The following is a 56,832-nucleotide window of genomic DNA, read 5'->3' as shown; positions in this document are numbered from 1 at the left end:
GCGATCGCCCTGATGGCGGCGAGCAGATCGTGCGGGCGATAGGGTTTGGCGAGGAAGCCCGCAGCCACCTCCCGCGCTTCTTCCGGGCAGTCTCCCGATACGAACAGCAGTGCCGCCCCGGCCTTGCGCGCGGCGTGGGCGACCTCCATTCCGCTCCCCTCGCCCCGCAAGCGGATGTCCGAAATGACGAAATCGATCCCGCCCCGCGCGATCAGGTGCAGCGCATCGGTCATATTGTCCACCGCCGCGGCGACGGTGAAGCCCGCCTCGCGCAGGACATGTTCGTTGTCGAAGGCGATCAGCACATCGTCTTCGACAATGAGGATGGTGCGGTTTCTGGTCTCTTCCTGCTGGAATTTTCGGAACATGGTGACGCTCGAACCCCTCGCCGCCAGTACGCAGGATGCGACTCGCCGCTTGACCGACAAGCGATTAGCGCGGAAGGCGGTTCCCGCATCCTGAGCCATCGGAGACAAGAAGTGAGCGCCCCCCGCCGCCCCGGCGACGATCGTCGTGCCGGCCGCCGCGCCGAACCCCGCGATCGCCGCGGTTCGCCCCCGCGCAAGCCCCGCGCAACCGGCGAGACGCCGCGTGAGGACGCGCCCTCGGACGGCAAGAAGCAGCGCTCGCCGCAACGGACCGGCGCCAAGCCCCGCACGAGCCGCTCCGAGGCCTGGGCCGCCGCGCGTCCGCCGCGCGAGCGCGATGCCGCCGCCAAGCCCGCGACCGGACGCAAGCCTCGCGAACGTCGCGCCGCTCAGGACGAGCCGCATTCGCCCGCGCACGAAGCCGCCCCGTGGGAGGCCGCACCCGCCGGCAAGCGCCCCGCTCCGCGAGCGGATGGCCGCCGTCGTGGCGATGCTCCCGCCGCTCGTCCCGCACGCCGCGAGGAGGAAAGCGGACGTCCGACGCGGAACCGCCGAACCGACGCCCCCGCGCGCCCGTCTTCGGACAAGGGCAAGGCCATGCGCAGCACCCGCCCTGCACCCACCCATGGTGCGGATCGGGGCGAGAAGCTCCTCTCGCGCCCACCGCGCGGCGAGGGTGAAGGCCGCTCCGCTCGCCCGGCCGAATCGCGGGGCAAGACGCCTCGCGCCGCCGAACCCGAGACGCGGGAGCGCCGCCCCGCAGCCCGCCGTGCCTCCGGCAAGGCGCACGCCGCCGAAACGCCCGCGCCGCGCGTCCACAGCCGCAAGGAGCCGCAGCGCATCGCCAAACTGCTCGCCCGCGCAGGCGTCGCCTCGCGCCGCGAGATCGAGCGGATGATCGCGGAAGGCCGCATCGCGCTCGACGGCAAGGTGCTCGATACGCCGGCCACCATCCTCACCTCGCTCCAGGGCGTGACGGTCGACGGCCAGCAGGTCGATGCGCCCGAGCACACGCGCCTCTTCCTCTTCCACAAGCCGGTCGGCTTCCTCACCACCGAGCATGATCCGGCCGGCCGGCCGACCATCTACGACCGCCTGCCCGAAGGCCTGCCGCGCGTGATGCCGATCGGCCGCCTCGACATGAACACGGAAGGGCTCCTCCTCCTCACCACGGACGGCGAGTTCAAGCGCAAGCTGGAGCTGCCTTCGTCGGGCATCCCGCGCGTCTATCGCGCGCGAGCCTATGGCGAGATCCATCAGGAGCAACTGGAGGCGCTGTCCGAGGGGATCACCATCGACGGCATCCGCTACGGCTCGATCGACGCCAACATGGAGCGGCGCACCGGCCGCAACGTGTGGATCGAGATGAAGATCACCGAGGGCAAGAACCGCGAGATCCGGCGCGTGCTGGAATATCTCGGGCTTCAGGTCTCGCGCCTGATCCGCGTCGCCTATGGCGAGTTCGTGCTGGCCGACCTGCCGGCGGGCGATGTGGTCGAGGTGCGGCAGAACGACCTCGTGGAATTCCGGAAGACGCTGCGGTGAGGATTGTTTCCGGACTATGGCGCGGCCGCCCGCTGAAGTCGCCCGCCGGCAGCACCACGCGCCCCTCCTCCGACCGTGCGCGGGAAGCCCTGTTCTCGATGCTGACCAGCCGGCTCGGCAGCTTCGAGGGGCTCGCCGTCGCCGATCTCTTCGCGGGCACCGGCGCGCTGGGGCTGGAGGCCCTGTCGCGCGGTGCGGAAAGCTGCACTTTCGTCGAGCAGGACAAGGCCGCGCTCGATGCGCTGCGCGCCAACATCGCGGCGCTGGGTGCCAAGGCGGACGTGCGGGCTCAGGCGGTCAATACGCTCGGCCCGTCCACACGCGCCTACGACCTGATGATGATGGACCCGCCTTATGCGATGCATGCCGGCGTGCCGACGCTGGAGCGTCTGGCCCGGCTCGGCTGGCTGGCGCCGGGCGCGCTCGCCAGCGTCGAAGGCGAGAAGACCGAGGAACTGCGCCCCGGCGGCTTCTCGATCGAGGCCGAGCGCATCTACGGCAAGGCCAAGATCACGCTGCTGCGCTACGAGGGCTGAACCCGCGAAGTTGACACATATGAGCGGAAAATCGCGCGCGACGTTCGGGCGGAATTGAAGCTAGTACCGTGGCGGGCGGCAACGTCGATGGTGTTGGACGAAATCCTGCATGGGAAGGGGCGAGTTCCGATTAGCGCCGGGGCTTCCTGTTCAGCGCCACCGCTTCCAGCAGCAGCGCCTTGAGGGCCTCTTCATCGATCCCCTCGCCCTCGCGGATGTCGATCGCGCGGCGGACGTTGCCGTCGAGGCTGGAGTTGAACAGCCTGGCCGGATCATCGAGCGCCGCGCCCTTGGCAAAGGTGAGCTTCACGGCACTCTTGTAGGTCTCGCCGGTGCAGATCATGCCATCGCGATACCAGGTCGGGACGCCGCGCCACTTCCATTCCTCGACCACGTCGGGAACGGCCTGCCTGATGAGCGCGCGGACACGCGCCAGCGTCTCGCCCCGCCAGTCGCCAAGTTCTGCGATCCGGCCGTCGATCAGCTCCGAGGGCGTCTTTCCGTCCATCGCCGTACCTTCGCTCATCGGCTTGCCCCCTTCATCTCCGATGGCATGTCATAAGATGGTCGCCCTGCCGTTTCCAGCAGGGCATCCCCGGTTGCCCTGAGCCCTTCCGTTCCCTACCTGTTCGAACGTGAATCAGCCCACCCCCACCGCCCCCGAGCCCGCTTATCTGAAGGGCCTGAACGAGCCGCAGCGCGAGGCCGTTCTCACCACCGAAGGCCCCGTGCTGGTGCTGGCCGGCGCCGGCACCGGCAAGACGGCGGCGCTCACCGCCCGCCTCGCGCACCTGATCGCGATGCGGAAGGCGTGGCCGAGCGAGATCCTCGCCGTCACCTTCACCAACAAGGCCGCGCGCGAGATGCGCGAGCGCGTCGGGCGGATCGTCGGCGATGCGGTGGAGGGGATGCCGTGGCTCGGCACCTTCCACTCGGTCGCGGCGCGGATGCTGCGCCGTCATGCGGAGCTGGTGGGGCTCCAGAGCAACTTCACCATCCTCGACACCGACGACCAGATCCGCCTGCTCAAGCAACTCATCTCGGCCGCCGACATCGACGAGAAGCGCTGGCCCGCCCGCCAGCTCGCCGGCCTGATCGATCGCTGGAAGAATCGCGGCTGGACACCCGCCGAAGTCGATGCCGGCGAGAGCGAGCTGTACGCCAACGGCCGGGGCTCCGAACTCTACAACGCCTATCAGAAGCGCCTGATCGCGGTGAACGCCTGCGATTTCGGCGATCTGCTGCTCCACATGCTCGTCATCCTCAAGCGCCATCGCGACGTGCTGGAGCATTATCAGCAGCGTTTCCGCTATGTGATGGTGGACGAGTATCAGGATACCAACTCGTCCCAATATCTCTGGCTGAGGCTGATCGCGCAGAGTCACAAGAATATCTGCTGCGTCGGCGACGACGACCAGTCGATCTACTCATGGCGCGGCGCGGAGGTCGCCAACATCCTGCGCTTCGAGCAGGATTTCCCGGGCGCCAAGGTGATCCGGCTGGAGCAGAATTATCGCTCCACTCCGCATATCCTCGGCGCGGCCAGCGCGCTCATCGAGAATAACGGTTCGCGCCTCGGCAAGACGCTGTGGACCGAGATCGACGTCGGCGAACAGGTCAGCATCATCGGCGTGTGGGACGGACCGGAGGAAGCCCGCCGCGTCGGCGAGGAGATCGAGAATCTCCGCCGTCAGGGTGGCAGCTATGATGACGCGGCGATCCTCGTGCGCGCCCAGCACCAGACGCGCGAGTTCGAAGACCGCTTCATCGCGATCGGGCTCCCCTATCGCATCATCGGCGGCTTCCGCTTCTACGAGCGCGCGGAAATCCGCGATGCGCTGGCCTATCTGCGCGTGGTGTTCCAGCCGGCGGACGATCTCGCCTTCGAGCGCATCGTCAACACGCCCAAGCGCGGACTCGGCGACAAGGCCGTGGCGAAAATCCATGCGCTGGCCCGCGCCGAGAGCCTGCCGCTGACGCTCGCCGCGGCGAGGCTCTGCGACACCGACGAACTGGCGGGTGCGGCGCGCAAATCGCTCGGCCGGCTGGTGGGGGACATCGCCCGCTGGCGCGACCTCTCCAACGCGCTCGCCCATCCCGAGCTGTGCCGCCAGATCCTCGACGAGAGCGGCTATACCGCGATGCTCCAGGCCGATCGCTCGGCCGAGAGCGCGGGGCGGCTCGAAAACCTTACCGAGCTTGCCCGCGCTATGGAGGATTACGAAACGCTGGGCGAGTTCCTGGAGCATGTCAGCCTCGTCATGGACAATGACGCGGCTGATATCGGCGCGAAGGTGACGATCATGACGATCCACGCCGCCAAGGGGCTGGAGTTCGACACCGTCTTCCTCGCCGGCTGGGAGGAGGGGATTTTCCCATCCCAGCGCGCGCTCGACGAAGGGGGCGTGAAGAGCCTCGAAGAGGAGCGCCGCCTCGCTTATGTCGCGATCACGCGGGCACGGCGACGCTGCATCATCCTCCATGCCGCCAACCGGCGCATCTATGGGCAATGGACCTCCTCTATCCCCTCCCGCTTCGTCGGCGAACTGCCCGAGGAACATGTCGAGAGCGAAACCACAATGACCGGCGGGGAATCGCTCTGGCGCGCGCAATGGAGCGAGCGGACCGATCCCTTCGCCCATATCGAGCGCGGCACCGGGCGCGGCCCCGGCTGGCAGCGGGCGGCCGCGCTGGGCGAGCCCACGGCGCGCTCCGGCCCCGGCCAGCGCATCGTCGAGGTGAAAGCGTCGGCCGCCAGCTATGCCGCCAAGCCGCGAGCGGATGTTGCGGTCGGGCAGCGCGTGTTCCACACCAAATTCGGCTACGGCAGGATCGAGCGCATCGAGGGCAACAAGCTCGAGATCGATTTCGAACATGCCGGAACCAAGCATGTGCTCGACAGCTTCGTGACTCCAGCATGATCCGACCGCTCGCCTCCGACCTCGCCCCCCGCAAGACCGATCGCGAGGACGGCGGCGGCCTGCCCGCCGACGGGATGCCGAGCCCGCGCCGCTATCTCGCCATCGCGGCGATCTCGCTGGGCACGATCCTGACGGTGATCGACGGGCAGATCGCAGGCGTGGCGCTGCCCACCATCGCGCACGATCTGAAGGTGGACAACTCGGCCGCGGTGCTGGTGGTCACCGTGTACCAGCTCGTGCTGGTGATGACGCTGCTCCCTTTCTCGGCGCTCGGCGACCGGATCGGCCTCAAGCGGCTCTACCAGATCGGCCAGGTCGTCTTCACGATCGCGACGGCGATGTGCTTCTTCGCGAAGTCGCTGCCCTTCCTTCTCGTCATCCGCGCGGTGCAATCGCTGGGCGCGGCGGCGGCGCTCAGCGTCATGTCGGCGCTCATCCGCTCCATCTATCCGGCGCGGCAGCTCGGGCGCGGCATGGGGCTCAACAGCGTCATGGTCTCCGTCTCGGCCGCGCTGGCGCCGACGGCGGGCGGCCTGATTCTCGCCATGGCGCCATGGCCGTGGGTGTTCGCCGTCGGCGTGCCTTTCGCGATCCTGTCGCTGGTGCTGGGCCGCTTCGGCCTGCCCGACGTGCAGGGCCGCAAGGTCGGCTACGACACGATGGGCGCCGTCTACTGCGTTGTGACGTTCGGGCTGATCATCTCCGGGCTGGAGACGGGCGTGCATGGCGGGCCGCCGACGGTCGCCGCGCTGGTGCTCGCGGCCGGCCTGATCGCAGCCGTGATGTTCGTCCGCCACGAGCTGGACGAACGGCATCCGATCATGCCGGTGGACCTGCTCCGGATGCCGGTCCTGGCCCTTTCCACCTCGGGGGCGCCTGTGTGCCTTCATGGCGTCGATGACGCTGCTCCTGTCGCTGCCCTTCCGGCTGGAGCACGCCTATGGCCTCACGCCCAGCGAGGTTGGCGCGATGATCGCGCCCTGGCCGCTCACCACCATGATCGTGGCGCCGACCGCGGGCTCGCTCTCGGACAAGGTGCCGGCCGGGCTGCTCGGTGGAATCGGCATGACGGTGGCGACGATCGCGCTGCTGCTGCTTGCCTTCCTGCCGGCGCATCCGGGCTATGCCGACATGGCGTGGCGGATGGCGCTGTGCGGATCGGGCTTCGGCCTGTTCCTCGCCCCCAATGCGCGGCTGATCGTCGGCTCGGCGCCACGGCATCGCGCCGCCTCGGCGGGCGGGCTCATCTCCACCACCCGGCTTTCCGGGCAGACGCTGGGCGCCACGCTGGTGGCCGCCCTGCTCGCCTTCGGGCTCGGCGAAGGGCCGGTGCCGCCGCTCGTCGCGACCTGCCTCGCGGTGATCGCGGGCGTGTGCAGTGTGGCGCGGCTCAATCCGGCGCTGCGCCGCCCCTCCCCATCCGAGGTAGAGCCCGGCGCCGCCTGAGACGGTGGCGTAACGAAGGAAGCATCACTAAGCGGCCACGAAGCCACGCTGCGGTTGCTTCCCCCTCACCGCCCGCCGTAAGGAACCGGCATGGAACAGCCCAGCCACCCGTTCGCCTATCGAGACTTCCGATTCTATTGGGCGGCGCGGCTGATGTCGACGATCGCGCAGCTCTCGATGGTGATCGTGATCGGCTGGGAAGCCTATGACATCGCCCGCCGGACGATGCCCGTCCACGAGGCGGCGTTGCAGCTCGGCTGGATCGGCGTCGCGCAGTTCCTGCCGCTGGCGCTCCTCACCCTCATCACCGGATGGACCGCCGATCGGGTGGATCGCCGCTGGGTGGCCCGCTGCTCGACCTTGCTGGAGACAGGATGCGCCGCGACGCTGGCGCTGATGGCGTATCACGGCACGACGACGCTGCCCGCCCTCTTCGCCATCGCCGCGCTGCTCGGCGTCGCGCGGGCCTTCGCGGGGCCAGCGATCCAGGCGATCTCGCCCAATCTCGTGCCGCCGGCCGTGCTGCCGACCGCGATCGCGCTGAGTTCCATCGCATGGCAGGGCGGATCGATCGTCGGCCCCGCGCTGGGCGGCTATCTCTATGCGGCGGCGGCGTGGGTGCCCTTCGCGGTCAGCACCGTGCTGTTCGCCGGCTGCTTCCTCTGCCTGATGATGCTCCGCCCGCTGCCCCGCCGCGCGATCAGCGGATCGAGCAACCCGTGGGCGCAGATGATCGACGGGCTGCACTATGTCCGCCGCAACCGGCTGGTGCTGGGCGCGATCTCGCTCGATCTGTTCGCCGTGCTGCTGGGCGGCGCCACCGCGATGCTGCCGGTCTACGCCAAGGATGTGCTGCATGTCGGCGCCTCCGGCCTCGGCGACCTGCGCGCCGCGCCGGCGGCGGGCTCCGCGCTGACCGCGCTGTTCTTCGCCTTCCGGCCCTTGAAGCACAATGTCGGCGTGAAGATGCTAGCAGCCGTCGGCCTGTTCGGCGCGGCGACGGTGGGTTTCGGCGTGTCGCGCTGGATGCCGCTGTCGCTCGGCTGCCTCGCCATCCTCGGCGCGGCGGACATGGTCTCCGTCTATGTCCGCCAGTCACTGATCCAGATCTGGACGCCCGACGAGATGCGCGGCCGCGTCGGCGCGGTGTCGTCGCTCTTCATCTCGGGCTCGAACGAGCTGGGCGAGGCCGAGAGCGGCTTCCTCGCGGCGCTGGTCGGCCCGGTGACGGCGGTGGTGGCGGGCGGCATCGGCGCCGTGCTGGTTGCATTCGCCTGGTCGCGCTGGTTCCCCGAGCTGCGCCGTGCGCGTAGCTTCGATCCGCCCAAGAGCTTTGAAGACGTCCCTCTGGAGGAGAAAGCCGCATGAAGGCCGCAAGCATATTGGAGACGATCGGCAACACGCCGCACGTCCGCTATTCGCGCCTGTTCCCGGACGCGGAGGTCTGGATCAAGTCCGAGCGGACCAATCCCGGCGGCTCGATCAAGGATCGCATCGCGCTCGCGATGATCGAGGATGCGGAGAAGTCCGGCAAGCTCCGCCCCGGCGGCACGATCATCGAGCCGACCAGCGGCAACACCGGCATCGGCCTTGCCATGGTGGCCGCGGTGAAGGGCTACAAGCTCATCCTCGTCATGCCCGAGAGCATGTCGCTGGAGCGCCGCCGCCTGATGCTGGCTTATGGCGCGACCTTCGATCTTACCCCGCGCGAGAAGGGCATGAAGGGCTCGATCGAGCGCGCGGCCGAGCTCGCTGCCGACATCGAGGGCTCGTGGATTCCCGGCCAGTTCGAGAACCCGGCCAATATCGACGTCCATGTCCGCACCACGGCGCAGGAGATCCTCGACGATTTCCGTGACGCGCCGCTCGATGTCATCATCACCGGCGTCGGCACCGGCGGCCACATCACCGGCGTGGCGCAGGTGCTCAAGCAGCATTGGCCGGCGCTCAAGGTGTTCGCGGTGGAGCCGACGCTCTCGCCCGTCATCTCGGGCGGCCAGCCGGGTCCACACCCCATTCAGGGCCTCGGCGCGGGCTTCGTGCCGACCAACCTGCATACCCAGCTTCTCGACGGCGTGATCCAGGTCGATGCCGGCGACGCCAAGGACTATGCCCGCCGCTCGGCGAGCGAGGAAGGCGTGCTGGTCGGCATCTCGTCCGGCGCGACGCTGGCGGCGATCAAGCAGAAGCTGGCCGAGCTCGGCAACGGCGTGAAGGTGCTCGGCTTCAATTACGACACCGGCGAGCGCTATCTGTCGGTGCCGGATTTCCTGCCGGAAGCGTAATCGATACGGCAAGAGTATCGATTGACCGACCGCTATCTTCACGGACCCATGGCGGGATGAGCCGGCCGGCCCATCCCGCCGTTCAGGGCCTGCCCCGGATCATCCGGGAATGCGCAAGACTGCTGCTTGTCTTGACGCCCTTTGGCCTTTGCCTGCTGCTTTACGTCCTTCAGGATTGATCGGCCGTTCGCCGCAGCGTTTAGATTTGAGAGAGAAGTTCTCGCCTAGGACGAACCTTCAAGGCGATTCAGGACGAACGATGCGAAACGAAGTGATTGCGCGCGCAGCCGAGATCGAAGCCGCGCTGGGGCGGCCCGATATCGACGAGGCGCTCAAGCGCTGGCAGGCGGCCGGAGGAGCCGTCGGCGGACGGACGGCGGCGCCGTGGGTGTCGGTGGCCTTCCTGTTCGGCCGCCGGCTGCGCATCGCCGCCTGACGTTCAGAACGCCTCGACGGGCAGCGCCATCACCGCCTCGGCCCCGCCCTCCAGCTTGCGGCGGAGCGCGCCGACATCGGGCAGCATCCGCTCCGCGAAGAAGCGGGCGGTGACGAGCTTGGCTTCGAGGAAGGCCTTGTCGCCCTCGCCCGCATCGAGCGCCGCCTGCGCCGCGCGGGCCATCTTCAGCCACATCCAGCCGAGCGAGACGATGCCCATCATCGTCATCAGCGGATAGGCCGCCGCACCCGCGTTGTTCGGGTCTTTCATGCCGTTCTGCATCAGCCATAGCGCGCCCGCCTGAAGCTGGCCGACGGCCTTCTCCAGATGCCCCGCGAGTTCGGCCTGCGGACCGTCCTTCGCCTGTGCGATATCGGCCGAGATCAGCCCGAACAGCGCCATCGCTGCCTTGCCGCCATGGCGCGGCAGCTTGCGGCCGACGAGGTCCATCGCCTGCACGCCGTTGGTGCCCTCGTAGATCATCGCGATCCGGGCATCGCGGACATATTGCTCCATGCCATATTCACGGATGTAGCCATGGCCGCCGAACACCTGCTGGGCCTTGGTGGCGATCTCATAGCCGAGATCGGTCAGATAGCCCTTGATGACCGGGGTCACGAGCGAGATCAGCTCGTCCGCCGCCTCGCGGTCCGCTGCCTCGGGCGCCTTGTGCGACAGATCGACCTGCAACGCCCCCCACAGCACCAGCGCGCGCGCCGCCTCCAGCGAGGATTTCGCCTCCATCAGCATCCGCCGCACGTCGGGATGGACGAACAGCGTGTCGGCGGGCTTGTCGGGCTCCGCCGGGCCGGTCAGCGCGCGGCCCTGCCGGCGCTCCTTCGCATAGGCGACCGCGTTCTGATAGGCCGTCTCCGCGATGCCGAGCCCCTGCAGGCCGACGCCGAGCCGCGCCGCGTTCATCATGATGAACATCGCGGCGAGGCCCTTATTCTCCTCGCCCAGCAGCCAGCCCGTCGCCCCATCATAGTTCATGACGCAGGTGGAGTTGGCGTGGATGCCCATCTTCTCCTCGATCGAACCGCAGGAGACAGCGTTGCGCGTGCCCGGATTGCCCTCCGCATCGGGCGGGAACTTGGGCACGATGAAGAGCGAGATGCCCTTGCTGCCTTCCGGCGCGCCCGGCAGCTTGGCCAGCACGAGATGGATGATATTCTGAGAGAGGTCGTGCTCGCCCGCCGAGATGAAGATCTTGGTGCCGGTGATGGAGAAGCTGCCGTCCCCCTTCGGCTCCGCGCGCGTCTTGATGAGGCCGAGATCGGTGCCGCAATGCGGCTCGGTTAGGTTCATCGTGCCGGTCCAGGTGCCGGCCACCATCTTGGGCAGATAGAGCGCCTTCTGCTCATCCGATCCGATCGCCAGCAGCGCCGCCATCGCTCCCTGCGTCAGCCCCGGATACATGGCGAAGGCGACGTTCGACGAGATCAGATATTCCTCGAACGCCGTCGAAAGCACATGCGGAAGCCCCTGCCCGCCAAACGCCTCCGGCGCGCCGAGCCCGATCCAGCCGCCCTCCGCGAGCTGGCGATAGGCATCGCGGAAGCCGGCCGGCGTCGTCACCGAGGCGTCGTCATGCCGCGTGCAGCCCTCCGCGTCGCCGGACTGGTTGAGCGGGAAGAAAACCTCGGCGCAGAGCCTGCCGCCCTCCTCCAGGATCGCGTCCACCATATCCGGCGTGGCCGCGCCGAAGCCCGGCAGGTTCGCATAGCGGTCCAGCCCCAACACCTTGTCCAGCACGAAGCGGGTGTCGGCGATGGGGGGCGTATAGGTCGGCATGGATACTCTCCTACGGGATCGCTCTTATGGGTGATCGGCGGCCTTCACCTGCTCGACGAACTTCGCCAGCTCCTCGATCGCGGCGTCGATATCGTGGCGCTGGCGCATCAGGCTCGCGACTCGCGCCTCGCACTTGGCGACGGTGACGCGCCGCTGCTCCTGCCGGCCGTCGCCGACATCGTAGAGGTCGATCATCTCCCGGATTTCGGCGAGGCTGAACCCCACGCGCTTGCCGCGCAATATCCACGCCAGCCGCGCCCGATCCCGCTTGGAATAAACGCGCGCCAGCCCGATCCGCTCGGGCGAGATCAGCCCCTCGTCCTCGTAGAAGCGGAGCGCGCGGGCGGTGACGCCGAACTCCTCGGCGAGATCGGTGATCGTGTAGCTATCCCGATTATGCGCATCGGGGGTGTCGATGGTGGCGGGGTTGAAGCTCATGGGAGCGATGCTAGTTGACGTTTACGTCAACTGCAATGGGGTCATCGCTCCTTCGGTTCGGTCGCCTGGATTCGCTCCAGCCGCCCATCGGCCACGCGCCGATAGAAGCAGCTCGGTTCGCCGGTGTGGCAGGCGGGGCCGGCCGGATCGACGATCAGCCAGATCGCATCCTGATCGCAATCCACCCGCATCTCGCGGACATGGAGGACATGGCCCGAAGTTTCGCCCTTCTTCCACAGCTTGCCGCGCGACCGAGACCAGAAATGCGCCTCGCCCGTCGCCATCGTGCGCTCCAGCGCCTCGGCATTCATATGCGCGAGCATCAGCAACTCGCCCGTCTCGGCATGGCTCGCCACCGCTGTGACCAAGCCGCTGGCGTCAAATTTGGGGGCAAGCACAGTGCCCGTTTCGCGATCGTTGGACATGGGGGATGGCTACCCTTGCCGGAAGGGGGCGACAAGTCCGTGACAACACCCTATATGCGCGCGCAACCCCACACCAGCCGCGACGGAACGCCCTAGATGCTCACGACTCATCCCTTCGATGACGACAAGCTGCGCGAGGAGTGCGGCATCTTCGGTATCTATGGCGGCGAAACGGCCGCCGCCGTCGTCGCGTTGGGCCTGCACGCTCTCCAGCATCGCGGTCAGGAAGCCGCCGGCATCTCCGCATGGGACGGCAACGGCTTCCACACGCACCGCGCGATGGGCCATGTCGCTGGCAATTTCGACCGGGACGACATCATCCGCGGCCTGCCCGGCCGGGTCGCCATCGGCCATGTCCGCTATGCCACCACCGGCGACACCGCGCTGCGCAACGTGCAGCCGCTGTTCGCGGAGCTGGCAAGCGGAGGCTTCGCCGTCGCGCATAACGGCAATATTTCCAACGCCATGAAGCTGCGCCGCGATCTCGTCCGCCGCGGCTCGATCTTCCAGTCGACCAGCGACACCGAGGTCATCATCCACCTCGTCGCCACCTCGACCTACCGCACCCTGCTCGACCGCTTCATCGACGCGCTGAAGCAGGTGGAGGGCGCCTACAGCCTCGTCTGCCTGACGCCCGAGGGCATGATCGCCTGCCGCGATCCGCTCGGCATCCGTCCGCTCGTGATGGGCCGCCTCGGCGACGCGACGATCTTCGCCTCCGAGACGGTGGCGCTCGACATCGTCGGCGCGACCTTCATTCGCTCGGTCGAGCCAGGCGAGATCGTCATCGTGTCCGACAAGGGCATCCGCTCTCATCGCCCATTCGCGCCGATCTCGCCGCGTCCGTGCATCTTCGAGCATGTCTATTTCTCGCGCCCCGACTCGATCGTGGACGGCACCAGCGTCTATTCGGTCCGCAAGCGGATCGGCGCGGAGCTGGCCCGCGAGAACCCGATCGACGCCGACTATGTCGTCCCCGTGCCGGATTCGGGCACGCCGGCCGCGATCGGCTATGCGCAGGAGAGCGGCATTCCGTTCGAGCTGGGCATCATCCGCTCGCACTATGTCGGCCGCACTTTCATCCAACCGGGCGACGGCATCCGCCACCTCGGCGTGAAGCTGAAGCACAACGCCAACCGCTCGCTGATCGACGGCAAGCGCCTCGTGCTGATCGACGACTCGATCGTGCGCGGCACCACCAGCCTCAAGATCGTGCAGATGCTGCGCGATGCGGGCGCCAAGGAGGTGCACATGCGCATCGCCTCGCCGCCGACGCGCCATTCGTGCTTCTACGGCGTCGACACGCCCGAGCGCGCCAAGCTGCTCGCCGCCCAGATGTCGGTCGCCGAGATGGCGGACTATATCAAGGTGGACAGCCTCTCCTTCCTCTCGATCGACGGCCTGTACCGCGCGCTCGGCGAGGAGGCCCGCGACGAGGGCAAGCCGCAATATTGCGACGCCTGCTTCACCGGCGACTATCCGACCCACCTGACCGATCAGGAGGACGTCGCGCCGGCCGACCAGCTCTCGCTGCTCGGCGAACGCGCGGCCTGATCGTCACAAGCAGGGGGTGGGAATGACGGATAAGCCGCTTCAGGGGCAGATCGCGCTCGTCACGGGCGCATCGCGCGGCATCGGCGCCGCGACGGCGGAGGCACTGGCCACACTCGGCGCGCATGTCGTGCTGACGGCGCGCACGTCGGGCGGTCTGGAGGAGTTGGAGGAGCGCATCCACGCCGTCGGCAGCTCCGCCACGATCGCGCCGATGGACCTGACCGAGAGCGACTCGATCGCCCGCCTCGCCACCGCCATCGGCAGCCGCTGGGACGCGCTCGACATTCTCGTGCTGAACGCCGCGATGCTGGGCGAGCTTGGCCCCGTCTCCTCGATCGACGGCAAGCAGTTCAACAAGCTGCTGACGCTGAACCTTCTCGCCAATCAGGCGCTGATCGCCAATTTCGATCCGTTGCTGCGCAAGTCCCAGCGCGGACGGGTGGTGGCGCTCACCTCCAGCGTGGGCGCGAAGCCCCGCGCCTATTGGGGGGCCTATGGCGCCTCCAAGGCCGCCCTGGAGACGCTGGTGCTGGCCTATGCCGACGAGGTGGAGCAACTCGCGCCGATCCGCGTCGCCATCGTCGATCCGGGCGCGACCGCGACGGCCATGCGCCACAACGCCTATCCGGGCGAAGACCCCGCCACCATCCAGCAGCCGGCCGAGGCCGGCGCGGCCATCGCCAAGCTCGTCGCCGACGATTTCGAGACCGGCTACCGCACCCGCCTCGGCGGCTAATCGGCTCGGGGTTCCTTCTCCACCATCCAGGTCTGCCCCTTGGAGATGAGCGCCTGAAGGTCCGCCGTCTTGCCCTCCGAGGCGCGGGCGTTCTGCTCGATCACCGCGCTCTCGAAAGTCGGCGCGGGAGACTGGTAGATCACGCCGAGCGCCACCGGATGGGCGCCGGAAGGCATGGTCACGAGCATGTTCGCGATGGAACGGTTGGTCTCGTCATGCACGAGCACGCCCGCCGCCTTCCAGTCGCCGCCCGCGACGTCCACCACCTTGAGCGCCAATGCATTGGCGTCGAGCGCGAGGCCCCTGAGCCCGCCATCGAACAGCATCGGTTGCCCGTGCTCCACCCAGATCTGCCTGGCAGCGGCCTCTTTCTTCTCGGTGAAGGGGGCGAACACCTCGTCATTGTAGACGATGCAGTTCTGGTAGATCTCGACGAAGCTCGCCCCCCTGTGGGCATGGGCCGCCTTGAACACGCCGGGCAGATTCTTGTGGACGTCGATCCCCCGCGCCACGAAGAGCGCGCCCGCGCCGAGCGCGAAGGCACAGGGGTTCACCGGCCCGTCCACCGATCCGAACGGCGTCGAGGGCGAGCGCGTCCCCGTTCGCGAAGTCGGCGAATATTGGCCCTTGGTGAGCCCGTAAATCTCGTTGTTGAACAGCAGGATCTGGCAATCGAGATTGCGGCGCAGCAGGTGCAGCGTGTGGTTGCCGCCGATCGAGAGGCCGTCGCCGTCCCCGGTGATGACCCACACGTCGAGATCGGGATTGGCGAGCTTCACCCCCGTCGCCACCGCCGGCGCGCGGCCGTGGATGGTGTGGAAGCCGTAGGTCTCCATGTAATAGGGGAAGCGCGAGGAGCAGCCGATACCTGAGATGAACACCGTGTTCTCCGGCTTCACACCGAGATCGGGCATGGTGCGCTGGATCGCCTTCAGGATCGCATAGTCGCCGCAGCCGGGGCACCAGCGGACCTCCTGATCGCTCTCCCAGTCCTTGGGCTTGCTCGTCACAGGGGTCATGTCGTTCATGCGAGCGCCCTCTCGATGGCGGCTTCGATCTCGGCGATGCGGAAGGGCTGGCCGGACACCTTGCTGAGCGGCCGGGCGTCCACAAGATATTGATCGCGCAGCACCGTCTTGAGCTGTCCCGTGTTCATCTCGGGCACGAGGATCTGGCCGAAGCTCCGCAGCAAGTCGCCGAGGTTGGCGGGCAGCGGCCAGATATGGCGGAGATGGATGTGGCTGACATCCAGCCCCCGCGCCAGCGCCCGGCGGACCGCCTGATGGATCGGCCCGAAGGTCGATCCCCAGCCGACCACGACGAGCTGACTCCCCGCCTCGCCCAGCGCGACGGCCTGTGGCGGGATATGCGCGGCGATGCCGTCCACCTTGGCCTTGCGGGCATCAGTCATCGCCTGATGGTTGGCGGGAGCGTAGTCGATATTGCCGCTGCCCTCCTGCTTCTCGATGCCGCCGATGCGGTGGAGCAGGCCGGGCGTGCCGGGCTTCACCCATGGCCGCGCGCCCTTCGCGTCGCGGCCGAAGGGCTGGAACGCCTCGCCTTCGGCTGGAGGATCGGTGCGGAACGTTACCGGGAAAGCCTCATAGCCCGCCATGTCCGGCACCTTCCACGGCTCGGCGGCATTGGCGATATAGCCATCGGTCAAGAGCATCACCGGCGTCATAAACTGGGTGGCGATGCGGCACGCCTCGATCGCGCAGTCGAAGGCGTCGGCCGGCGAGGCGGCGGCGATCACTGGCATCGGCGCGTCGCCGTTGCGGCCATAGACGGCCTGATAGAGATCCGACTGCTCCGTCTTGGTGGGGAGCCCGGTCGAGGGGCCGCCGCGTTGCGAATTGACGATGACGAGCGGCAGCTCGGTCATGATCGCCAGCCCCATCGCCTCGCCCTTGAGCGCAATGCCCGGCCCCGAGGACGAGGTGACGCCCAGCTTCCCCGCATAGGAGGCGCCGATGGCGGACGCGATCGCCGCGATCTCGTCCTCCGCCTGGAAGGTGGTGACGCCAAATTCCTTGAGGCGCGACAGATGATGCAGGATCGCGGAGGCCGGCGTGATCGGATAGCCGCCGAAGAACATATCCACGCCCGCCAGCTTCGATCCCGCGACGAGGCCGAGCGAGATGGACTCCGCGCCCGTCACCGTGCGGTAGAGGCCGGGCTCGGCAGGCGCCGGCGCGACGTGATGCTGGTGCAGCCCCCGCGCCGCATCCGCGCCGATCTCCGCCGTCTCTCCGAAGGCGTGGCCGGCGTTGAGCGCAGCGATATTGGCCTCGGCCAGCTCGGGCGACTTGGCGAACTTGGTCTGGAGCCACGTCACGATCGGATCGCGCGGCCGATCGAACATCCAGAGCGCCAGCCCCAGCGTCCACATATTCTTGCAGCGCAGCGCCTCCTTGTTGCCGAGGCCGAAGGGCTTCACGGCATCCATGGTGAGCTGCGAGATGTTGAACGACATGAGCTGCCAGCGGCCGAGGCTGCCGTCGGTCAGCGGGTTGACGCCCTCGCCATAGCCCGCCTTGGCGAGATTGCGCGCCGTGAACTCGCCTTCGTCCGCGATGATGAGGCCGCCCGGCTTCAGCGCCTCCGCATTCACCTTGAGCGCGGCCGGGTTCATCGCGACGAGCACGTCCGGCTGGTCGCCGGCCGTCTCAATCGCGGTCGAGCCGAAATTGATCTGGAAGGCGGAGACGCCGAAGGTCGTGCCCTGCGGCGCGCGGATTTCGGCCGGGAAATCCGGGAAGGTCGCAAGGTCGTTGCCGGCCAGCGCGGTGGACAGGGTGAACTGCCCGCCGGTCAACTGCATCCCGTCGCCGGAGTCCCCGGCGAACCGCACGACGATGGATTCGGGCGGCGGATGTGCGGAGGCTTCACGGGGGGGCAGTTCACGCGCGGCTGTGGCCATGTTCCGAAAACCCTGGAAGGCGATACGGTACACGCGCCAACAACGCTAGCGCGAGGCGGATGCTTCATGTCGTAAGCCTCTCAGGGCAAAGGCTCAATGAAGAAAAGATCCAGCGCGCTCTCAACCTGACCTGGTGTGTTCATCGGCCAACACTCGCATCGACATGGCGTGACGTCGCGCGACTGCCATGCGGTCTGTGCCATATCCTCCGCCCAGCACGCTCGCGAGAGGCACATCATTTTGCTGCGCTTGCAGCATGACGAAACGATCGCGCGCTTCCAGTCCCGCGTCGGTCAGCGAGAGGCGGCCCAGACGATCGGCCTCGTGCGGGTCGATGCCCGCCTGATAGAGGATGAGATCGGGCCGCACCGCCTTCATCAGCGCGGGCAGATGCTCCGCCAGCGCTTCGAGATAGGCCTCGTCCCCCGTCCCGTCCGGCAGCGCCACGTCGAGGTCCGAACGGGCCTTGCGCGCCGGAAAGTTGCGCTCGCCATGCATGGAGAAGGTGACGATGTCGTCCCTGCCGGCGGTGAGCGCCGCCGTTCCGTCGCCCTGATGCACATCGAGATCGACGATCAGCACCCGGCGGACCGTCCCCTCCGCCAGCAGCCGGTGCGCGGCGACGGCAAGGTCGTTGAACACGCAATAGCCCGCGCCTGTGTCGTAGAGCGCATGATGGCTGCCGCCCGCCCCGTTCGCAGCATAGCCCGTCCTCAGCGCCAGCCGCGCCGCGAGCCAGGTGCCGCCGGGCGAAAGCTGCGAGCGGCGGGCGACGCGCGGCGTCACCGGGAAGCCGATCCGCCGCTCCTTCTCCACAGGCACCGTACAGCCCAGCACCTCCTCGACATAATCGGGGTCGTGGACGGCCTCGATCCACGCGCGGGGCATCGGCTCGGGACGGTGCACCTCATAGGCCGTGCCCGCCTCGTCCAGCGCCATCATCACGAGACCATATTTGTCGAACAGCATCCCCGTGCCGGGCGCTCCGGGCGCGACATAGCCGGGGTGGTGAACGATATGCAGCACAGGGCCTTCCTAGGAGGATTTGTGCGGTCGCGGAACGGCGCTCGACTTCCCCCGTCGCGTCGCCCTAAGGAGAGCGCGCGAACAAGGAGCCGTCCGTGACCGAAGCCTTCGTCCGACCCGACGTCGCCACCTTCCTGCGCTATCTGAACTCCGTCCCCGGGCCGAAGGTGCATGAGCTGAAGCCCGCCGACGCCCGCGAGATGGTGCGCGCGATGCGAGGCGTCGCCGATCTGGACACCGGCCCGCTCGCCGTGCTGCGCGATCTCGCCATGCCGGGCCCCGGCGGCGGGGAAATCCCGCTTCGCCTCTTCGACGCCCGCGAGCATCGCGCGCCCGGCCCGGTGATGGTCTTCTTCCATGGCGGCGGCTGGGTGCTGGGCGATCTCGACAGCTATGAGGCGCTCTGCGCGGAGATCGCGCGCGGGCTCGATATGCCGGTCGTCTCGGTCGACTATCGGCTGGCGCCCGAGCATCCGTGGCCTGCCGGGCCGGAGGACTGCGAGGCGGCCGCGCGCTGGGTGGCCAGCGCTCCGCAGGCGCTCGGCCTCTCGCCCACCGGGCTGGTGCTGGCCGGCGACAGTGCGGGCGGATCTCTCGCCATAGTCGCCACCATCGCGCTCCGGGACAGGCCCGCCGCCGTTCCGCTGATCGCGCATTGGGCGATCTATCCGGCCGCCGATTTGGTGACGCACTATCCGTCCTATTCCGAGTTCAAGTCCGGCTTCTTCCTCACCGACGAGGCAATGCACTGGTTCAATGACTGCTACGCGCCCGACGCCACCGACTGGCGCGGATCGCCGATGCAGGCGCCGCTCGCCGGGATGCCGCCCGCGCTGGTAACGACCGCCGGGCTCGACCCGATCCGCGATCAGGGGCGCGCCTATGCCGCCGCCCTCGCGCAGGCCGGCGTCGCGGTGACCTTCCGGGAGGCCGCCGGCAACATCCACGGCTTTTTCAACCTGCGCCGCGCCATCCCCTCGTCCAGCGGGGATCTGGCGCTCAATCTCGCCGCCCTCAACGCCCTCCTCGCCGAAACGGGACAGCCATCGTGACCACCGACCTTCCTTACCGCCCCGCCGCCGGGATCATGCTCCTCAATGCCGAGGGCAAGGTCTTCGTCGGCCAGCGCCTCGATTCGACGCTGGAGGCCTGGCAGATGCCGCAGGGCGGCATCGATCCGGGAGAGGAGGCCGAAGCCGCCGCGCTCCGCGAGCTGGAGGAAGAGACAGGCATTCCCGCCCGCCTCGTCACCGTGATCGCGCGCGCCGGAAAGGATCTCGACTATGATCTTCCGGCCGATCTGGTCGGCAAGCTCTGGAAGGGGCGCTACCGGGGCCAGCGGCAGGCTTGGTTCCTGATGCGTTTCGAGGGCACCGACGCCGACGTGAAGCTGGAAACCGCCCACCCCGAGTTCCGCGCATGGAAATGGGCCGAACCCAGCGAGCTGCCCGACATGATCGTGCCCTTCAAACGCGAGCTTTATGAAAATGTGCTCCGCGCCTTTGCGCATCTGATCTGATAAATTAGAGCTTGTCGGCATGAGTCGTGCGCGTCGCTTCCTTCTGCTGTCCTGTGGGCTGATCGGGACGGCGGCGAGCGCGCAGATGACGGAAACGAGTTCGTTCGCCCGGCCCGAGCCCGAAATCCCGATCATCTGGCTCGCGCCGCCGCCCACCGACATCGCCATCGAGGACCAGCGCCTGCCCGTGCTGACACTGGTCCTGCCGCCGCCGCCCAATCCCAACGCCGTGGCCCTGCCGCCCGCCGCCCGCGCGCTGCTGGAACAGGCGATGAGCAAGGGCTCGGCCGAGAGCTTCGCGGCCGTCGAGAAGCTGGCGCGCGAGACCTATCCCAATGGCGGCGCCCAGATCGACGCGCTGACGGCCGAGAATGCCGCCAACATCGCCGAGAAGAAGGCAGCCGAAGCCCGCGCCAAGGCCGATGCGCTGGCCGCCGCCTCCTTCCTCGACAACTGGAAGGGCGAGGTCGAGGTCGGCGGATCTCTTCAGACCGGCAACACGCACAACATCGCCGTCTACGGCTCGCTGAAGCTCACCCGTGAGGGGCTGCGCTGGCGCAACGCGCTCACCGCCCGCGCGGACTTCCAGAAGACAGACGGCACCACCACCACCGATCGCGACAGCATCGCCTATCAGCCACAATACAAGTTCGACGAGCGGCTCTATCTCTACGGCCTCGGCCAGTTCGAGCATGATCGCTTCACCGGTTACGACCAGCGCTACACGGCCGGCACCGGTCTCGGCTATCGCCTGCTGCCGGGGCCGAAGATCCAGGTCGATCTGGAAGGCGGCCCTGCTGTCCGCCAGACGCGCTTCATCGACGGCGGCCACCGCACCGACTTCGCGGGCCGCGGATCGCTGAACATCGCGTGGAAGCCCAACCCGAACATCCAGTTCACCCAGAACACGCAGGTCTATTTCGAGACAGGCAACAACAACATCGTCTCCACCACCGCGCTCGACACCAAGCTGTTCGGGCCGCTCAAGGCGCGCCTCTCCTACAACATCACCTACGAACGAGAGACGACGGATGCGGCCAAGAATCTCGATACGACCAGCCGCGCTTCGCTCGTGTACAGCTTCTGACACCGCCGCTACGATTTGCCCCGGAGCGCTCTTCGTTCTAAGCCTCCGCCCATGTTTTCGCTTCGCGCAGAGCACCGTCTCATTCTCGATCGCGCCGCCGGTCAACCGATGCTGGAGCAGACGCTCGACTGGGCCGCGATCAACAGCGGGACGGGCAATCTCGCCGGCCTGAAGACGGTGGCCGCCAGGTTGGCGGATGCCTTCTCCGTGCTGCCGGGCAAGGTGGAGCTGCTGGCGGCCGATCCGGTCGAGAGCATCCTTCCCGACGGAGCGACGCGCGAGATCAAGCGCGGGCGCAACCTCCATCTCGCGGTGCGGCCCACCGCTCCGGTGCAGCTCCTGCTGACCGGACACATGGACACGGTGTTCGCCGCCGACCATCCCTTCCAGCAGACCGTCCAGCTCGATGACGGGCGCATCAACGGCCCCGGCGTCGCGGACATGAAGGGCGGCCTCGCCATCATGCTCGCCGCGCTGACCGCGCTGGAGGCGAGCCCGCTCCGCGACCGCGTGGGTTATGAGGTCGTCATCAACTCGGACGAGGAGACCGGCTCGCACGGCTCGGCAGGGCTGATCGCGCGCGCCGCCAAGGGCAAGGTGGCGGCACTCACCTACGAGCCCTCGGCACGGCCCGACGGTCTGCTCGCGGGCGCGCGGCCGGGCAGCGGCAATTTCTCGATCATCATCACCGGCCGCAGCGCCCACGCCGGACGCAACCCCGAGGACGGCCGCAACGCGGTGCTCGCCGCCGCCGACCTCGCGCTCCGCCTCGCCAAGGCGGCCGGCCCGCGCCTCACCGTCAACCCCGCCAAGATCGACGGCGGCGGACCCAACAATGTCGTGCCCGATCATGCCGTGCTTCGCGTCAACCTGCGCCCCACCGCGCCTGAGGACGAGCTGCGCGCCAAGAGCCATATCGACGCGGCGATCGCGATGGTGGCCGAAGAGCACGACGTCCACATCCACATGCACGGCAGCTTCGCCCGCCCGCCCAAGCCGCTCAGCCCTCAGACCGAAAAGCTGTTCGAGCTGGTGCGCGAATGCGGCGAGGCGATCGGGCAAAGCATCGCCTGGGCGCCCAGCGGCGGTGTATGCGACGGCAACAACATAGCGGCGGCGGGCGTGCCCGTGGTCGATACAATGGGCGCCCGCGGAGGCGCCATTCACTCCGGGGAGGAATTTCTGATCGTCGAGAGCCTGGCCGAGAGGGCCCGCCTGTCCGCGCTTGTCTTGCTGCAACTGGCCGAGCGGGGCCGCGCATGAGCTTCCGCATCCGCGCATCCCGCATCGCCGATCTCGGCTCGCTCTACGAGCTGGCCAAGCTGACCGGTGGCGGCTTCACCAACCTCCCGCCCGATCGCGATGCCCTGGCCGCCAAGCTCGCCCGCTCGGCCAACGCCTTCGCCAAGGAGGCCGACACCACCGGCGACGACATCTACGTCCTGATGCTGGAGAACAGCGAGACCGGGCAGGTGCGCGGCACCGCGCAGGTCTTCTCCAAGATCGGGCAGCACTGGCCTTTCTACAGCTATCGGACCGGCGTGCTGAGCCAGACCAGTCAGGAACTCGGCCGCACCTTCCGCGCCGAGATGCTGACGCTCACCACCGATCTGGAGGGCGCGTCCGAGGTCGGCGGCCTCTTCCTCCATCCCCGCGAGCGCGCGGGGGGGCTGGGCCTGCTGCTCGCCCGCTCGCGCTATCTCTTCATCCGCCAGCACCGTCGCCGCTTCGGCGACCGTGTGATCGCGGAGCTGCGCGGTGTGATCGACGAGGCGGGCGGATCGCCCTTCTGGGATGGCCTCGCCGGCAAATTCTTCGGCATGAGCTTTCAGGAGGCAGACCAGTTCAACGCCGTCCACGGCAACCAGTTCATCGCCGATCTGATGCCCAAGCACCCGATCTACACCGCCATGCTGCCGGAGACGGCGCGCGCGGTGATGGGGATGCCGCATCCGACCGGCCGCGCCGCCATGCGGATGCTGGAAAGCGAAGGCTTCGCCCACGAGGGCTATATCGACATCTTCGACGGCGGCCCGAGCATGGCCGCCGCAACCGACCAGATCCGCACCGTCCGTGATGCGGTGGACGCGAAGATCGTCGCCATCGACGCCGAAGGCGGGCAGCGCGCGCTGATGTCGCATGGGCTGTTGCAGGATTTCGTCGCCATCCACGCAATGATCGAGGAGCGCGACGGCGGCGTCGCCATCAGCGCCGAGAGCGCCGCCCTGCTGGGCGCGTCGGTGGGCGACGGGGTGACCTATGCCATTCGTTGAGCCCGGCCGGATGGTCGAGATCAATTTCGACGGGATCGTCGGCCCTACCCACAATTATGCGGGTTTGAGCCTCGGCAATCTCGCCTCGAAGAAGAATGCGGGGCAGGCCTCGCACCCCCGTGCGGCCGCGCTTCAGGGCCTCGCCAAGATGCGCGCAAACCTCGCGCTGGGGCTGACGCAGGGCATCCTGCTCCCTCATCGCCGGCCGGATGGCGAGTGGCTCGCCTCGCTCGCGACCGACGTGGCGAATGCGGGGCCGCTCTGGCCGGCGGCGACCTCGGCGTCCGCGATGTGGGCGGCCAATGCCGCGACCGTCTCGCCCGCCGCCGACACCGGGGACGGCCGCTGCCACCTGACCGTCGCCAATCTGGTGACGATGCCGCATCGCAGCCATGAATGGCCGGGGACGCTCGCCCAGCTCCGCCTCGCCTTCGCAGACGAGCGTGCCTTCGCCGTCCACGGCCCGGTCCCCGCGCCCTTCGGAGATGAAGGCGCCGCCAACCATATGCGCCTGTGCGAGCATCATGGCGCGCCCGGCGTCGAGGTGTTCGTCTATGGCGAGGCCGGCGGCCCCTTCCCGGCTCGCCAACATCTTCAGGCCAGTGCCGCCATCGTGCGCCGGCACGGGCTCGGCCAGGCGTTGTTCGTTCGCCAGTCCGACGAGGCGATCACGGCTGGCGCGTTCCACAATGATGTGGTCGCCGTCGCCAACGAGCGCGTGCTGTTTGCCCACGAGCACGCCTTCGCCGACAAGCAGCGCTTCTTCGCCGATCTGCGCGAGCGGCTGCCCTCGGTCGAGATCATCGAGGTTCCGGCCGAGGCGGTGAGCCTCTCCGACGCCATCGCCAGCTATCTGTTCAACGCCCAGCTCGTCACGCTCCCCGACGGCGGTGGCATGGCGCTGATCCTGCCGACCGAGGCGCGCCATGTCGGACGGGTCTGGCAATGGCTGGAGGCACTGGTCGCCGGCAATGGGCCGATCCGTCGGCTGATCCCGGTCGACGTGCGCGAATCCATGGCCAATGGCGGCGGCCCCGCCTGCCTGCGCCTGCGCGTCGTCTGTGATCCGGCGACGGTGGACCCGCGCTTCCTCGTCGACGAGACGAAACTCGATCGCCTCGCCGGCGTTATCGAGGCGCATTGGCCCGAGCGCGTGACGACAGCCGAGATCGAGACGCTGGGCGCCTGGCTCGCGGCGGTCGAGGCGCGCAAGGCTCTGCTGGAAGCGCTGGATCTGCGGGAACTGGCCTAAAGTCTTAACCCGCCTTTAGCACTTCCTGTGGCATGAACGTGGGCGACGACGCCCGTGGGAGACGAGGGGTATGGCTGCATCGGCGTTCGAGTTGCCGCAGGACAAGCGTGACAACAAGCGTTCGCGTTTGCTGCTGACCGCCCGGATGGAATGCGATCAGGGCGTCGTCGAGGTGCACCTGCTCAACATCTCCCATTCGGGCGCGAAGCTGGACGCCGACGCGCCCCCGGCGCGCGACGAACGTGTCGTGCTGATCCATGAGGATCTGCGCGTGAACGGCCGGGTTGCCTGGGTGGAGGATCACCGCTTCGGCGTGGCGTTCGACAATCCGATCGACGAGCACCACCTCATCAGCCGTGGGCGGCAACAGCTCTCGGGCTGAGGCTCAGCCCCGCTCCAGCGCAAGCAGAGCGAAGGTGGCGAGCCAATGCTCGCCCATATAGTCGCCCTCCACATGCGGCAGGCTGGCAGCGAGATGCCGTTCCGCCGCCTCTTCCGCCACAACCGCAACCGGATGCTTCGCACCCAACGCCGCAGCGATTCCCCGCCAGCACCACGCCCGGCTGAGATTGAGCCCGTCGAGATGGGCGATCTTGCCGTCGCTCCGATCCGAGACATACGCCGGGGTGAACAGCGTCGCCGGTTTGGAATCCAACGCATCGGGCAGGAAATCCGCGAACCACGCCGCGAAATCCGCGCCATCGAGAAGCCGGCTCATGAGCAGGGCCTCGATCAGCGCGGGCGACAGGAAGTCGTCCCCGCTCGGCTCCCACGCCTGACAGGCGCGATCCTCGCCATACCATGCGCGGGCGCGCTCCCCGATCAGCACCGCTAATTCCGGATCATGCGCCCGAGCCCAATCCTGCGCGAGGACGAGCCCGAACGCGGTGTTGAAATGACCCCCGCTCCTGATCGCGTAAGTGAGCTTCGGCAGATAAGCCCTGAATCTGTCGGCAAAAGCCCGCGCCAGAGGCTCCAGCGCGACTCCCCATGGGGTCCGCTCCGCCTCACCATGCAGCGCCAGCAGCCACGCCCAGCCATAAGGGCGCTCGAAACCGGCCGAAGTGGGCCGCTCCAGATAGGCGAGTTCGCCTGCCACTTTTTCGGCCACGAGCATCTCGTCGGCTCGCGCCGTGATGGCGGCCGCCTCGGGCGTTCCGGGGAAAAGCCGGCGAATACGCAGCAACTGCCACCAGCCATGCACGCAGCTATGCCAGTCGAAACTGCCGTAGAAGATGGGATGCAACTCCGAAGGGCTCCGCACACCCTCCGGGCCCGCCATCACATGATCGAGCTTGTTCGGATATTCCCGCCCCACATGGCCCAGCGTCAGGCGTGCGAAGAGGGTGGCGGTCTCAACGGAAAGCATCGTTCGTCCTTCTAGAATGCCAGCCAGATCATCAGCGCGATGTTGACGGCGAGCAAGGGCAGCGCCGTCGCCATCTGCGCGCGGACCACGCCGTTGCGGTTCCGCAGTTCGAGAAGAGCGGCCGGTACGATGTTGAAATTAGCCGCCATGGGCGTCAGCAGCGTCCCGCAGAAGCCGGACAGCATCCCGATCGCGCTGATCGCCGCCGCATTGCCGTGATGGCCGTGGATCAGCAGCGGCAACCCCACCGCCGCCATCATCACCGGAAAGGCCGCGAAAGCATTGCCCATCACGATGGTGAACAGCGCCATCCCCACGCCATAGACGATGGCCGCGCCGATCAGGCTCCCTTCCGGAATAACCATCCCCAGCAGCGTGCCCACCACCGTCCCTACGCCGGACAGCGCGAAGATGGCGCCGAGGCTCACGAGCATCTGCGGCAGCACCACCGCCCAGCCGACCGAGTCCATCAGCCGCAATCCTTCCCGGAACGGCGTCTCTGGGCGCGGCCGGAGCCAGAGGCACGCCACACCGAGCGCCACCAGCACACCCGCGACGAGCGCCACCAGCGTCGCCTGCTGCGGGTCGAGCCAGTCGGGCCGCGCACGCGCCAGAATCGTACCGCCCAGCGCCGCCGCCGGCACGATCAGCACGGGAACGAACAGCGCATCGCCGCGCGGCGCGACGCCATCCTGCATGGCGCGCGCCGGACGCATCAGCCCCGCCCCGGCAATCGCGACGAGGCCGAGCGCCAGCACGCCATTGCCGATATCGCCGATCCGGTCGCCCAGCAAAAAGCTCAGCGCCATGAGCCCCCAAAAGCCGGCATTGCCCGGCCGCCGATCCCAGGCCGACAGCAGGGCATAGAACCCGAACAACAGCCCCGTGACGGTATAGACGAACGGCAATCCGATCATGCCGCGCGCTTCCTCGCCAGCCGCCGGTCGAGCCACCAGAGCCGTGCCCCGTGGATCAGGAAGGCGGCGATCGCGCTCGGGATCGCCCACAGCGAAAGCTGGAAGGGCTCCAGCCGGATGCCATACTGCTCCAGCAACCCCTTCATCAGCAGGATCGAGCCGATCGCGAGGAAGATATCCTCGCCGAAGAACAGGCCAACATTGTCCGTGGCCGCGGCCAGCGCCCGGATATGCTCGCGCTCAGCCTCATCCAGTTCACCCGTCTGACGCTCCGCCAGCGCCTCCGTCATGGGTGCGAGCAGCGGCCGTACCGTCACCGCCGGTCCGGCGATGGTCGTGAGCCCCAATGCTGCACTCAATTGCCGGAACAGGAGATAGACCATCAGCAATCGGCCCGCAGTGGCTTGCCCAAACCGCTCGATCAGCGCACGTGCACGAGCCTGGAGACCATAGCGCTCCAGCAGGCCGATCAGTGGCAGGATAACCCATATAACAGAGATATAGCGCGCGCTGTTGAAAGCCTTTCCGAAGGCTGCGAGGATCGCCAACGGGTCCAGCCCTGCTGCCAGCCCCGTCACGGCGGCGGAGGCCGCCACCACCAGCAGCGGATTGAAGCGCAGCAGGAAGCCGAGCGCGATCACCGCGATCCCGGCCAGCACCAGCATCAGCGCGACGCTCCATAACCACCACCACCGGGCGTCTCGATCACGAAGCGATCCCCCTTATCGAGTTGAACGGATGCAGTGGCGGGCAGAGACTCGATCCGCCCGTCCGCGCGCTCGACCCGATTGAGGCCGGGGGCTCCTGTGCCGCCGCCTGCCAATCCAAACGGCGGAATGCGGCGGCGATTGGCGAGAATGCCCGCTTGCATCGGCTCCCGCGCGCGGATCGCGCGGACCGTGCCGTCGCCGCCGCGATGCCGCCCCTCCCCGCCGGAACCGCGCCGGATGCGAAATTCATCCAGCAGCACGGGAAAGCGCGTTTCCAACACCTCGGGATCGGTGAGGCGGCTGTTGGTCATGTGCGTCTGTACGGCGGAAGCGCCGTCGAATGCCGGCCCGGCGCCCGCGCCGCCCGCGATCGTCTCATAATATTGGACGCGGGCGTTGCCGAAGGTGAAGTTGTTCATCGTCCCCTGCGCCGCCGCGCAGGCGCCGAGCGCGCCGAACAGGGCGTCGGTGATGACCTGGCTGGTCTCCACATTCCCGGCAACCACGGCCGCCTCCGGCCCCGGATCGAGCATCGACCCTTTCGGTACGATGATCTCCACGGGCCGCAGGCAACCGTCGTTCATCGGGATCGGCTCGTCCACCAGCGTGCGGAAGACATAGAGAACCGCCGCGCGAACAATCGACCGTGGCGCATTGAAATTGCTCGGAAGTTGCGCGCTGGAACCAGTGAAATCGACACGAGCGGAGCGCGCCTCGCGATCGATCGACACGGCCACGCGGACAACGGCCCCGTCGTCCATCTCATAGGCGAAGCGCCCGTCGGACAGGCGCGTCAGAAGTGTACGAACGGCCTGCTCGGCGTGGGACTGGACATGCCCCATGTAGGCATCGACGACATCCTTCCCATAATCGCCGGCAATCCGCGCCAGTTCGGTAGCGCCGCGCGCGCAGGCGGCGAGCTGGGCCTGAAGATCGGCGATATTCTGGTCCGGATTACGCGCCGGCCACGCGCCCGAACCGAGCAGCGCCCGCACATCTTCTTCGAGGAAGCGCCCGCCGGCAACGATCCGCACGGCGTCGAAGATCACGCCCTCCTGCTCGACCGACGTGCTGCCGGGCGGCATCGATCCCGGGCTGATCCCGCCGATGTCCGCATGATGGCCCCGCGCGGCGACGAAATAATCGGGCCTGCTTCCACCTTCGACGAACACCGGCATGACGACGGTGATGTCCGGCAAATGCGTGCCGCCGTCATAGGGAGCGTTGAGCGCGTAGGCGTCGCCGGGCCTCAGCACTTCCCCATGGCGCGCGATGACGGCGCGGATGCTGTCCCCCATCGATCCCAGATGGACCGGCATATGCGGCGCGTTGGCGATGAGGCAGCCGCCGGCGTCGAAGATCGCGCAGGAGAAATCGAGCCGTTCGCGGATGTTGACGGAGGCTGCCGAATGTTGAAGCGCCGCCCCCATTTCCTCGGCAATCGCCATGAAAAGTCCAGAGAAAATCTCCAGCCGTACCGGATCGAGCGCCGTTCCGCCGCTCTGTGCCGCCGACCGGGCTATCGCGCGGTGAAGGATGAGATTGCACTGCCCGTCGACCGAGACGGTCCATCCGGGCTCCACGACCGTCGTCGAGACGGCATCGACAATCAACGCCGGTCCCGCCGTCGACCAGCCTTCGGGAAGATCCTCGCGCTGATAAAGCGGCGCCGCGACCGGCTTGCCCTCCATGAAGGCCGCAACCTTTGCCTGAGGCAGAGGATCGATCTTGCCCGCAGGCGGAGCGGGATGGACGGACTCGTCCGAGCGGGCGACGGCCTCGACCTGGAGCATGTCGAGCACCAACGCGCCTTCGCCGACGAAGCCGAAGCGCGCGCTGTGCCGCTGCTCGAAAGCGGTGCGCATGGCATCGATCGATCCGAGCGGGACTTCGATCAGGCTATCCGCGCTCGCATAGCGGATATGAGCGCGCCCGAGGATATCCACGCGAGGCGCATCGAGCGCGGCGCGCGCCTCCGCCTCCAGCCGCTCCGCCTCGGATGCGATCGCCGCACCGTGCGCCGCATCGAGCGGCAACGCCACGGTGCGCTCGCGCATCACCGCGCGATCCGCCAGCCCCATGCCATAAGCCGACAACACGCCGGCATAGGGATGGATCATCACACGCTCCATGCCCAGCGCATCGGCGACGAGGCAGGCATGTTGCCCACCCGCCCCGCCGAAGCAGGCCAGCGTGTACCGCGTGACGTCATGGCCCCGCGCGACGGAAATGCGCTTGATCGCGTGCGCCATGTTGGCGACCGCAATGGCGATCATCCCCTCGGCGATCTCCTGCGGGGACTGGCGATGGCCGGTTTCCGTCTCCACCTCGTCGGCCAACGCTTCGAACAGCATCTGCACCCGATCGGCATCGAGCGGCTGGTCTCCGCCTGGACCGAAGACGGCGGGGAAGAAATCCGGCTGCACCTTGCCCAGCAGCACGTTGCAGTCGGTGACCGTCAGAGGCCCGCCACGCCGATAGCTGGCCGGCCCCGGCACCGCGCCGGCCGACTCCGGGCCGACGCGAAAACGCCCGCCCTCGAACCGGCAGATCGATCCGCCGCCCGCCGCGACCGTATGGATGCGCATCATCGGCGCCCGGATGCGCGCGCCTGCCACCACCGTCTCGGTGTCGCGTTCATAATCGCCGGCATAATGCGACACGTCGGTCGAGGTGCCGCCCATGTCGAAGCCGATCACCCGATCGAAACCCGCCGCGCTCGCCGTGCGCGCCATGCCGACGATGCCGCCGGCCGGGCCGGACAGGATCGCGTCCTTGCCGCGCAGCGCCGCCCCTTCGATCAGTCCGCCGTTGGACTGCATGAAGAGTGGCGCCTGCCCCTCGCCCAGCGCGCCCGAGAAGCGTTCGACATAGGCGCCGATCACCGGCGAGAGATAGGCGTCCACCACCGTCGTATCGCCGCGCCCGATCAGCTTGATGAGCGGGCCGACCTCATGGCTGACCGAAATCTGGGTGAAACCGATCTCCTGCGCGATCCCCGCCAGCGCAGCCTCATGCGCCGTATGACGATAGCCGTGCACCAACACGATCGCGATGGCGCGAAGACCCCGCTCGAATGCGGCTCGCAGATCGCGCCGGGCCGCATTCACGTCGAGCGGACGGAGGACTTCGCCCTCCGCGGTCATCCGTTCGTCGATCTCCACCACGTCGGCGTGGAGCGGCTCGGGAAGCTGGATGTCCAGCGCGAAGAGGTCCGGCCGCTCCTGATATCCGATGGTGAGAGCATCGCCGAACCCACGGGTGATCGCCAGTAAAACCGGCTCGCCCTTCCGCTCCAGCAGGGCATTGGTGGCAACCGTCGTGCCGATCCGTACATCGAGCGGTGGCAGCGGCCCGTGCGCGATCCCGGTGAGGCGGCGGATGCCTTCCACCGCCGCATCCTCGTAGCGGTCCGGATTTTCGGAGAGGAGTTTGGCGGTTCGTATGCCGCCGTCGGGTGCCCGCGCGACGATATCGGTGAAGGTGCCGCCGCGGTCGATCCAGAAACGCCATTGCATCCCCGCCTTCTTGGAACGCGAGGCCCGCCCCCGTCAATCTGGCGCGGCGAGGGCAAGCGCCTTAGGACGGGCGAACCCCTTGTCGAACGGAGCTTTTCCCATGTCGCGTTTCGATCCCCGCACGACCGCGCTCGTCCTCATCGATCTCCAGCAGGGCATCGTGCCGATGACCCTCGCCCCGCGCAGCGGCGCCGACGTGGTGGAGACCTCCATCGCCCTGGCCGATCGTTTCCGCACGGCGGGCGCGCCGGTGGTGCAGGTGCATGTCGGCTGGGCGCCCGATTTCGCCGATCGCCCCAGCCAGAAGGTCGATCAACCGATGCCCGCGCCCGAAGGCGGCCTCCCCGAGAATTGGACCAGCTTCGTCGATGGCGTGCGGCACGACGGCGATCTTGTCGTCATGAAGCGGCACTGGGGCGCCTTCACCGGCACGGAGCTGGACCTCCAGCTCCGCCGGCGCGGCATCCGGACCATCGTGCTCGGCGGCATCGCCACCAATTTCGGCGTCGAGTCGACCGCCCGCTCCGCCTGGGAGCTGGGCTATGATCTCGTCATCGTGGAGGATGCCTGCGCATCCGCCAGCGCGGAGCTGCACGCCATGTCGATCGAGAAGATCCTGCCCCGCATCGCCCGCGTCATGAAGGCCGAAACGATCAGCCTGGGCTAAACCCCGAGCTGGAGGCGCCGCCGCTCACGGGAGAGGCGGCGCTTTCCCGAACTCAGAGCGCGCCGTGGCAGTGCTTGTACTTCTTGCCCGAACCACAGGGGCACGGCGCGTTGCGGCTCACCTGCCCCTCCCATGAGGCCGGATCGTCACCGAGCACCGGCTGCTCATCGTCCTGCGACTGCATCTGCGGCATCGCGAGGCGCGTGGTCACGAAACCCATGTCGGAACCGAAAGCCGGCGCGTCGAGCGCGGGCTGGGCATCGTCCGTCATGGTGAGCGGATCGAGGTGGCTGGTCAGAAACTCCGGCAGCTCGGGGAGCGGCGGCGGCGCCTGGAAGGTGACGTTGGCGAGGATGCGCGTCACGTCCTCGCGGATCGCGTCGAGCATGCGGCCGAACATCGCGAAGGCCTCGGCCTTATACTCGTTGATCGGCGTCTTCTGGGCGTAGGCGCGCAGGTGGATGACCTGACGCAGCGAGTCCAGACGCGAGAGGTGGTCCTTCCAATGCTCGTCGAGCGTCTGGAGAAGCACGCTCTTTTCCACGCCGCGCCAGCTATCGACCGAGATTTCCTCGATCTTGGCGGTGATCTGCGCGTCGGCCTGTTCCTTGATGCGCTCGGCCAGCGTCTCGGGCTCGATGCCCTCTTCGCCGACCCACTCGACGATCGGCAATTCAAGGCCGAACACCTCCGCGACGCGGGTTTGGAGCGTCTCGCCGTCCCATTGCTCGGGATAGGAGCCGACCGGGCAGGCATCGCCGACCAGCGCCGACACCGTCTCGCCGCGCATCTCGTCGGTGACGTCATCGACGGTCTCCGAATCCATGATGTCGGCGCGCTGCTCGTAGATGATCTTGCGCTGGTCGTTCATCACGTCATCATATTCGACGACCTGCTTGCGGATGTCGTAGTTGCGCGCCTCGACCTTCTTCTGCGCGGTCTCGATCGCCTTGGTGATCCAGGGGCTGACGATCGCCTCGCCGTCCTCCAGATTCTTCTGCATCATGCGCGCGAAGAGCGTCTGGGGCCCGAAGATGCGCAGCAGATCGTCGTCGAGCGACAGATAGAAGCGGCTGAGGCCCGGGTCGCCCTGACGGCCCGAACGGCCACGAAGCTGGTTGTCGATGCGGCGGCTCTCGTGCCGCTCGGTGCCGAGCACGAACAGGCCGCCATTGGCGAGCACCTGCTGCTTCTCGACAGCGATCTCGGCGCGGATCTTCTCGGCCTGCGCCTCATATTCGGGCGTGCCCTCGACGAGATCGGGGAACTCGTCGAGCATGCGGAACTCGAGATTGCCGCCGAGCTGGATGTCGGTGCCGCGGCCGGCCATGTTAGTGGCGATGGTGACGGCGCCCAGACGGCCCGCCTGCGCCACGATATGCGCTTCGCTCTCGTGATGGCGAGCGTTCAGCACCTTGTGCACGACGCCCTCCTTCTGGAGGAACTCGGACAGCAGCTCGCTCTTCTCGATCGACACGGTGCCGACGAGGATCGGCTGGCGGCCATTTTCCTGCTTGTCGCGGATCGCCTTGGCGATGGCGCCGAACTTGTCGTGGATGTTCTTGAAGAACTGGTCATCCTCGTCCACGCGCTGGATCGGCACGTTGGTCGGGATGGTGACCACGTTCATCTTGTAGATGTCGAAGAACTCGGCCGCCTCGGTCGCCGCCGTGCCGGTCATGCCGCCGAGCTTCGGGTACATGCGGAAATAGTTCTGGAAGGTGATCGAGGCGAGCGTCTGGTTCTCGGGCTCGATCTTGACGCCTTCCTTGGCCTCGACCGCCTGGTGCAGGCCATCCGACCAGCGGCGGCCGTCCATCATGCGGCCGGTGAACTCATCGATGATGATGACCTTGTCATCCTTCACGATGTAGTCGGTGTCGCGCTTGAACACGGCGTTGGCCTTCAGCGCCTGGTTCAGGTGGTGGACCACCTGCGTGTTCTCATAATCGTAGAGATTGTCGCCTTCGAGCAGGCCGGCCGCTTCGAGCAGGCGCTCGATCCGCTCGGTGCCGTCCTCGGTGAGCACGACGGAGCGCTGCTTCTCGTCGATCTCGTAATCGTCAGCGGAGAGCTGCTTCACCACCGCGTCAACGCCCATGTACAGCTCCGACTTGTCGTCGGTCGGGCCGGAGATGATGAGCGGCGTGCGCGCCTCGTCGATCAGGATCGAGTCGACCTCGTCCACGATCGCGAAGTTGAAAGGCCGCTGCACCATCTGGCTGCGGTCATACTTCATGTTGTCGCGCAGATAGTCGAAGCCGAACTCGTTGTTCGTGCCGTAGGTGATGTCGGCGTGATAGGCTTCGCGGCGCTGGAAATCGGGGATATTGGGCACGATCACGCCGGTGGTGAGGCCCAGGAAGCGATAGACGCGGCCCATCCAGTCCGCATCGCGGCTGGCGAGATAGTCGTTCACGGTGACGACATGGACGCCCTTGCCCGTCAGCGCGTTGAGATAGGTGGCAAGCGTGGCGACGAGCGTCTTGCCCTCGCCCGTGCGCATCTCGGCGATCTCGCCCCGGTGGAGGACGATGCCGCCCACCATCTGCACGTCGTAATGGCGCTGGCCGAGCACGCGCTTGGCCGCCTCTCGGACGGTCGCGAAGGCTTCGGGCAGCAGATCGTCGAGCGTCTCGCCATGCTCCAGCCGCTCGCGGAACAGCACCGTCTGATGGGCGAGCGCGGCGTCGTCGAGGGCCGAGATGGTGGGCTCATAGCTGGCGATTTTCGCCACGATGGAGCGCAGCGACTTCACATAGCGGTCGTTGGACGAACCGAAAATGGCCTTGGCGATGCCGCCGAGCATGAGCGTTCCTAATCGAAATGGGACGGCGGATACGGGCACGCCTAGACGCCCCGCGACCCCCCGCGCGAGTAGGCGGTTGATCTAGGGAGCGTGGGTTGGGGTGTCAATTCGGGTGGCGCGGAGAAGTCTGCGGTCCGGTCGCGGGAGGCTCGTTCATTTTGAGACGGTTGCGGCCGGAACGGCGACGAACCGGCCCCGCCGACATGCGCCGGACAACAAAAGCGTGGACATCTTTCCCCGAGGTCGCCACCGAGCCAACCGATCATTCCGACGCCAGCCAGAGGCCCGCCCGATGTCCGACGCCACCTCTCCCCTCGCCACGCCCTTCCCCGCCATGCCGCCGATCGCAGGCGTCCGCCTCGCCACCGTGCGCGCGGGTTATAAGGCATGGACGCGCGACGACATGACGCTGGCGCTGTTCGACGAAGGCACAGCGGTGGCGGGCGTCACCACCCAGTCCAAATGCCCCTCGCCCGAGGTGGAGTGGTGCCGCGATGCGCTGCCGCTCGGCCGCGCGCGGGCGCTGGTGGTGAATGCGGGCAACTCCAACGCCTTCACCGGCGCCAAGGGCCGCGCCGCCGTGGAAGCCATCACCGCGCGCGTGGCGGCCGCGACCGGGTGCCAGCCGTCCGACGTGTTCGTGGCGTCGACCGGCGTGATCGGCGTGCCGCTCCCCATCCCGACCGCCGAGGCGGGCGTGGACCTCGCGCTCGCAGCGCCCGAGAGTGGCTGGAAGAAGGTCGCCGCCGCGATCTCCACCACCGACACTTTCCCCAAGGGCGCGATGGCCACGGCGATCGTGGACGGCCGGACGATCACTATCGCGGGCGTCATCAAGGGCTCGGGCATGATCGCGCCGGACATGGCGACAATGCTCGGCTTCCTCTTCACCGACGCCGCGGTGGAGCCCGCCTTCCTCCAGCAGATCCTGTCCGCCGCCAACGGCCGCAGCTTCTCCTGCATCACGGTGGACGGCGACACCTCGACCTCCGACACGGTGCTCGCCTTCGCGACCGGCAAGGCGGGCAACGCCCCCCTCGCCTCATTCGACGATGCCGGCGCGGACGCCTTCGCGGCGGCGCTTCAGGATGTGTGCCTCCAGCTCGCTCAGCTCGTCGTGCGCGACGGCGAGGGCGCGTCCAAGTTCATCGAGATCGTGGTGGAAGGCGCCACCTCCGACGAGAGCGCGCGGACGATCGCACTCTCCATCGCCAATTCGCCGCTGGTGAAGACCGCCATCGCGGGCGAGGACGCCAACTGGGGCCGCGTCGTCATGGCCGTCGGCAAGGCGGGCGAACCGGCCGAGCGTGACAAGCTCTCGATCCGCTTCGGCGACACGCAGGTCGCGACCGGCGGCCTCGCGGTGGAGGGCTATGACGAGGCCCCCGTCGCCGCCCACCTCAAGGGGCAGGACGTCCGCATCGGCGTCGATATCGGCCTCGGCGAGGGCCGCGCGACGGTTTGGACCTGCGATCTCACCCACGGCTACATCTCGATCAACGCCGACTATCGGAGCTAAGCCGATGCACGCCCTCCATGCTGGTGCCGACGCCCTGATGCGACGGATCGGCCGCGACGTGCTGATGGCGCATTTCCAGAAGCTCGAAGCCGGGCAGATCGAGGAAAAAGCGCCCGACGACTATGTCACCATCGCCGACAAGGAATCGGAAGCCCTGCTCATCGAGGGGCTGACGGCGTTGCTCCCCGGCAGCCATGTGGTGGGCGAGGAAGGCGTGGCGGCGGACGCCTCGCTGATCCTCCGCGCGACCGAAGGCGCCGCCTGGATCGTCGATCCGCTCGACGGCACCGGCAACTTCGCGGCGGGCCGCACCCCCTTCGCGATGATGGTGGCGCTGGCGCAAGGCGGCGTCGTACAGGCCGGCTGGATACTCGATCCGGTCGGCGGGCGGATGTGCCATGCCGTGCTGGGCGGCGGCGCCTATGTCGACGGCCAGCGCATCACTGCGCGCCCGACCGGCGGCGCGCAGCCGATCGGCGCGCTCGCGACTCGCTATCTGCCCGACGATGTCCGCGCGAGCGTGATGGCGCGCTCCGAGGGGCATATCACCATCGCCGACATCCCGCACTGCGCGGGCGAGCAATATCCGCGTCTGGCGCTGGGCACCAACGACCTCGCGCTGTTCTGGCGGGCCATGCCGTGGGATCATGCGCCCGGCGCGCTGTTTCTGGAGGAAGCGGGCGGCCGGATCGCGCGGATCGACGGCAAGCCCTATCGGCTGGGCGACGACCGCCCCGGCCTGCTCGCAGCCGCCTCGCCCCAACTGTGGGACGAAGCGGCGGAGCGTCTGTTCGGCTGAGCCTCAGGCCCAGCCGTCCAGATCAGAGCGACTCTTCGATGAATGCCTTGAGGCGGCTCTTCGGCGCGGCGCCGACCTGCGTGGCCGCAGGCGCACCGCCCTTGAAGAGGATCATCGTCGGGATGCCGCGCACGCCGTAACGACCCGGCGCGTCGGGATTGTCGTCGATGTTCAGCTTGGCGATCGTCACCTTCTCGCCCAGCTCCTCCGAAAGCTCCTCGAGCGCCGGTCCGATCATCTTACAGGGGCCACACCACTCGGCCCAGAAGTCGACGAGCACGGGGCCATCGGCGGCCAGCACGTCGGTTGCGAAGCTCTGATCGGTGACAGTCTTGGTAGCCATGGGGCGATACTCCGGTTCACTTTGGAAACGGATGTAGGCGCGTCGGTGCCTCGCCTCAACCGGCGGATGCCAAACTTTGCTCCCTGCCCGCCAAGTCCGGCTTGTGCGCCGCCAATGTTTCGGGGGCGAGCGGGATCAGCTTCGGCCCCGCCGTGTAGAGCAGGGCCGCCTCGATCGCGCGGCCGGGAAAGATCGCCGCCAGCGCGGCCGCATAGGCGCCCATCTGATCGAGATGATGCTCCGGCACCGCCGCGAGCCCCGACGGCACCCGCCGCCCGGTCTTGAAATCGACGATGGTGACCTTGCTCTCGGTCACCAGCAGGCGGTCGACCGTGCCCGCCACCACTTGCCCTTCCACGACAGCGGCGATTGGCGCCTCCGCCAGCGCTTGCGGAGAGAAGATCGCAGCGAACCGCGGATCGGCGATGGTCTTGCAGACATCCGCCACCAGCCCGGCCCGAAGCGTCGCGTCGGCAACTCCGGCCGAATGTTCCAGCCATTGCTCCCCCGCCGCCTCGCGACGTTCCGGCGGGAGCGCGGGAAGCCTCTCGAACAGCGCGTGGAGCCAGCGCCCGCGCTCGGCCGCCGCGCGCATCGCGGGGTTGGGCGGGGGATTGGCGACGGTGTCGTTGCCGATCGCGGACGGCGCCAGTGGCCGCGGCGGACGGCTCTCCTGAGGTGCTGGCGCGCGCAGCCAGGCCGGCGGCGGCGATTCCGGCACGACCTCACGTGGCTCACGGGGAGCGGAGCGTTCCGTCTCCCCGCCTGCGTGAATACGCGTCGTGCCCCAGAGCGGGTCTTCGATCGCGCTCGCCTCCAGCCCGTCGAGCGCGGCGGCCATGGCGGCATACCAGCTCCGCGCCGGCACCACGCCCTTCGCGATCGGCCCCAACGCGCCGCCCACCGCCAGCCACTCCTCGGCCCGCGTCGCGGCGACGTAGAGGAGGCGCCAATGCTCCTCCAGCTCGCGCTCTTCCTGCTTGTCGATCAGGGCATCGAACGGGGCGAACCGCTCGTGGCTGCGCGGGCGGATCACCGGCACCGGAGGCGCGCCCTCCTCGGCCGCCCAGCCGATCCCGCCGCCGGGCGAGCGATCCGGGTCGCCGGTCGCATCCGCCAGCACCACCAGCGGCGCCTGAAGCCCCTTCGATCCATGCGCCGTCATCACCCGCACGGCATCGAGCGGCGCGGAGGGATCGCGCTTGATCTGCACCTCGCCGCGATCGAACCAGTCGAGGAAAAGCTGGAGCGACGGCGTGCCATTCTCCTCGAACAGCAGCGCTGCGTTGAGCAGTTCCTCGATCGGATCGCGCGCCTCCTCGCCCAGCCGGCGGAGCAGCTTGCGCCGCCCGTCGAGCGGGCCGGAGAGTATCTCCTCGAAGAAGCGATAGGGCGTCACGAGATCCGCCGCGCCGAGGATGCGGTTCAGCCCATCCCGCGCCTCTCCCTCGGGCAGGTTGGACCAGAGCGAGCCCTTACGGCCGTAGCAGAGCCCGTAAATCTCCTGCTGCGACATCCCGAACAGGGGCGAGACGAGCAGCGAGGCCAGCGTCAGATCGTCGCTCGACTGGAGCGCGAACCGGGCGGCGGCGAGCAGATCTCGCACCGCCAGTGGCGCGTCGAGGCGGAGGCGATCCACGCCTGCCACCGGCACGCCATGCGCATGGAGCCGCGCCACGATCAGCGAGGCCAGATCGCCGCGCTTGCGGACGAGGATCATCACATCCTCGGGCCGGAGCGTCCGCCCGCGCGTGCCGATCCACGGCGCCGCGTCGATCCATGCCTTCACCTGCTGCGCCAGCCTGTCGGCGAAAAGCCGGGTGGCGTCGTCGAGCCAGCCTTCCTCGCCGGTCGCGACATCCTCGGCCTGCCCGGCCGAGACTGGCGGCCAGAGCATCACGCGGCCCGCGCCTTTCTTCGCCGCCTCATGAGGAGGCACGTCGTCGACGAGGCCGAGCGCGCCCGCGCCCAGATACGCGATCATCCGGTCCACCACCGCCAGCACCGGTGGCGTCGAGCGGAAGGAGCGGTCGAGCGAGAGGCGCTGGATCGTCTGACCCCCGCCCTCCGCGCGATAAGAGAAAGCCCGCGCCGCCGCCTCGAACGCCAGCGGATCGGTGCCCTGAAAGCCGAAGATCGCCTGCTTGAAATCGCCGACGGTGAAGATCGTCCTGACCGCATCCTCGGGCGCGCGCTCATAAGCGAAGAACTCGCTCGCGAGCGCCGCCACGATCGACCATTGCTGCGCGTTCGTATCCTGCGCCTCGTCGACGAGGATATGGTCGGTGCGCTGGTCGAGCTTGAAGCGGACCCACTCGCCCATGCCATCGGTGTTGAGCAGGCGGACGGTTGTGCGGATCAGATCGTCGAAATCGACCGCGCCGGCCGAGCGCTTGGCCTGCGCATAGGCACGCGCATAGGCCTGCCCCGCGCGCAAGGCGGCCGCCAGCGTCGAGGCATAAGCCGCCTTCACGCGCAGCGCGAGCAGATCGCCGCACAGGTCATGGAGGCTCATCGCGTCCTCCGCATAGCCATCTTCCTGCGGCGCCTGCCCCTTGGCGAAGGAGCGCGGCTCGCCCGCCTTGGTCGCCCAGACCTCGTGCAGCGCCTGGAGCCCCTCCGCGCGCGCCTCCGCCGATCCGGCCAGCCAGCGGGCGATCACGTCCGCCCGATCCAGACCGCGCGCCGTCGCCCAGCCCGCGTTGGCCGCAGCGACCCGTTGCAGCGTACGGATGTCGAAGCGGTCGTCGGCGCAGGCCTCGGCGATGGCGCGCTCGATATCGCCGTCCGGCACATCCATCGCGCGGCGGAGCTTCGCCTCGATGCCGACGCCCAGCGCCTCCATCGCGTCCGGCGCGCGGGCGCATTGGCGGAGGAAACCCTCGGCACCCTGCTCGCCCAAGCGGCGGCTCAGCGTCTGCACGTCGCGGACGAGCGGGAAGTCGCCGCTCCGCTCCGCCGCCACCAGCATCTCGGCGAGCGTCGCATAGCCGAGCGCTTGCTCCTCGCGATCCTCCAGCGGGCGGAAGCCGGGCACCAGCCCCGCCTCCGACGGGAAGCCGGCCAGCAGCGTCTGGCAGAAGGCATGGATGGTCTGGATGCGCAGGCCCCCGCCCGTCGCGTCGAGCACGCGGGCGAAGAGCGTGCGCGCGTTGGCGACCGCCTCGCTGTCATGCCGTTCGCCCAGCGCGAACAACTCCTGGCTCAGATGATTGGGCCTCATCCGCACCCAGCTTGCAAGGCGGGCATGGATGCGGTCGGCCATCTCGGCCGCGCCCGCCTTGGTGAAGGTGAGGCAGAGGATCGACGCCGGATCATTCCCCGCCAACAGCAGGCGGATCACGCGCGCGGTCAGCACGTGCGTCTTGCCCGTGCCCGCCGAAGCCGACAACCAGACCAGCCGCTCCGGGTGCGAGGCCTCGGCCTGCGCGCCTTCCAGCGGCTTCAGGGGTGAGATGCGGCTGCTCATGCCCCGTCCCCCTGCCGGCCATACCATTCGTCGAGACGCATCAACTGGTCATAGTCCGCATAGGGTGCCAGCTCGGGATGGAGCTTGGCGAGGAAAGGCTCGTCACCCGTCAGCCACTTGGCGGCCGCCTCCGCGAAATTGCGGTAGGCCAATGCGGTGAACTCGGCCGGATCGATGCCGGCGCGCTTGCCGGTCGCGGGTGCGACATAGCCGAGCCTGCCGTCCTTCTGCGCCAGCGACCAATATTCGAAGGCCCCGGCCTTGCCCGACACCTCCTTGAAGCCGCCATTCTCCGCGATCAGCCCGAGCAGCCCGAGCTGCATCGCATAGCCCGCCGCGACCTGCTTCGTGCCCGGCGGCTGGCCGGTCTTGTAGTCGACGATGGCGAGGCTACCGTCGGGCATCCGGTCGATCCGGTCGACCTTGCCGTAGAGCTTGATCCCATCGATCTCACGCTCGCCGAACACCTCGGCGACGAGCGGCTTCCGCCCCGTCGCCAGCGCCGCCAGCATCTCGTCCGCGATCCACGCGATGGATTCCCGCAGGCGCGGCGCCCACAGCGCCTTCAGTACCGGATGCGCGGTGATGCCGTCGAGCATCGCCTCCGCGCGGGCGGCGAGCTTGGAGGGATCGCAGCCATCCTCCTTGGCCCAAGCCTCCAAAACCTCGTGGACGGCACTGCCTCGCCACGCGGGGCTAGGCTCGGCATCGACCGGATCGAGGCTGATGAGCTTCAGCATCTCCTGCGCGTAGAAGGCGTAAGGGTCGGCCTTCAGGCGGTCGAGGCGGGTCACGGCGAGCTTGCGCGGACGCTCGTCGGCTGGTGGAGCGGGACGCGGACGGTCGGCGGGCGCGAAAGCATCCGGCCGGTCGATGGCGGCGCTCCAGCGGCGGAAATGCGGCGCGCGGGCGATACCGCCGGTCATCGCCTCCAGCCGCAGCCAGAAGCGCGAGGCGACCGCCGGCGCACGCGCATCGCGGCGGGCGCGCGTGACGAGCACGCTGGGCGAACCGAGCAGGCTTGCGAAATCATGCGCGGCGATGCCGATCCGCCACTCCAGCCCCGGCAGGCCCAGCTCCCGCCGGACGCGCGGGCTGAGCCATGGGTCCGGGCTCGGCAACGCCGGCCACACGCCCTCATTGAGTCCCGCCGCGACCGCGAAATCGGCGTGCTGGAGACGCTGCTCGATGAGGCCCCAGATGGATACGCGCGGATGGCCACCCTGCGGCGGCCGCACCGACACCTCGTCCATCAACCGAGCGAGCATAGGGCCTGCTGCGGCGGGCGCCAGTTCGGACGGTCCGAGCGGCGCGGAAGCCTCCAGCGCCTCGAACAGCTCGGCGGCGGCGCGTCCGGCGGGGCCGGCCCACGCCTCCTCCTGCGTCAACGCCGAGGCCGCCTCGCGGATCGCCGCGAGCATGGCAGGCAATGTCACGCGGCCGGAGAAAGCCTCTTCCAGCGGCTGGAGGATGTCCAGCACGCCGCTCCACCAAACGCCGTCCAGCTTGTTCTCAGGGTCGCGGACCAGCCCGCTCACGCCCGCGAGCCCGGGCGCCGGCCTGGGTCCCCTGAGCGCGATATCCAGCGCGCGGACGGCTGCCAGCCACTGCCAGCGCTCGACGCTGCCTGTCACCAACGGATGCTTGAGGAGCGTGAGCAGCTCCACTGGCGCGAAGCCGCTCGCAGCCGCCTCTGCGATCGCGGTCAGCAGCGTTCCCGAAGGCATTGCCGACAGGGGGCGGCCGGCGGAATCGTCCACCACGATGCCCCAGCGCCAGAGATGCGCGGCGACGCGGCGCGCCAGCGTCCGGTCCGGCGTCACCAGCGCGGCGGTGCGTCCGGGCGTCTCGATCGCCTGACGCAGCGCGATGGCGATGGCCTGTGCCTCCTCGGCCGGGGTCGCGCATTCGAGCGCCCGCACGCCCGACAGGCGGCGCTCGGCGGGCGGAAGCTCCTGCCATTTGCCGGTGAAGGCGGCCGGTTTCATGGCGTTGGCGATCGCCCGTCCTCGCGCGGCGGAGGACGCCGCCGCCTCGGAGCCGCCGCCCCAGCCCCAGCGCTCGGCTTCGCTGCGCGCCAATCCCATGCGGTCGAGGAGCCGCTTCAGGTGGAATTGGGGGTGCGTCTCGATCGCGCGGCCGTCCTCGTCGGGGCCGAGCGCGTCCCATTCCTCCTGCGGCATCGAAAGATCGAGGCCGGGGAGCACCACCCTGCCTTCCGGCATCCACGCGATGGTCCGCAGCAGCCGGGCAACCGCCGGTGCCGTATCGATGATGCCCGCCGCGACAACGAAACCCTGTGCTGTGCCCGAGCGCCATGCGACCGCCGCGCGATCCAGGAGCCGGTTGCGGCGCTCCGCCTGATCGATGCGGCCCATCGCCCGAAGCTCGTCCGGCCAGCGCGTCAGCACCGCCGTCAGCACGCCAAGCGCGCGCTGCCAATGTTCGGAGAGGTCGGCCTCCACGTCCAGTTCCGCCAGTGCGCGCAGCGGCTTCTCCTCGACCATCATCTGGTCGAGCGTGCGGGCGAGCGCCTGCGCGAGGCGGACCGCCTCGGCGGCATCAACCGGCTCGCCGATCTTCGCCCGCTCCTCGGACACCAGCCGCGCCAGCATCATGCGGCGGACCATCGGATCGACGGCGGGCGGCACCGGCTCGGCATCGGCGGGATCGAGCGCATGGCCCGGCCCGTCACCCAGCTCCAGATCGCCGATCGCGACCAGACGGGGCAGCAGCAGGCCATGCTCCGCCCGGCGGACGAAGGCGTCGCTGACCGCCCGCGCGGCGCGGTTGTTGGGCACGAGAATGAGGCCCCGCGCCAGCGCCAGCCGGTCGCCGCCGGTCTGCGCGATCAGGCCGGCGGCCAGCGCGTCGGCGAAAGGCCGGTGCGCCGGAACCGTGTACAGCGCCGGCGTGGCGCGCTCAGCCACGCCGCAGCATGTCCTCGGCGACGGCGATGGCGGCGGGCGTACCGACGTCACACCACAAGCCCTGATGCACCACGCCATAGACGCGGTCTTCCCGCATCGCGCGATCCCACAGGATGTTCATCGAGAAAGGCCCCTCCGGCGCATCGCGGAACAGGCGCGGGGAGACGAGTTGGATGCCGGTATAGACGAAGGGCGCGATCCGGCGCGGCTCGCGGCGACGGAGATGGCCGGCGGCGTCCATGTGGAAATCGCCCTGTCCGCCATGCGCGGTCGCACGCGCCAGTGCGACCACCAGCAGCAGGGCGTCCATCCGCTCATCGTCCCAGCTCCGCGCGAGCAGGCGGAGCGTGTCGACCGGGCCGTCCACCCAGAGATTGTCCGTGTTGATGACGTAGAAGGGCTGATCGCCCAGCAGGGGCAGCGCATGGACCACGCCGCCCCCCGTCTCCAGCAGTTCGGCACGCTCGTCCGAGACGAGGATGTCGAGCCCGTCCGACTGGCGATGGAGATGCGCCTCCAGCGCGTCCGCCAGATAGTGGACGTTGACCACCGCGCGCCGCACGCCGCCCGCGCGCACCCGGTCGAGCGCATGATCGAGCAGCGAACGCCCCGCCACCTCCACCAGCGGCTTGGGCCGCGTCGCCGTCAGCGGGCGCATCCGCTTGCCGAGGCCGGCGGCGAGCAGCATCGCCGTCTCGGGCTGCGCCTGCGCCGCGTTGGGATCGGGACGGAGCGTGAGGGGCTTGGCGAACTTCGTCATGCCGTGAACTCCGTCCAGAAGGCCGCCCGCAACTCGGCGGGCACGTTCCGATCGAACCATTCCGCCACCGGGGCCAGCGCCGGATGGGTGAGATTGCGCTCCAGATAGCCCCACACGCGCGGCTGCATGGGCAGATAGGTCTGCTTGCCGTCGCGCTTCCACAGACGCGTGAAGATGCCGAGGATCTTGGTGTTCCGCTGCGCACCGAGGATTTCGTAGTCGGCGAGGAAGGCCTCGACATCCTCGATCCCGGCCTCGGCAGCATAGGCCTCCAGCATCCCGGCTTCGAGCGCGGGCGACACGTCGCGGCGCGCATCCTGAAGCAGCGAGACGAGATCATAGGCCCGATGTCCCGCCAGCGCGTCTTGGAAATCGAGCAGGCCCAACCGCTTCAGTCCGGAGCGCTCCAGCAGGATGATGTTGTCGACATGATAGTCGCGCAGCACCAGCACCGGCGGCTTGGGCGAGGCGACGCGCGGCAGCACGGCCTCCCACGCTTGATCCCAGCTCGCCCTGTCGAGATCGAGGCCGACGGCGGGCGCATACCACTCCGGAAACAGCCCGACCTCGCGGCGCATCACCGCCATATCATAGGACGGCAGCCCCTCTGGCACCGGCTGCTCGCCGAGCCGCGCCAGCAGCAGGATCGCGTCACGATAGATCGCGGCCTCCTGATCCGTCTCGCCTGCGCGGAGCAGCGGGCCAACCAGGCGATCCCCGAAATCCTCCAGCAGCAGCAGCCCGCCCTCGCGATCCACCGCATAGCTCTGTGGCGATGACAGGCCGAGCCGCCCCAGATGCTCCGCGATCGCAATGAAGGGACCGAGATCCTCATGCGTCGGCGGCGCGTCCATCAAGACGGCGGTGCGCCCCTCCTGCACGACGCGGAAATAGCGCCGGAACGAGGCATCGCCGGCAAGCGGCAGGATCGCGGCGCCCTCCCAGCCGTTCGCGGCCAGGAAAGCGGGGGCGTGGGCGGGCGGAATCATCGGGGTGGCCATCGCGCCTCCCATGGCGCGGGCGCGGTCCAAGTCAAGCGACGGCCGCCGCTTCCGTCCGGCTCGATCGCCAGGCGCAGGGCTTCGGGCCACAGCGCCGCGCCGAGCCGTTCGGGCCATTCGACGAGCAGAACGCCGTCCTCCAGCAGTTCGTCGAGGCCCAGTTCCTCCGCCTCCTCGGGATCGTCGAGACGATAGAGATCGACATGGGCGACCGGCAGAGACACCTCGGGCGGCGCATAGGGTTGGACGATGGCGAAGGTCGGGCTCGGCGCCTCCTCTGCGAGGCCCAACGCCGCCAGAACGCCGCGCGCGAGGCTGGTCTTGCCCGCGCCCAGATCGCCGAACAACGCCACGACATCGCCCGCGCGCAGCAGCGGCGCAAGCGCACGCCCCAGCGCCTCGGTGGCGGCGGCATCGGGGAGAGGGATGGTTCCGGTACGGGTCATGCAGTCGTCCTGGGGAGGCGGATCGACACCGTCGTGCCGCTGCCCGGCTCGGATTCGAGCCAGACACTGCCGCCATGTGCCTCGATATAATGACGGGTGAGCGGCAGGCCGAGGCCGATCGAGCCCTCGCGCCGATCCCCCTTCACGGTGGTACGGTGGAAGGGATCGAAGATGCGCTGGCGCTCCTCCGCCTCGATGCCGCGGCCATTGTCGGAAACGATGATCGTCGCCTGCTCCCTGTCGCCGCTGGCGTGGAAGAAGACCCGTCCGCCTTCCGGTGTATAATCGACAGCATTGCGCAGCACATGGTCGATCGCCTGGCGCAGGCGGCGGACATCGCCGGAAACCTGCCCGACATTGTCCTCGATGGCGACGATCAGCTCCAGCTTGCGCGTCCGCGCCGCGTCGGACAGCCCCTCGACCGCCGAGCGGCAGATGGCGTCCAGCTCGATCGGCACATGCTCCAGATCGAGATGACCGGCGGCGCTGCGCGTCAGGTCCAGCACCTCGTCGACGAGTTGCCCCAACCGCGCCGAGGCGGCGATGATCGAGCCGACATAATCCTTCGCCCGATCGCTCAGCGGGCCGGCGAACCCGGCCGATAGCATCTCCGCGAAGCCGCCGATCGAGGTGAGCGGCGTGCGCAGCTCATAGCTCATCGTCGCGACGAAGGCGGACTTGACGCGATCCCCCTCCTCCAGCGCGGCGGCGCGGTCGCGCAGCGCCTGCTCTGCGCGCAGGCTGTCGGTGATGTCGAGCAGCGTGAAGAGGGCATTGCCATCCGGCAGAGGCACCGCCGCGAACTGGAAGTGCCGCCCGTCGGCGAACGCGATGCGGCCGACCCGACTCTGCCGATCCGTGGTGGCAAGTCGCACCAGCTCACGGATCAGGCCGCCCCGCGCAGGATTGGCGAGACGCGGGCTCACCATCTGCACCAGCGCATCGACACGCGGATGGCGGGCGAGTTCCTCCTCCTCCAACTCCCACACCTCGCGGAAGCGGTTGTTCCAGAGGTGGAGCCGCCCGTCCGCCGCAAACACGCCGACCGCCTCATAGAGGTTGTTGAACGTCGCCGTCCGCACGCGCAGCAGCGTGTCGGCCTCGACACGGAGGCGGACCTGCTCCGTGCGGTCCTCGAAGATCATCAGCATCCCGCCATCGGGAAGCGGCTGCCCCACGACGCGCAGGTGCGTGCCGGACGGGAGCTGCCACGCCTCCTCCTGCGCCGTCTCGGAGAGGAACCAGCGACGGCGCTCGGCCTTCCAGCCGGGGAAATCCCGGCTTTCGGGCAGGCGATCCGCCTCGCGCATCCGTTCCAGCACACGATCGAACTCGGGCCGATCGGCGAGCCATTCGGGCAGCATCGCGAACAGCCGCTGGAAGGCCGAGTTGGAGAAGACCAGATGCCGGTCCGCCGCGAACTGGGCGACACCAGCGGAGAGGCGATCAAGCATGTCGCGCTGCGCATCCTCGAAGCGGACGAGATCGGCCTTGGCCTGCTCCACCTCCTCGACGTCGACCGCATAACCGGCAATCCCGCTCGGCCCGAGCGGCACGTCCACGACGCGCAGCGTGCGCCGCTCGCCGCCGATCGTGGCGGGCACGGTGCGGACGGACATCTCGCCTTCGTCTCGGGCGGCAGCGGCGGTGGCGATGGGGCTGCCGGGGCCGTGGCCCTCGATCAGCTCCAGCCCGCGCTCGATCACGCCATGCGCGTCGACACCGTCCACCGCGCGGACATAGGCCGAATTGACGAGGCTCAGCCGAAGGTCCGGCCCGCGGTGCCACATCGGGATCGGCGCGGCTTCGATCAGCCCGGCGAGTGCATCCAGCGCATCGGCCAGCCGCCCGCGCTCGGAGTCGAGGCTATCGATCTCCTCCTCGCTCTCGGTCGCATCGAACAGCCAGAGAAGCGCCGCGCCTTCGCCCAGCGCCTCCGCCGCGGGCCGCCCACGCACCATCAGCACCCGCCCCGCCCCGACCGGACGGACGGCGCGCGCGAAGGCGGCTCCACCCCTCTGGGCAGTCAGCACGTCTCTCGTCAGGGCTTCGGCATCCAGCGGGTCCAGCCGCGCGGCGAGATCGGGCAGCGAGCGGGGCGAGCGTTCCAGCCCGAACCAGTCGGCCACCCGCTCATGCGCGCGGACACGCCCGTCAGCAGTCACCAGCATCGGCAGCACCGGCGCGCCCGCCAGCATCATGCGCAACCGCGCGAGTTCCGCGACAGCCGCTCTGGCCGAATGCCCCCGCTGCCATCCGAAGATGACCGCGACGATCGCCGCCGCCAGCCAGATCGCGACGATCAAACCCGCCAGCGTCGCGTGAAGAGGATTCAGCTCAATCACGCCGCTACGCCCCACTCGCCTTGTTCCGCCATCACGTCTCGGCCCCCACCCCGCCTGTCTAGGCGGGATGACGTCAAACCGGAAGCGGCGACGGGCTCCCCATACCAAAAACGCCCCGCCTGGATCCAGGCGGGGCGCTTCGGGTTCCTCTCGAAAGCCGGGGCGGCGCGATCGCTCCGCCCGGCCGTCCGATCAGTAGCGATAATGATCCGGCTTGAACGGACCCTCGGTCTTCACGCCGATATAGGCCGCCTGCTTCTCGGTCAGCTTCGAGAGCTTCACGCCCAGCTTGTCGAGGTGAAGGCGCGCCACCTTCTCGTCCAGATGCTTCGGGAGCACGTAGACCTGGTTGGCGTACTTGTCGCCGGCCGTGAACAGCTCGATCTGCGCGATCGTCTGGTTGGTGAAGCTCGACGACATCACGAAGGACGGATGGCCGGTCGCGTTGCCGAGGTTCACCAGGCGGCCCTTCGACAGGACGATGATCTTCTTGCCGTCCGGGAACTCGACCTCGTCGACCTGCGGCTTGATCTCGGTCCACTTCATGTTGGACAGCGCGCCGATCTGGATCTCGCTGTCGAAGTGGCCGATGTTGCAGACGATCGCCATCGGCTTCATCGCACGCATGTGGTCGAGCGTGATGACGTCGGCGTTGCCGGTCGCGGTGACGAAGATGTCGGCGCGGGTGGCCGCCTCTTCCATCGTCACGACCTCATAGCCTTCCATCGCGGCCTGGAGCGCGCAGATCGGATCGACCTCGGTGACCAGAACGCGCGCGCCGCCGTTGCGGAGCGAAGCGGCCGAGCCCTTGCCCACGTCGCCGAAGCCCGCGACGCACGCCACCTTGCCGGCCAGCATCACGTCGGTGCCGCGGCGGATGGCGTCGACCAGCGACTCCTTGCAGCCGTAGAGATTGTCGAACTTCGACTTCGTCACCGAGTCATTGACGTTGATCGCCGGGAAGGGAAGCTCGCCCTTCTTCGCGATCTCGTAGAGGCGGTGGACGCCGGTGGTGGTCTCTTCCGACACGCCCTTGATGGCGGCGGCGGTGCGGGTGAGGTAGCCCGGCTTGGCGGCGATGAACGCCTTCAGCGCACGCTGGAACTCGACCTCTTCCTCATTCTCCGGAGCCGGCAGCTCGGCGCCCGCCTCGATCTTCGCGCCCCACAGCACGAACATGGTGGCGTCGCCGCCATCGTCGAGGATCATGTTGCAGGGCTCGTCGCCCCAGTCGAAGATGCGGCCGACATAGTCCCAATACTCGGCCAGCGTCTCGCCCTTCACGGCGAAGACCGGCACGCCCGACTGCGCGATGGCGGCGGCGGCATGATCCTGGGTCGAGAAGATGTTGCACGACGCCCAACGGACCTCGGCGCCGAGCGCGGTCAACGTCTCGATCAGCACGGCGGTCTGGATCGTCATGTGCAGCGAGCCGGTGATGCGCGCGCCCTTGAGCGGCTGCGACGCGCCATATTCTTCGCGAAGCGCCATCAGGCCGGGCATCTCGGTCTCGGCGATCTCGATCTCCTTGCGGCCGAAGGCGGCAAGCGAGAGGTCGCGGACGACATAATCGGCGATGGGCTGAACGGAGGCAGTAGCCACGGAAAAAGCTCCCGGAGTCTGGGGTCGGCCCAGCGACGTGCGGCCGACAGCGTCTCGCGACCTAACGCCTGACCGAGCGGGATGCAAATATAAAGATGTCTTTATATGTGTAACGCCAGCGTCATGCGCGGCCCGAGCTGCTCGACAGCAGCCGCACGTCCACACCCGCCGAGGCGAAGCCGGCGCTCCACCGGCGCGAGGCGTCACCCTCGAAGATCAGCCGCTCGTCGCCCCGCACGTCGAACCAGCCGTTGGCGGCCATCTCGTCGTCGAGCTGCCCCGCACCCCAGCCCGCATAGCCGAGCGCCGCCAGCCAGCGCGACGGCCCGCGCCCCTCGGCCAGCGCCTTCAGCACGTCGAGGGTGGCGGTCAGCCGCCAGCGGCCCGCGACATCGACGCTGCCCTCCCCGCCCCAATCGTCGCTATGGATGACGAAGCCGCGATTGGGCTCGACTGGCCCGCCCGCATGGAGCGGCGCGTCCGGCGCCTCGCCCGGATCGAGATCGAGCTGCCGCATCAGCGCATGGAGCCCGATCCCCGGAACATAGGCCCCAATGCCGATCCCCAGCGCGCCGCTCTCGTCGTGCGAGCACATCGCGATCACCGCATGTTCGAAGCGCGGATCGCCGATACCCGGCATCGCGAGCAGAATCTGGCCGACAAGAAAGCGCGGACTATCCATGCTCTTTGCTCTACCGCGATGAGACGGCCCGGTCCACGTCACGCGCGGATGACGGCTTGTTCACGAGGCGAAACGACCAATCGGTGCTAGGGCGACCCGGATCATGAGCGAAACCCGTCCCGCCGTATCGGTCATCTTACCCGCCTGGGGCGTCGCCCACCTCGTGGGCGAGGCACTGGCATCGCTCCAGGCCCAGACTTTCCGCGATTGGGAGGCGATCGTCATCGATGACGGCGCGCCCGACGACGTCGCCGGCGCGGTGGCCCCGTTCGTCGCCGCCGATCCGCGCATCCATTTTCTCGCGACGGAGAATGGCGGCCTGTCCGCCGCGCGCAACCGGGCGATCGCCGCGTCCCGCGCACCGCTGATCGCGCTTCTCGATGGCGACGATCAGTATCGGCCGGACTATCTGGAGCGCATGGTCGCGGCGATCCGCGCCGCGCCCGATCTCGGCATCGTCTCCTGCGACGCCACCTATTCCGGCCAGCCCTCGCGCAAGGGGCGCCGCTTCTCCGAATATCATGGGCAGGCAGCAACGCCGACGCTGGCAGCGCTGCTCGACCGGAGCTTCAACGTGTTTGTCGCGGCGATCCTGCGGCGGGAGGCATTCGACGCGACCGGCGGATTCGACGAGACCCTGCCGGCGGCCGAAGATTTCGACATGTGGCTCCGCATCGTCGAGCAGGGCTGGCGCATCGCGCAGGTGCCCGAGCCGCTCGCGATCTATCGGCGTCGACCGGGCTCGCTCTCCTCGGCGACGCGCCAGCTCCGGCTGGCAACGGCACGGGTCTATGAAAAAGCGGTGGAGCGTCTTGCCGGGCGGCCGGAAGCCGCGATTGCAGCGGCGATGATGGAGCAGATGCGTCGCGAGGCTGGCTGGGCGGAAGGCGAGGAACTCGTCATGACCGGGCGGACGTCGGCGGGACTCAAACTTCTCCATCGCCACCGGGCGGGGGCACGCTCTCCCCGTTGGCGGATGATGATGGGGTTGTTCCGTGCCGTCCCTCCGCTGGCCGGACCGGTGCTTCGCTGGCGGCGTCGGCGGGAAGCCGATATCTGAGCTTGGCGACCGTCGGCGCACTGCGCTAGGCGGAGGCGGTTTCGCCGCGCTTGCGGCCCAATGAGAGGACGCTCCCCATGACGATCCAGATCGGCGACACTCTGCCCGACGCCACCTTCTCCACCATGACCGCCGACGGCCCGGAGCCGATCGGCCGGGATTTCTTCGAGGGCCGCACGGTCGCCCTCTTCGCCGTTCCGGGTGCCTTCACGCCCACCTGTTCGGCGCGCCATCTTCCCGGCTTCCTCGACAAGGCGGCCGATCTCAAGGCCAAGGGCGTGGACACCATCGCCTGCACCTCGGTGAACGACGTGTTCGTCATGGGCGCCTGGGGCAAGGCCAACGACGCCGATGCGGTGACCATGCTCGCCGACGGCAACGGCGATTTCGCAAAGGCCGTGGGCCTCACCATGGACGGCTCGAAATATGGCATGGGCACGCGCAGCCAGCGTTACTCGATGCTGATCGAGAATGGCGTGGTGAAGCAGCTCAATGTCGAGGCGCCGGGTGAGTTCAAGGTCAGCACGGCGGACCATCTGCTCGGCCAGCTCTGAACGTCAGGACGCGGCCGGGTCTCGCCGATCCGGTCGCGTCAGCCGACGGCCTTGCGGGGCTCGTCGGCCGTCCACTGCTCATACCGCACGGCCTTTCCGGCCGGTGCCAGCGGGCAGAGCGTGATCCGGTCCCGCCCGTCCATCTTGGAACGATAGAGCGCCTCGTCCGCGCGCTGGATCATCTCGCGCAGCGTCTCTCCCCGCCACAGCGACGCGATGCCGAAACTCGCCGTCACGTTGCCGATCGACAGGAGATCATGCACCGCCGAGGCGAGGCCGCCACGCGCCGCCTCCATCACTGCCACCGCCTCGCGCCCGTCCGTGTCGGGGAGCAGCAGCACGAACTCCTCGCCGCCCAGCCGCCCGAACAGGTCGCCCGGCCGGAGCATCGCCGACATGTGCGCCGCAAAGCGCTGGAGGACGAGATCGCCGACCGCATGGCCGAAGCGGTCGTTGACCGTCTTGAAGCGATCGATATCGGCGATCACCACCGCCAGCGGCCGCCTCTCTCCCGTGCAACGCGCGAGAAGCGGCTCGGCCGCCTGCTCGAACCCGCGTCGATTGAGGATGCCGGTCAGCGGATCGCTCGCGGCGACCTGCCGCATCCCTTCGGCCAGGTCCGCCGCCAGCAGAAACATGGCGAAGAGCCCGACGCCGAACAGCCCGGTCGGCACGCCGGTCAGGAACAGCAGGCGATAGAGATCATAACCCGCATTTCCGCCGAACAGCGCGAGCAGCCCAAGCCCCGTGGCATAAGCTGCGAACAGCGCGAGCATCCAGAAGGCCGCTCCCCCCGTCGCACGGCGGCCATCGTGACCGGTCTTGCGCAGGGACATCGCGGAGACGACCATCATCGCCGCGCAGAACAGCAGCACCGCCGACCGCTGCACGCCGGAACTGGCCGCTCCCCACAGGGCAAAGCCGACAAGGAGGATGGTGACGGTGGCCGCCACCATCATCGCGTCCAGCCGCAACGGCAGTCCGGCCCTCCGCCGGAAACCCAGCGCGATGAGCGCGAAGCTGCCGACCGAGCAGACCGCCGACATCAGGGTCAGGCTCGACCCCGCCGGCAGGAAGCATAATTTGAGCAGATTGGCCGTCCAGTTCGCCGCCGACAGCCCATAAGCCAGCGACCAGAAGGCCGCGTGAGCCTCCTGGCCGAAGCGTCGCCATGCGACGGCGAGCGCGATGCACAGCAGCAGGCTCGTCGCGATGAGGCTGAACAGGATGACCACGGCCGATTCCATCGGCGACCTATCGGGCCAGGGCGATGAAAGAATTGCTAATCCTCACCGGCTCACCCCGAGAGAAGATTATTTCGACAGAAACTCCGCGATGGCGGTGCCCAGCTCGGGCCGGGTCACCGCGCTCATATGGTTTCCGGGGATGACCTCATGCTGGCCATGGGGGAGCAGATCCGCCAGGGCCTCGGCCGAGCCGTTGTCGTCATCGTCCCTTCCGGCGACGATCAGCACCGGCATGGCGATCGCCTCCACCTCCTCGCGCGGCGTGTCGGCGAAGGTGTCGAGCACATTGAGCAGCGCGACCGGATCGCCCTGCACCGTCTTGAGGAAGGCCTCCGCCAGCCATTCGGGCGTGCCGCGCTCGAAGCTGCCAAGGTTGGTCAGCACGTGCCGGAAATAGCCGCCCCGCCCTGCCGTGTTGAGGATGCCGTCCAGCCCCATGCCGGCGACGATCGCCCGGCCCGGCTTCGCACCCCGCGCCAGCATCCGCATCGTCGTCCGCCCGCCCAGCGAATAGCCGCCAAGATCATAGTCGGTGAGCCCGAGATGCTCGATCAGGGCGAAGCCGTCGTCGGCCAGCGCGTCGCGCGGATAGGCGGCGGGGTCGTGCGGCCTGGCGCTGTCGCCATGGCCGCGCAGGTCCGGCATGATGACCCGGTAGCCCTTGGCCGCGATCTTCCCGGCATGGCCGTAGCGCACCCAGTTCACCATCGCGGTCGAGAAATAGCCGTGGATCAGCACCAGCGGCCGGCCCTCGCCCATCTCGCGATAGGCAAGCTCGATGCCGTCGAAACTGTTGAAACGGTGGACGGGAAGTTCAGTCGGGGAGCTTGCCAATGTCCTTGATCCAGCGATCGACGGCAGGCGCATGTTCGTCGAGGCGCTTGCCGGGAAGTTGCGAGGCATCCATCCACGCGGTCAGCGCCGTCTCGATCGAGAAGTTCGAGGTCGGGCGGAAGCGGGACGGATCGTCGAACGAGCCGACGGTGAGGTCCATATTCTCGCCGTCGAGGAATTGGAAGCCGAGCGGCGTGCCGCAGGCCGAGCAGAAAGGCCGCCGCGCGATCGGCGAGGACTGATACCAGTCCGGCGGGCTTTTGGTCCACGTCACGTCGGCGAAGCGGACATTCTTGAAGGCAATCGACACCCCGCCCGTCGCGCGTTTGCAATAGTTGCAGTGGCACAGATAGGCTTCGTCGGAGGCGATAGGCACCGCATAGCGCACTCGCCCGCACTGGCATCCGCCGGTCATGATATCGGGCATCGGCTTTCCCTCCCCGGAGGTTAAGGTGACACCATAAGAAGGATGGCCGTCTCGCCGGGCCACCACAAGGAGCAGGATATGAGCAGGCTCATCTTCATCAACCTTCCCGTCAGCGATCTCGGCCGCTCGAAAGCCTTTTACGAAGCGGTCGGCGCCACCAACAACCCCGGTTTCACCGACGAGACCGCCGCCTGCATGGTGCTCTCCGAAACGATCCACGTCATGCTTCTGACCCATGACAAATGGCGCCAGTTCACGGACCGGCCGATCGTGGACGCGCACCGGCAGGCGCAGGTGCTGCTCTGCGTGTCGCAGGACAGCCGCGAGGCCGTCTCCGCCGCCGTCGACAAGGCCGTCGCCGCGGGCGGCAAGGCCGACCCCACGCCGACGCAGGATTACGGCTTCATGTTCGGCCGCAGCTTCGAGGACCCGGACGGCCACATCTGGGAAGTGATGTGGATGGACCCGAACGCCGCGCCCCCGCACGCCTGAACCCGCAAGACCCGACAGGAGACGGACATGCTTCAGCCCATTCCCTATCTCGCCTTCGACGGAAACTGCGCGGAGGCCATGCGCTTCTACGCGAAGACGCTGGGTGGCACGCTCGGCATGATGAGCGCGGCCCAGTCGCCCATGGCGGACCAATGCCCGCCCGAGCATCTCGACCGCATAATGCACGCACGGCTTGAGCTGGACGGCGGCGTCTTCCTCTATGCCGGCGACTGCCCCCCGCACATGCCCTATCAGGGCATCCACGGCGTCTCGCTGACGCTCAACTATGACAGTGTCGAGGAAGCCGAGCGCATCTTCAACGCGCTGGCCGAGGGCGGCACCATCACCATGGCGTTCAGCGACGCCTTCTGGGCACGGAAGTTCGGCATGGTGACCGATCGCTTCGGCTGCCACTGGATCGTCAATGGCGAGCTGATCAATCTCGATCTGGCCTCGTAACGCCCACGAACCGGATCGCGCATTTTTGCCATGGCGCTCTCCCGTCCGCCCGGAATAGGGGGAGCGCCATGCGGAATTCGTGGAGTCGGATCGTCGGTTTGTGGCTGGTCGGCGTGCTCGCCGCAGCCCAGCTTGCCAAGATGTCCTCGCTGGCGCCCATCCTGCGGGAAAGCTACGGCCTCACCCTCCCACAAACCGGGCTCTTGATCTCGCTGCTGGAAGTGGGTGGCGGCCTGTTCGGCTTCGCGGCGGGGCTGGCGCTGGGCCGGGTGGGAACGCGCCGCTTCCTGCTCGCAGGGCTCGGGTTGCTCGCCGCCGCCGGAATGCTGGAAGCCATCGCCGTCAATGTGCCGCTCCTCTTCTCCGCCCGCGCGATCGAAGGCATCGGCTATCTGCTGGTCGTGACGGCAGCGCCGACGATGATCGCCGCCATCGCCAGCGACGCCCAACGCGGCACCGCACTCGCGCTGTGGAGCACCTTCGTGCCGGTGGGCGTGGCATTCGGGAGCGCGGTGACAGGCCTCGCGCTGGAGTTGGCTTCCCCCCGCATCATCATGCTCGGCTGGGCGCTGGTGCCCGCCGGCATCGCCATCGCGCTGCTGGCGCGCCGCGTCGAGCGGACCGGCGCCCGCCCCCGGCTGGAGCTGCCCGCGCTCAGCGGCTGGGTATCGACGCTGAGCTTCGGTTTCTACACGACATATATCTGCGCCTTCTCCATGCTGCTTCCGACCTTCCTGATCGAGCGGATGGGCATCCCCGTCAGCATCGCGGCGGCGATCACGGGCGCGGCTTCGCTGTTCGCGCTGGCGGGATCGGCCTATGCGGCGCGGCAGCTCCATCATGGGCTGGAAGACATGCGCACGGTGCTGCTGCTGATCACGGTCAGCCTTGCCGCGAGCTGCCTGCTGGCGCTGCTCGTCTTCGAGCCGCACATCGCCCAGCTTCCCGGCGCCGCGATCCTCAGCGGAGCGGCGGCGATGGCCTTCATGGTGGCGAGCGGGATCGCCCCGCCACTGATCTTCGCGCGCCTCCCCCGCATGGCGGGCGCCGAGACCGCCGACAGCCCCCGCATCGCGACCGTCAACGGCCTCATCACACAATTCGGCGCGGGCGGCGCGCTGATCGGGCCTCCGCTCGGCGGCGTGGTGGTGACGCGCTGGGGCTGGCTGGCGCTGGGCGTCGCCGTGACGCTGCTGGCGTTCGGGATGCTGGTGACGACCGTACTGGCCGAGATGCTGGGGCAGCGAGGCCGCCGATAGGGCTCCATCCAGCCACGACCTCTCCGCTATACGCGGTCGGCCATCTGAGG

General features: G+C 68.3%; 49 protein-coding genes and 1 pseudogene (1 of these 50 running past the window's edge). 25 read left to right on the top strand and 25 right to left on the bottom strand.

Going from position 1 to position 56,832, the window contains the following annotated elements; genetic code table 11:
- Positions 1–368 carry the 5' portion of a response regulator gene (locus tag ST3T6A_RS22240; RefSeq protein ID WP_019833116.1) on the bottom strand. 64 nt of this gene lie to the left of the window's left edge, so 368 of the gene's 432 nt are visible here — the first part of the coding sequence; it begins with the start codon at positions 366–368; its stop codon lies beyond the left edge, outside the window.
- A gap of 111 nt (positions 369–479) precedes the next feature.
- Between ST3T6A_RS22240 and ST3T6A_RS22005 the strand changes: the two genes are divergently transcribed.
- Both ST3T6A_RS22005 and rsmD read left to right on the top strand, forming a co-directional pair.
- Entirely contained in the window at positions 480–1,913 is a 1,434-nt protein-coding gene (locus tag ST3T6A_RS22005) for a pseudouridine synthase (RefSeq protein WP_019833115.1), read from the top strand.
- Positions 1,910–2,449 carry a 16S rRNA (guanine(966)-N(2))-methyltransferase RsmD gene (rsmD, locus tag ST3T6A_RS0111685; protein WP_026359648.1) on the top strand — a complete coding sequence of 180 codons (540 nt, stop codon included), beginning with the start codon at positions 1,910–1,912 and terminating at the stop codon, positions 2,447–2,449. Before ST3T6A_RS22005 ends, rsmD begins: the two co-directional genes overlap by 4 nt.
- A gap of 130 nt (positions 2,450–2,579) precedes the next feature.
- Here the strand turns inward: rsmD and ST3T6A_RS0111680 are convergent, their stop codons facing one another.
- Positions 2,580–2,975 (bottom strand): DUF1801 domain-containing protein, encoded by a 396-nt coding sequence (locus tag ST3T6A_RS0111680; protein ID WP_026359647.1) that lies wholly within the window; start codon positions 2,973–2,975, stop codon positions 2,580–2,582.
- 109 nt (positions 2,976–3,084) lie between these two features.
- Between ST3T6A_RS0111680 and ST3T6A_RS0111675 the strand changes: the two genes are divergently transcribed.
- From ST3T6A_RS0111675 to ST3T6A_RS21510, 6 genes and pseudogenes are all read left to right on the top strand, one after another.
- Positions 3,085–5,370 carry an ATP-dependent helicase gene (locus ST3T6A_RS0111675; protein ID WP_019833112.1) on the top strand — a complete coding sequence of 762 codons (2,286 nt, stop codon included), beginning with the start codon at positions 3,085–3,087 and terminating at the stop codon, positions 5,368–5,370.
- Positions 5,367–5,957, top strand: a pseudogene (locus ST3T6A_RS22200) (MFS transporter); the annotation flags it as partial. The gene ST3T6A_RS0111675 and the pseudogene ST3T6A_RS22200, both read left to right, overlap by 4 nt.
- Before the next feature lie 310 nt (positions 5,958–6,267).
- Positions 6,268–6,816 (top strand): MFS transporter, encoded by a 549-nt coding sequence (locus tag ST3T6A_RS22195; RefSeq protein ID WP_019833109.1) that lies wholly within the window; start codon positions 6,268–6,270, stop codon positions 6,814–6,816.
- Between the two features lie 90 nt (positions 6,817–6,906).
- Complete coding sequence (locus ST3T6A_RS0111665; protein ID WP_019833108.1) at positions 6,907–8,184, top strand: MFS transporter; 1,278 nt, start codon at positions 6,907–6,909, stop codon at positions 8,182–8,184.
- Positions 8,181–9,101 (top strand): cysteine synthase A, encoded by a 921-nt coding sequence (gene cysK / locus ST3T6A_RS0111660; protein ID WP_019833107.1) that lies wholly within the window; start codon positions 8,181–8,183, stop codon positions 9,099–9,101. Before ST3T6A_RS0111665 ends, cysK begins: the two co-directional genes overlap by 4 nt.
- Positions 9,102–9,360: 259 nt before the next feature.
- On the top strand, positions 9,361–9,537 hold the full coding sequence (locus ST3T6A_RS21510; RefSeq protein ID WP_019833106.1) for a hypothetical protein: 177 nt from the start codon (positions 9,361–9,363) through the stop codon (positions 9,535–9,537).
- A 3-nt stretch (positions 9,538–9,540) separates the two neighbouring features.
- Here ST3T6A_RS21510 and ST3T6A_RS0111650 read toward each other — a convergent pair whose 3' ends face one another.
- Genes ST3T6A_RS0111650 through hisI form a run of 3 tightly spaced genes read right to left on the bottom strand, consistent with a single transcriptional unit; the run spans position 9,541 to position 12,194 of the window.
- Positions 9,541–11,331: an acyl-CoA dehydrogenase C-terminal domain-containing protein gene (locus ST3T6A_RS0111650; RefSeq protein WP_019833105.1), complete on the bottom strand. Its 1,791-nt coding sequence runs from the start codon at positions 11,329–11,331 to the stop codon at positions 9,541–9,543.
- A 24-nt stretch (positions 11,332–11,355) separates the two neighbouring features.
- Positions 11,356–11,769 (bottom strand): MerR family transcriptional regulator, encoded by a 414-nt coding sequence (locus tag ST3T6A_RS0111645; RefSeq protein ID WP_019833104.1) that lies wholly within the window; start codon positions 11,767–11,769, stop codon positions 11,356–11,358.
- Between the two features lie 41 nt (positions 11,770–11,810).
- Positions 11,811–12,194, bottom strand: a complete 384-nt coding sequence (hisI, locus tag ST3T6A_RS0111640; protein ID WP_019833103.1) for a phosphoribosyl-AMP cyclohydrolase — start codon at positions 12,192–12,194, stop codon at positions 11,811–11,813.
- A gap of 96 nt (positions 12,195–12,290) precedes the next feature.
- On the opposite strand from hisI, the gene purF reads away from it, so the two are divergent.
- Entirely contained in the window at positions 12,291–13,748 is a 1,458-nt protein-coding gene (gene purF, locus ST3T6A_RS0111635) for an amidophosphoribosyltransferase (RefSeq protein WP_019833102.1), read from the top strand.
- Positions 13,749–13,770: 22 nt separating this feature from the next.
- Positions 13,771–14,484, top strand: a complete 714-nt coding sequence (locus ST3T6A_RS0111630) for an SDR family NAD(P)-dependent oxidoreductase (RefSeq protein WP_019833101.1) — start codon at positions 13,771–13,773, stop codon at positions 14,482–14,484.
- On the opposite strand, the gene ST3T6A_RS0111625 is transcribed toward ST3T6A_RS0111630, so the two are convergent.
- The 3 genes from ST3T6A_RS0111625 to ST3T6A_RS0111615 all read right to left on the bottom strand — a co-directional run bounded on the left by ST3T6A_RS0111625 (position 14,481) and on the right by ST3T6A_RS0111615 (position 18,433).
- Positions 14,481–15,512, bottom strand: coding sequence for a 2-oxoacid:ferredoxin oxidoreductase subunit beta (locus tag ST3T6A_RS0111625; RefSeq protein WP_019833100.1), 1,032 nt, complete (start codon positions 15,510–15,512; stop codon positions 14,481–14,483). The two genes, ST3T6A_RS0111630 and ST3T6A_RS0111625, sit on opposite strands and share 4 nt — an antisense overlap.
- Positions 15,509–17,407 carry a 2-oxoacid:acceptor oxidoreductase subunit alpha gene (locus ST3T6A_RS0111620; RefSeq protein WP_019833099.1) on the bottom strand — a complete coding sequence of 633 codons (1,899 nt, stop codon included), beginning with the start codon at positions 17,405–17,407 and terminating at the stop codon, positions 15,509–15,511. The genes ST3T6A_RS0111625 and ST3T6A_RS0111620 overlap by 4 nt, the downstream gene beginning before the upstream one ends.
- Before the next feature lie 120 nt (positions 17,408–17,527).
- Complete coding sequence (locus ST3T6A_RS0111615) at positions 17,528–18,433, bottom strand: histone deacetylase family protein (RefSeq protein ID WP_019833098.1); 906 nt, start codon at positions 18,431–18,433, stop codon at positions 17,528–17,530.
- A gap of 95 nt (positions 18,434–18,528) precedes the next feature.
- Here ST3T6A_RS0111615 and ST3T6A_RS0111610 point away from each other — a divergent pair, with 95 nt between their 5' ends.
- The 7 genes from ST3T6A_RS0111610 (at position 18,529) to ST3T6A_RS0111580 (ending at position 24,946) form a co-directional block, all read left to right on the top strand.
- Positions 18,529–19,485: an alpha/beta hydrolase gene (locus ST3T6A_RS0111610; protein ID WP_019833097.1), complete on the top strand. Its 957-nt coding sequence runs from the start codon at positions 18,529–18,531 to the stop codon at positions 19,483–19,485.
- On the top strand, positions 19,482–19,952 hold the full coding sequence (locus ST3T6A_RS0111605) for an RNA pyrophosphohydrolase (protein WP_019833096.1): 471 nt from the start codon (positions 19,482–19,484) through the stop codon (positions 19,950–19,952). The genes ST3T6A_RS0111610 and ST3T6A_RS0111605 overlap by 4 nt, the downstream gene beginning before the upstream one ends.
- A gap of 19 nt (positions 19,953–19,971) precedes the next feature.
- Positions 19,972–21,039 carry a DUF481 domain-containing protein gene (locus tag ST3T6A_RS0111600; protein ID WP_019833095.1) on the top strand — a complete coding sequence of 356 codons (1,068 nt, stop codon included), beginning with the start codon at positions 19,972–19,974 and terminating at the stop codon, positions 21,037–21,039.
- 51 nt (positions 21,040–21,090) lie between these two features.
- Positions 21,091–22,302 (top strand): hydrolase, encoded by a 1,212-nt coding sequence (locus ST3T6A_RS0111595; protein WP_019833094.1) that lies wholly within the window; start codon positions 21,091–21,093, stop codon positions 22,300–22,302.
- Positions 22,299–23,312: an arginine N-succinyltransferase gene (locus ST3T6A_RS0111590; RefSeq protein ID WP_019833093.1), complete on the top strand. Its 1,014-nt coding sequence runs from the start codon at positions 22,299–22,301 to the stop codon at positions 23,310–23,312. Before ST3T6A_RS0111595 ends, ST3T6A_RS0111590 begins: the two co-directional genes overlap by 4 nt.
- Positions 23,299–24,564 carry an N-succinylarginine dihydrolase gene (locus ST3T6A_RS0111585; protein WP_235785782.1) on the top strand — a complete coding sequence of 422 codons (1,266 nt, stop codon included), beginning with the start codon at positions 23,299–23,301 and terminating at the stop codon, positions 24,562–24,564. The genes ST3T6A_RS0111590 and ST3T6A_RS0111585 overlap by 14 nt, the downstream gene beginning before the upstream one ends.
- Positions 24,565–24,634: 70 nt before the next feature.
- Positions 24,635–24,946, top strand: a complete 312-nt coding sequence (locus ST3T6A_RS0111580) for a PilZ domain-containing protein (protein WP_019833091.1) — start codon at positions 24,635–24,637, stop codon at positions 24,944–24,946.
- Positions 24,947–24,949: 3 nt separating this feature from the next.
- Here the strand turns inward: ST3T6A_RS0111580 and ST3T6A_RS0111575 are convergent, their stop codons facing one another.
- The 4 genes from ST3T6A_RS0111575 to ST3T6A_RS0111560 are packed head-to-tail and all read right to left on the bottom strand — an operon-like array spanning position 24,950 to position 31,078.
- Positions 24,950–25,933 (bottom strand): DUF2891 domain-containing protein, encoded by a 984-nt coding sequence (locus ST3T6A_RS0111575; RefSeq protein ID WP_019833090.1) that lies wholly within the window; start codon positions 25,931–25,933, stop codon positions 24,950–24,952.
- Between the two features lie 11 nt (positions 25,934–25,944).
- On the bottom strand, positions 25,945–26,850 hold the full coding sequence (locus ST3T6A_RS0111570) for a DUF979 domain-containing protein (RefSeq protein ID WP_019833089.1): 906 nt from the start codon (positions 26,848–26,850) through the stop codon (positions 25,945–25,947).
- Positions 26,847–27,515, bottom strand: coding sequence for a DUF969 domain-containing protein (locus ST3T6A_RS0111565; RefSeq protein WP_019833088.1), 669 nt, complete (start codon positions 27,513–27,515; stop codon positions 26,847–26,849). Before ST3T6A_RS0111565 ends, ST3T6A_RS0111570 begins: the two co-directional genes overlap by 4 nt.
- Positions 27,515–31,078: a hydantoinase B/oxoprolinase family protein gene (locus tag ST3T6A_RS0111560; RefSeq protein ID WP_019833087.1), complete on the bottom strand. Its 3,564-nt coding sequence runs from the start codon at positions 31,076–31,078 to the stop codon at positions 27,515–27,517. The genes ST3T6A_RS0111565 and ST3T6A_RS0111560 overlap by 1 nt, the downstream gene beginning before the upstream one ends.
- A 100-nt stretch (positions 31,079–31,178) precedes the next feature.
- On the opposite strand from ST3T6A_RS0111560, the gene ST3T6A_RS0111555 reads away from it, so the two are divergent.
- Positions 31,179–31,745 (top strand): hydrolase, encoded by a 567-nt coding sequence (locus tag ST3T6A_RS0111555; protein ID WP_019833086.1) that lies wholly within the window; start codon positions 31,179–31,181, stop codon positions 31,743–31,745.
- Between the two features lie 52 nt (positions 31,746–31,797).
- Here the strand turns inward: ST3T6A_RS0111555 and secA are convergent, their stop codons facing one another.
- A complete protein-coding gene (secA, locus tag ST3T6A_RS0111550) occupies positions 31,798–34,554 on the bottom strand; it encodes a preprotein translocase subunit SecA (protein WP_019833085.1) in 2,757 nt (918 codons plus the stop codon).
- A 292-nt stretch (positions 34,555–34,846) separates the two neighbouring features.
- Here secA and argJ point away from each other — a divergent pair, with 292 nt between their 5' ends.
- On the top strand, positions 34,847–36,073 hold the full coding sequence (argJ, locus tag ST3T6A_RS0111545) for a bifunctional glutamate N-acetyltransferase/amino-acid acetyltransferase ArgJ (protein ID WP_019833084.1): 1,227 nt from the start codon (positions 34,847–34,849) through the stop codon (positions 36,071–36,073).
- Between the two features lie 4 nt (positions 36,074–36,077).
- Entirely contained in the window at positions 36,078–36,872 is a 795-nt protein-coding gene (locus tag ST3T6A_RS0111540) for an inositol monophosphatase family protein (RefSeq protein ID WP_019833083.1), read from the top strand.
- Between the two features lie 22 nt (positions 36,873–36,894).
- Here the strand turns inward: ST3T6A_RS0111540 and trxA are convergent, their stop codons facing one another.
- The 9 genes from trxA to ST3T6A_RS0111495 all read right to left on the bottom strand — a co-directional run bounded on the left by trxA (position 36,895) and on the right by ST3T6A_RS0111495 (position 50,450).
- Complete coding sequence (gene trxA, locus ST3T6A_RS0111535; protein ID WP_019833082.1) at positions 36,895–37,215, bottom strand: thioredoxin TrxA; 321 nt, start codon at positions 37,213–37,215, stop codon at positions 36,895–36,897.
- 55 nt (positions 37,216–37,270) lie between these two features.
- The gene (gene addA / locus ST3T6A_RS0111530; RefSeq protein ID WP_019833081.1) at positions 37,271–40,684 is read right to left on the bottom strand and encodes a double-strand break repair helicase AddA; all 3,414 of its coding nucleotides are present in this window, start codon (positions 40,682–40,684) and stop codon (positions 37,271–37,273) included.
- Positions 40,681–43,614, bottom strand: a complete 2,934-nt coding sequence (addB, locus tag ST3T6A_RS0111525; protein ID WP_019833080.1) for a double-strand break repair protein AddB — start codon at positions 43,612–43,614, stop codon at positions 40,681–40,683. The genes addA and addB overlap by 4 nt, the downstream gene beginning before the upstream one ends.
- On the bottom strand, positions 43,607–44,374 hold the full coding sequence (locus ST3T6A_RS0111520; RefSeq protein WP_019833079.1) for a nucleotidyltransferase family protein: 768 nt from the start codon (positions 44,372–44,374) through the stop codon (positions 43,607–43,609). The genes addB and ST3T6A_RS0111520 overlap by 8 nt, the downstream gene beginning before the upstream one ends.
- Entirely contained in the window at positions 44,371–45,363 is a 993-nt protein-coding gene (locus ST3T6A_RS0111515; RefSeq protein ID WP_026359645.1) for an aminoglycoside phosphotransferase family protein, read from the bottom strand. The genes ST3T6A_RS0111520 and ST3T6A_RS0111515 overlap by 4 nt, the downstream gene beginning before the upstream one ends.
- A complete protein-coding gene (tsaE, locus tag ST3T6A_RS0111510) occupies positions 45,360–45,821 on the bottom strand; it encodes a tRNA (adenosine(37)-N6)-threonylcarbamoyltransferase complex ATPase subunit type 1 TsaE (RefSeq protein ID WP_019833077.1) in 462 nt (153 codons plus the stop codon). Before tsaE ends, ST3T6A_RS0111515 begins: the two co-directional genes overlap by 4 nt.
- The gene (locus tag ST3T6A_RS0111505) at positions 45,818–48,166 is read right to left on the bottom strand and encodes an ATP-binding protein (protein ID WP_019833076.1); all 2,349 of its coding nucleotides are present in this window, start codon (positions 48,164–48,166) and stop codon (positions 45,818–45,820) included. Before ST3T6A_RS0111505 ends, tsaE begins: the two co-directional genes overlap by 4 nt.
- 192 nt (positions 48,167–48,358) lie before the next feature.
- Positions 48,359–49,768 (bottom strand): adenosylhomocysteinase, encoded by a 1,410-nt coding sequence (gene ahcY / locus ST3T6A_RS0111500; RefSeq protein ID WP_019833075.1) that lies wholly within the window; start codon positions 49,766–49,768, stop codon positions 48,359–48,361.
- A 121-nt stretch (positions 49,769–49,889) separates the two neighbouring features.
- Positions 49,890–50,450, bottom strand: coding sequence for a YqgE/AlgH family protein (locus tag ST3T6A_RS0111495; protein ID WP_019833074.1), 561 nt, complete (start codon positions 50,448–50,450; stop codon positions 49,890–49,892).
- 103 nt (positions 50,451–50,553) lie between these two features.
- Here ST3T6A_RS0111495 and ST3T6A_RS0111490 point away from each other — a divergent pair, with 103 nt between their 5' ends.
- Together ST3T6A_RS0111490 and ST3T6A_RS0111485 are read left to right on the top strand one after the other, a co-directional pair.
- Positions 50,554–51,510 carry a glycosyltransferase family 2 protein gene (locus ST3T6A_RS0111490; protein ID WP_019833073.1) on the top strand — a complete coding sequence of 319 codons (957 nt, stop codon included), beginning with the start codon at positions 50,554–50,556 and terminating at the stop codon, positions 51,508–51,510.
- Positions 51,511–51,587: 77 nt separating this feature from the next.
- Positions 51,588–52,064, top strand: coding sequence for a peroxiredoxin (locus ST3T6A_RS0111485; RefSeq protein WP_019833072.1), 477 nt, complete (start codon positions 51,588–51,590; stop codon positions 52,062–52,064).
- Positions 52,065–52,102: 38 nt separating this feature from the next.
- On the opposite strand, the gene ST3T6A_RS20000 is transcribed toward ST3T6A_RS0111485, so the two are convergent.
- The 3 genes from ST3T6A_RS20000 to ST3T6A_RS0111470 form a co-directional block, all read right to left on the bottom strand.
- Entirely contained in the window at positions 52,103–53,311 is a 1,209-nt protein-coding gene (locus ST3T6A_RS20000) for a GGDEF domain-containing protein (protein WP_019833071.1), read from the bottom strand.
- A gap of 66 nt (positions 53,312–53,377) precedes the next feature.
- The gene (locus tag ST3T6A_RS0111475; RefSeq protein ID WP_019833070.1) at positions 53,378–54,145 is read right to left on the bottom strand and encodes an alpha/beta fold hydrolase; all 768 of its coding nucleotides are present in this window, start codon (positions 54,143–54,145) and stop codon (positions 53,378–53,380) included.
- On the bottom strand, positions 54,126–54,572 hold the full coding sequence (locus ST3T6A_RS0111470) for a GFA family protein (protein ID WP_019833069.1): 447 nt from the start codon (positions 54,570–54,572) through the stop codon (positions 54,126–54,128). Before ST3T6A_RS0111470 ends, ST3T6A_RS0111475 begins: the two co-directional genes overlap by 20 nt.
- Positions 54,573–54,650: 78 nt before the next feature.
- Here ST3T6A_RS0111470 and ST3T6A_RS0111465 point away from each other — a divergent pair, with 78 nt between their 5' ends.
- The 3 genes from ST3T6A_RS0111465 (at position 54,651) to ST3T6A_RS0111455 (ending at position 56,782) form a co-directional block, all read left to right on the top strand.
- Complete coding sequence (locus tag ST3T6A_RS0111465; RefSeq protein ID WP_026359642.1) at positions 54,651–55,064, top strand: VOC family protein; 414 nt, start codon at positions 54,651–54,653, stop codon at positions 55,062–55,064.
- Between the two features lie 27 nt (positions 55,065–55,091).
- On the top strand, positions 55,092–55,523 hold the full coding sequence (locus ST3T6A_RS0111460) for a VOC family protein (RefSeq protein WP_019833067.1): 432 nt from the start codon (positions 55,092–55,094) through the stop codon (positions 55,521–55,523).
- A 68-nt stretch (positions 55,524–55,591) separates the two neighbouring features.
- Positions 55,592–56,782: an MFS transporter gene (locus tag ST3T6A_RS0111455; RefSeq protein ID WP_083937472.1), complete on the top strand. Its 1,191-nt coding sequence runs from the start codon at positions 55,592–55,594 to the stop codon at positions 56,780–56,782.
- Positions 56,783–56,832 lie beyond the last annotated feature (50 nt).

The sequence above is a fragment of the Sphingomonas sp. PR090111-T3T-6A genome (genome assembly GCF_000383095.1).
In the GTDB taxonomy this organism is placed as follows: Bacteria; Pseudomonadota; Alphaproteobacteria; order Sphingomonadales; family Sphingomonadaceae; genus Solisphingomonas.
The sequence above is the reverse complement of the archived record's forward strand: the minus strand, read 5'-3'. Positions and strand labels throughout refer to the sequence as shown.

Excerpts from the sequence above, each read along its gene's own strand:
- ST3T6A_RS22195 (WP_019833109.1), top strand. The coding sequence starts at position 6,268 with ATGACGCTGCTCCTGTCGCTGCCCTTCCGGCTGGAGCACGCCTATGGC.
- ST3T6A_RS0111470 (WP_019833069.1), bottom strand. The coding sequence starts at position 54,572 with ATGCCCGATATCATGACCGGCGGATGCCAGTGCGGGCGAGTGCGCTAT.
- hisI (WP_019833103.1), bottom strand. The coding sequence starts at position 12,194 with ATGTCCAACGATCGCGAAACGGGCACTGTGCTTGCCCCCAAATTTGAC.
- ST3T6A_RS0111455 (WP_083937472.1), top strand. The coding sequence starts at position 55,592 with ATGCGGAATTCGTGGAGTCGGATCGTCGGTTTGTGGCTGGTCGGCGTG.
- ST3T6A_RS0111580 (WP_019833091.1), top strand. The coding sequence starts at position 24,635 with ATGGCTGCATCGGCGTTCGAGTTGCCGCAGGACAAGCGTGACAACAAG.
- cysK (WP_019833107.1), top strand. The coding sequence starts at position 8,181 with ATGAAGGCCGCAAGCATATTGGAGACGATCGGCAACACGCCGCACGTC.
- ST3T6A_RS0111575 (WP_019833090.1), bottom strand. The coding sequence starts at position 25,933 with ATGCTTTCCGTTGAGACCGCCACCCTCTTCGCACGCCTGACGCTGGGC.
- ST3T6A_RS0111560 (WP_019833087.1), bottom strand. The coding sequence starts at position 31,078 with ATGCAATGGCGTTTCTGGATCGACCGCGGCGGCACCTTCACCGATATC.
- argJ (WP_019833084.1), top strand. The coding sequence starts at position 34,847 with ATGTCCGACGCCACCTCTCCCCTCGCCACGCCCTTCCCCGCCATGCCG.
- ST3T6A_RS0111680 (WP_026359647.1), bottom strand. The coding sequence starts at position 2,975 with ATGAGCGAAGGTACGGCGATGGACGGAAAGACGCCCTCGGAGCTGATC.
- trxA (WP_019833082.1), bottom strand. The coding sequence starts at position 37,215 with ATGGCTACCAAGACTGTCACCGATCAGAGCTTCGCAACCGACGTGCTG.
- ST3T6A_RS0111555 (WP_019833086.1), top strand. The coding sequence starts at position 31,179 with ATGTCGCGTTTCGATCCCCGCACGACCGCGCTCGTCCTCATCGATCTC.
- ST3T6A_RS0111570 (WP_019833089.1), bottom strand. The coding sequence starts at position 26,850 with ATGATCGGATTGCCGTTCGTCTATACCGTCACGGGGCTGTTGTTCGGG.
- ST3T6A_RS0111490 (WP_019833073.1), top strand. The coding sequence starts at position 50,554 with ATGAGCGAAACCCGTCCCGCCGTATCGGTCATCTTACCCGCCTGGGGC.
- ST3T6A_RS21510 (WP_019833106.1), top strand. The coding sequence starts at position 9,361 with ATGCGAAACGAAGTGATTGCGCGCGCAGCCGAGATCGAAGCCGCGCTG.
- purF (WP_019833102.1), top strand. The coding sequence starts at position 12,291 with ATGCTCACGACTCATCCCTTCGATGACGACAAGCTGCGCGAGGAGTGC.
- ST3T6A_RS0111460 (WP_019833067.1), top strand. The coding sequence starts at position 55,092 with ATGCTTCAGCCCATTCCCTATCTCGCCTTCGACGGAAACTGCGCGGAG.
- secA (WP_019833085.1), bottom strand. The coding sequence starts at position 34,554 with ATGCTCGGCGGCATCGCCAAGGCCATTTTCGGTTCGTCCAACGACCGC.
- ST3T6A_RS0111485 (WP_019833072.1), top strand. The coding sequence starts at position 51,588 with ATGACGATCCAGATCGGCGACACTCTGCCCGACGCCACCTTCTCCACC.
- ST3T6A_RS0111465 (WP_026359642.1), top strand. The coding sequence starts at position 54,651 with ATGAGCAGGCTCATCTTCATCAACCTTCCCGTCAGCGATCTCGGCCGC.
- ST3T6A_RS0111590 (WP_019833093.1), top strand. The coding sequence starts at position 22,299 with ATGAGCTTCCGCATCCGCGCATCCCGCATCGCCGATCTCGGCTCGCTC.
- ST3T6A_RS0111520 (WP_019833079.1), bottom strand. The coding sequence starts at position 44,374 with ATGACGAAGTTCGCCAAGCCCCTCACGCTCCGTCCCGATCCCAACGCG.
- ST3T6A_RS0111650 (WP_019833105.1), bottom strand. The coding sequence starts at position 11,331 with ATGCCGACCTATACGCCCCCCATCGCCGACACCCGCTTCGTGCTGGAC.
- ST3T6A_RS0111645 (WP_019833104.1), bottom strand. The coding sequence starts at position 11,769 with ATGAGCTTCAACCCCGCCACCATCGACACCCCCGATGCGCATAATCGG.
- ST3T6A_RS0111540 (WP_019833083.1), top strand. The coding sequence starts at position 36,078 with ATGCACGCCCTCCATGCTGGTGCCGACGCCCTGATGCGACGGATCGGC.
- ST3T6A_RS0111625 (WP_019833100.1), bottom strand. The coding sequence starts at position 15,512 with ATGAACGACATGACCCCTGTGACGAGCAAGCCCAAGGACTGGGAGAGC.
- addA (WP_019833081.1), bottom strand. The coding sequence starts at position 40,684 with ATGAGCAGCCGCATCTCACCCCTGAAGCCGCTGGAAGGCGCGCAGGCC.
- ST3T6A_RS0111585 (WP_235785782.1), top strand. The coding sequence starts at position 23,299 with ATGCCATTCGTTGAGCCCGGCCGGATGGTCGAGATCAATTTCGACGGG.
- ST3T6A_RS0111595 (WP_019833094.1), top strand. The coding sequence starts at position 21,091 with ATGTTTTCGCTTCGCGCAGAGCACCGTCTCATTCTCGATCGCGCCGCC.
- ST3T6A_RS0111565 (WP_019833088.1), bottom strand. The coding sequence starts at position 27,515 with ATGCTGGTGCTGGCCGGGATCGCGGTGATCGCGCTCGGCTTCCTGCTG.
- ST3T6A_RS0111600 (WP_019833095.1), top strand. The coding sequence starts at position 19,972 with ATGAGTCGTGCGCGTCGCTTCCTTCTGCTGTCCTGTGGGCTGATCGGG.
- ST3T6A_RS0111665 (WP_019833108.1), top strand. The coding sequence starts at position 6,907 with ATGGAACAGCCCAGCCACCCGTTCGCCTATCGAGACTTCCGATTCTAT.
- ST3T6A_RS0111630 (WP_019833101.1), top strand. The coding sequence starts at position 13,771 with ATGACGGATAAGCCGCTTCAGGGGCAGATCGCGCTCGTCACGGGCGCA.
- ST3T6A_RS0111620 (WP_019833099.1), bottom strand. The coding sequence starts at position 17,407 with ATGGCCACAGCCGCGCGTGAACTGCCCCCCCGTGAAGCCTCCGCACAT.
- ST3T6A_RS0111515 (WP_026359645.1), bottom strand. The coding sequence starts at position 45,363 with ATGATTCCGCCCGCCCACGCCCCCGCTTTCCTGGCCGCGAACGGCTGG.
- tsaE (WP_019833077.1), bottom strand. The coding sequence starts at position 45,821 with ATGACCCGTACCGGAACCATCCCTCTCCCCGATGCCGCCGCCACCGAG.
- ST3T6A_RS0111495 (WP_019833074.1), bottom strand. The coding sequence starts at position 50,450 with ATGGATAGTCCGCGCTTTCTTGTCGGCCAGATTCTGCTCGCGATGCCG.
- ST3T6A_RS20000 (WP_019833071.1), bottom strand. The coding sequence starts at position 53,311 with ATGGAATCGGCCGTGGTCATCCTGTTCAGCCTCATCGCGACGAGCCTG.